Genomic DNA, 55,951 nt, shown 5'->3' on the forward strand with positions numbered 1-55,951 from the left:
GACGCACAGGGAAAACGTTTGTCTCCTGACAAAATGGTGAATAAGTTCCTCTTTTAGCCGTTTTGTAGCACGTGCGCCGCATTTGCCCAACCTTTCCATTTTAAGGACGAGAACAATGGCCAAAGTTTCACTGGAAAAAGAAAAAATTAAAATTCTACTTCTAGAGGGTCTTCACCCTTCTTCTGTAGAAGTACTGCAAGCCGCTGGTTACACAAACATTGAATACCATAAAGGCTCACTACCTGAAGATGAACTTCTTGAAGCAGTGAAAGATGCTCATTTCATTGGTATCCGTTCTCGCACCAACATCTCCCAAGAAGTTATTGATGCAGCTGAAAAGTTAGTTGCAGTCGGTTGTTTCTGTATTGGTACTAACCAAGTTAACCTTCAAGCGGCAGCAAAACGCGGTATCCCTGTTTTCAATGCACCGTTCTCAAATACTCGAAGCGTTGCTGAGCTGGTTCTTGGTCAAGTTCTATTGCTACTACGCGGTATCCCAGAGAAGAATGCTCTTGCTCACCGTGGTATCTGGAAAAAGAGTGCTGACAACTCTTACGAGGCTCGTGGTAAGCGTTTAGGTATTATTGGCTACGGTCACATTGGTACTCAGCTGGGTATTATTGCTGAAAACCTGGGTATGCGAGTTTACTTTTACGATATCGAAAACAAGCTGTCTTTGGGTAACGCAACTCAAGTTCACACTATGACTGACTTGCTGAACAAGTGTGACGTGATCTCTTTGCACGTACCTGAAACCAATGAAACGAAGAACATGATGGGTAAAGAAGAGTTCGAGCGCATGAAGCCTGGTTCTATCTTTATCAATGCTGCACGTGGCACGGTAGTAGATATCCCAGCTCTGTGCGGCGCCCTAGATTCTGGTCACCTTTCAGGTGCAGCAATCGATGTATTCCCAACGGAACCAAAAACCAATGCTGACCCATTTGAGTCACCATTGATGCAGTTCGATAACGTGATCCTAACGCCTCACGTGGGTGGTTCAACTCAAGAAGCACAAGAGAACATCGGTGTTGAAGTAGCTGGTAAGCTTGCAAAATACTCTGATAATGGCTCAACGCTATCAAGTGTTAACTTCCCTGAAGTATCATTACCACTGCATACAGGTGCTTCTCGCCTGCTGCACATTCACGAAAACCGTCCGGGTATCCTAACTCAAATTAACACCATCTTCGCAGAGGAAGGGATTAACATTGCAGGTCAGTACTTACAAACTGCAGCAGATATGGGTTATGTGGTTATCGACGTGGAAGCGAATCGTTCAGAAGAAGCTCTGCTTAAACTGAAAGAGATCGAAGGCACAATTCGTGCTCGTCTACTTCACTAATCATCGAATTAGATCATAATGTCTCGTCCTAAAATACGTTGACGATTTTAGTAAGCCAGTAACGCAAGTTGCTGGCTTTTTTCATGCATCTTATTTGGCGTATTCATACCTAAGCTGAGATGCGGCCTCATTTCGTTGTACGTATATATCGACTCCTCAACAAGCGTTTTCAACTCACGAAGATCTTTGCACTGAGTAAGCAAGAATTCTTGCTTGAGGATACCATTGACACGCTCAGCTAACGCGTTTTGATAACAGTCATAACCATCCGTCATTGACGGTGTTATGCCATGCTTTTTAAGCTTCTCTTGATAAAGACTAGAACAATACTGAAGCCCTCTATCTGAGTGATGGATTGTCGCATGACGATAACATCGAGTTTTTACCGTCATATCTAGGGCCTTCACAACATCGCTCGCTTTCATTTCATTGCTGACTTCATAACCCATGATTTTACGACTGAAGGCATCGGTAACCAATGACAAGTAATGAACGCCCTCGTTCGATTGAACATAAGTGATGTCGCTCACCAGAACTTCTTCTGGTTTGGACGGAACGACTTCTTTTAGCAAGTTCGGATGTTTTTTCATCCAGTGCCTACTGTTCGTTGTTTTGGTGTAACTTCGTCTCGGCTTAACGAGTAAGCGCTCTTCTCTGAGGTAATTAAACAAAGCATCACGGCCAAGTTTTATTCCCTTAGCTATCAACTTCGGCTTCAGTAAGAAATAGAGCTTACGAGCTCCCAGCCGAGGCATGAACCGTCTTAGTTCAAGCACCATCTCTTTCACAGGAGCAAGCTCAGCCTGACGAGTGGTCTCACGCTTTTCTCTCTGATAGACACACTGACGAGATATATTGAGCAATGAGCAAGCTTTATTTAAGCTTACTTTTTTCTCTTTTTGAAGGCTTCTTGCTCCTTCGCTATATACTTTTTTCTTAGCGACATCCCGTGCTCAGCATCAAGAATATCAACAACCCTATTAAGAAGAAGGCATCTGAGACGTTCATCTTCGAGCTCTTGTTCAAGTCGTTTTATTTTTTGGGCAGGCGTTTCATTCGCTCTCGGTGATTTAGGCATCGTGCTCTTCCTTGGATTGGTAGTCCAATCCATTTTGCCATGCTTTCTTAACCAAGTAAGAACAGTCGAACGACCTTGTATGCCGTAAATTGATTGGGCTTGTTTATAGGTCATGTCGCCTTTTTCGATGGCGTCTACAACCTGCAATTTAAAGCCTAGTGTGTAATCACGCTGAGTGCGCTTAACGTAGTGTTTATTTGGAATGGTCATCATTAATCCTCAATGTGTAAACACATTTCAGGACGGGACATAAGTAAAAATAGAAAAGGCTCTCGTAATGAGAGCCTTTTTAGTATTTGGCCTACTGTAGGTAAATAGATTATGATGATCTAATCCCTCCCTGAGGTATGTCCACTACTCTTCTAGTTGGTAGATCACATTCACTCGATCACGAATGGTGATCGTCGAATCTTCATAAGAATTCGACTCGGTTCTCGCATCCATCGCCATTGAACGCATCAATACAGGCTGAGAAGATTGTGCGTTGTAATCTACGCGCCATACATCACCTAACTCGCGCTCAAAACCACTCGCCAATGATTTAGCTTTTGATGTCGCATCTTTAATGGCCTCCAAGCGCGCTTGCTCCTGATACTTAGCTTGGTCACGAACCTGTAGTTGGATATTATCGATCTGGTTAATACCCTGCCCAATGGCAATATCCATGTAGTCATTTAAGTTGGCTAGCTCATTCACTTGAACGGTCACATTACGTGACGCACGGTAACCAACCAGTTCAGGTTTACCATTTTTCGGGTAATGATATTGAGGAGATAAATACAGGTTAGAGCTGTGTACATTCGCCTCATCAACACCCGCTTGATGTAGCTTATTTAGAAAGCCAGTCACCACTTTATCAACTGTGTTTTTAGCCTGTTCAGCAGTCATCGTCGATTCCACGACTCTAACTGAAAATGTCGCCATGTCTGGTGTCGCGATCACTTCACCATAGCCGGTCGTTGAAATATGCGGAAAAGATGGCGAGTCAGCCAATGATGGAAAACTCACAGCACTCAATGCTGCAGTAAGAGTAAGAGACGTTGCTAACATCTTTGGTACAAACTTCATTAGGTAGACCTATGCTGAACAAATGTTCTTTTATCATAGAGCAATTTGTCACATAACCAATCCCGCGACAGGACTTCTAACACAACTTTGACGCTGCAAAAACCAACAGCTTACTGAGGTAAGTGGTTGTGGGCATAATTTAATATCGCTTGAGAGATCTCTTTTAATACCCCGCTCTCTAATTGCCAATGGTGCCAATAGATTCGGTAAGACAACAAAAAGCCGGGCGTAATATCAATCAAAGCACCAGACTCTAGCTCCTCGATAATCTGCAATCGAGGAATCAAACAGTAAGCAACGCCCGACAATGCCAAGCGTACAAATGCTTCTGAACTGCCGACAGTATGATTGATCACGCTATCTCTCGGGACGTTAAAATGATCATGCAAAAACTTCTTATGCAGATCATCGTATTGGTCGTACGAAACCGCTGGGGCTTTCGTTAGTGTCGAATAGTTCACTCCATCAGAGAAGTAACGTTGATGGAAGCTAGGGTTCGCCACACACACATAATCCATTCTTCCAAGATAGTCCGCACTGCAACCCGGAATAGGTTGAGGTTCGAGGCTGATTGCCCCAGCAACCTCACCACTTTTAATCTTCTCAATGGTTCTTGATTCACCATAAATCGCGAGGTTCAACTCAACTTGACGTGAATTCATCACATCAGATAACGCAGGAAGTAACCATGTCGCCAAGCTATCAGCATTGGTCGCAATAGACAGAGAAAGAGGTTGAGTTCCCTCTTCGTTCATCAACTCTGGGACAAGCTCGTGCTCTAACAAGCGAACACGACGATACAAACCCAACAGTTTTTTTCCTGCTGGTGTTGGCCTTGGTGGGCTCTCTCTTACCAGAGCAGGCTGTGCTAACCATTTTTCCAGTTGTTTGATGCGTTGAGACACCGCAGACTGGGAGATATATAGCTGCTCGGCTGCCCTTTCAAAACTGCGTTGTTTCACCACAGCATCCAGTGCTTCTATCCATTTATAATCCAATCCACGCATCAACTTGCTTCCTTTTTGACCTGATTACCGCCAACATTAGCAATTCTAATAATAGATTAAAATCATTAATTATACTTATTTAAGAGGTCGGAGTATCTTCGCCATATAGCACGTAAATATCGTTAAATAAGTGGAGGTTAAAATGAATTTTTGGGTTTTATTACAAGGTTTTGGTCTAGGGGCGAGCATGATCATCCCTATTGGCGCTCAGAACGCGTACGTCTTAAATCAAGGGATTAAACGCAATCACCACCTAACCACAGCGACGATTTGTAGCCTACTCGATACCTTGTTCATTTCATTAGGTATCTTTGGTGGCGGAGCGATCCTGTCGCAAAATGAATTACTGCTCACCTCAGTGACACTGGGTGGTATCGCATTCCTAACCGTTTATGGTTTATTGTCATTGCGCAGTGCGTTCAGAACACGTACTAGTGATGAATCAAAGGGTGAGATACTGGCTCGCGGTAAGCGCACCGTTGTTTTAGGTGCATTGGCAGTAACTATATTAAACCCGCATCTTTATTTAGACACTGTAGTGATTCTTGGATCCATAGGTGGGCAGTTTGAAGGCAACGATAGAATAGCTTTTGCTATGGGGACTATCTTAGCTTCATTCGTGTGGTTTTACTCTTTGTCATTAGGCGCTGCAAAGCTAGGCCCAACGTTATCGAAACCCAAAGTAAAGAAAGGCATCGATATCGCGGTAGCAACCATGATGTTCGCTATTGCACTTGTACTCGCCAATGGACTCATTGAGCAGTACGGCTAAATCCGTTCATATTGCGTCCCCCACAAACTTAACTCATCAAAAAAAAGGCGGATAACCTAAGTTATCCGCCTTTCCTTATAAAAGCTTATAGCTAGAAAAACTAACTAGGAATTAAGCTTCTACTTTATTCATGTGTACATCCATTTGCGGGAATGGGATTTCGATACCTTCATTATCCAAGCCTTCTTTGATTGCTTGCATCAGGTCGAAGTAAACATTCCAGTATTCTGCAGTGCTAACCCATGGACGAACGACAAAGTTAACTGAAGAATCCGCTAGTGTGTGAACACCAACTTGAACGCCAGGCTCTTTCAGTACACGCTCATCAGATTCACAGATCTTAGTCAGTAGCGCTTTTGTCTTTTGAAGATCGGCGTTGTAAGAAACACCAATCATTAGATCAATACGGCGCGTATCATGACGAGAGTAGTTAGTAATTGGGCTACCGATAACACTACCGTTAGGTACTACAACCATTTTGTTATCTGGTGTTGTTAGAACGGTTTGGAAGATCTGAATTGAATCAACTGAACCTGCTACACCACCAATTTCCACGTAGTCACCAGACTTGAATGGACGGAATGCAACGATAAGTACACCCGCAGCAAAGTTAGATAGTGAGCCTTGTAGTGCAAGACCAACAGCCAAACCAGCCGCACCAATAACAGCGACTACAGATGCAGTTTGAACGCCTAAACGACCAAGTGCAGCAATTAAAACAATAACAAACAACAAGTAACGAACTAAACCATGGACGAATTCCACAACTGCTCGGTCCATTTTCTTCTTCTGAAGAACCTTAGACACGCTATTCGCTACTGCTTTAACAATAAGATTACCAATAAATAGAATTATCAGTGCTGAGATAATGTTTACACCGTATTGAATAAACAGATCTGAGTTATTTGTTAACCACTGCTCTGCGTGAGACAAACCATCCACAATTGGAGTCTCAAGCGCTGTCGAACTATCAGCCATAATGTGCATCCTCTATATAATATGCTATGAGCTAAACTGTCTTAAGCCAAAATCACTTAACAATAAGAAACAGTTCAAAGCCTGTTAAGTCATTGTGTTAAAAGTAAATTAAAGCTAAGTCCTTTTTATAAACTGAACCAAGTCCAATTTTTCGGCACGATATCCTATCTTTGACAGATTGCAAAGTCATATTTATGTAAGCTTTTGAATTAATAAAACTTACCAATAAACACAAATACCGATAACTAAAAGACTACGAAATTTATTCACCGCACGCTAGGTTTTTCACATATTTAATACAAGTTTTTATCAGACATAAAAAAACCCGCTCAATGAGCGGGCTTCTAAAACTTAAAGAGTACTTAATTCAAAGAATTACAGTACGTCTACAGCGTTAAGGTCAGCGAATGCTTTCTCAAGACGAGTAACCATTGAAGACTGACCAGCACGTAGCCATACGCGTGGATCGTAGAACTTCTTGTTTGGAGCAGCTTCGCCAGTTGGGTTACCGATTTGACCTTGTAGGAAATCACGGTTCTCAGCTTCGTAAGTACGAACGCCATCCCATGAAGCCCACTGAGTATCAGTATCGATGTTCATTTTGATAACGCCGTAACCGATAGACTCTTGGATTTCTGCTTCAGAAGAACCAGAACCACCGTGGAATACGAAGTTAAGAGCGTCAGCTGCAATGCCAAACTTCTCAGCACAGTATGCTTGAGAGTCACGCAGGATAGTTGGAGTAAGTACAACGTTACCAGCTTGGTAAACACCGTGTACGTTACCGAAAGAAGCTGCGATAGTGAAACGTGGGCTAACTGCGTTTAGTTTCTCGTATGCGTATGCAACATCTTCAGGAGAAGTGTAAAGCTCAGATGCGTCCATATCAGAGTTATCAACGCCGTCTTCTTCACCACCAGTACAACCAAGTTCGATCTCGATTGTCATGTTTAGTTTAGCCATGCGAGCTAGGTAAGCTGCACATGTTTCGATGTTCTCTTCTAGAGACTCTTCAGAAAGGTCTAGCATGTGAGAAGAGAATAGTGGCTTACCAGTTTGTGCGAAGAACTCTTCACCAGCGTCTAGTAGACCGTCGATCCATGGAAGAAGTTTCTTAGCAGCGTGGTCAGTATGAAGAATAACTGGAACACCGTAAGATTCTGCTACTGCGTGAACGTATTTTGCACCAGCTACAGCGCCAAGAATTTGTGCGCCTTGACCTTCAAGTTTAACGCCTTTACCAGCGAAGAAACCAGCACCGCCGTTAGAGAACTGAACAACAACTGGAGCTTTTGCTTTAGCAGCAGCTTCAAGAACAGCGTTGATAGTATCAGTGTTGATTACGTTTACTGCAGGAAGAGCAAATTTGTTTGCTTTTGCTACTTCAAATACTTTCTGTACGTCATCGCCAGAAATCACACCAGGTTTTACAAAATCGAAGATCTTAGACATGGAAATAGTCCTATTTATTCTATCGTTTTAAGATTAAAAAACTTAAGTTTAAAAATTTGCAATCGTTTGCTCACAACTTATGCCATTCTAGCAAAAAAGTGTGATATGCAGCAAACGTTAAAAGGCGAGATTCACATCTCGCCTTTCTAAATCAATTACGCTTTAGCACGCTCTTCAAGCATTGCTACTGCAGGAAGTACTTTACCTTCAACAAACTCAAGGAAAGCGCCACCGCCAGTAGAGATGTAAGAAACATCTGCTTTGATACCGAACTTGTCGATAGCCGCTAGCGTGTCACCACCGCCTGCTACTGAGAAACCTTCAGAGTCAGCGATTGCTTTAGAAATACCAGCCGTACCCGCTTCGAAGTTTTTGAATTCGAATACGCCTACAGGGCCGTTCCAAAGAATCGTTTTTGCGTTGCCGATGATTTCAGCTAGAGCTGCAGTTGAATCTGGGCCAAGGTCGAAGATCATGTCGTCGTCTTGAACTTCAGAAACGTGCTTGATTTCAGCTTCTGCGTTTTCGTCGAATGCTTTAGCACATGCAACGTCAGTCGCTACAGGGATAGCACACTCTTTCATTAGCTTCTTAGCCGTTTCAACTAGGTCAGCTTCGTATAAAGACTTACCTACGTTGTGGCCTTCAGCTGCGATGAACGTGTTCGCGATACCACCGCCAACAACAAGTTGGTCAGCGATTTTAGAAAGAGATTCTAGAACGGTTAGTTTAGTAGAAACTTTAGAACCACCAACGATAGCCACTAGTGGGCGAGCTGGGTTGTCCATTGCTTTACCAAGAGCTTCAAGCTCAGCAGCTAGAAGAGGACCAGCACATGCTACAGGAGCGTAAGTACCAACGCCGTGTGTAGAAGCTTGAGCACGGTGAGCTGTACCGAATGCGTCCATCACGAAGATGTCACATAGTGCAGCGTACTGCTTAGAAAGTGCTTCTTCGTTCTTCTTCTCGCCTTTGTTAAAGCGAACGTTTTCAAGAACAGTTAGTTCACCAGCGTTTAGCTCTAGGCCATTTACGTAATCTTTCTCTAGTTTAACGTCGCAGTCTAGTGCGTCGTTTAGGTAGTTAACTACAGGAGCTAGAGAGAACTCTTCGTTGTATTCGCCTTCAGTAGGACGACCAAGGTGAGAAGTAACCATAACTTTTGCGCCAGCTTCTAGGCAAAGTTTGATAGTTGGTAGAGATGCAAGGATACGTGCATCTGAAGTTACTTTACCGTCTTTTACTGGTACGTTTAGGTCAGCACGGATGAATACGCGTTTACCTGCAAGTTCCAGGTCAGTCATCTTGATCACAGACATGATTTGTCCTCTCAAATTTAAATAAAAATAAAGTTTTGGAAACTCAGCAACCCTGCTAAGCCTATAAATTATTCAACTGGTAATTCTTTAACTACTCATAATATGTGGACACTTAGTATTTATTTCAAGCTAAAAAATAAATAATCCACACATTTGCTTCTAGGTCTTACTTCTTGCCTTCAGAAGCTTGCATTGCAAGAACCGTATCCAGCATCCGGTTCGCAAAGCCCCATTCATTGTCACACCACACAAGCATTTTTACTAAGTGGCCGTTGCTCACTCGAGTTTGTGAACCATCAACAATTGCGCTATGGGGATCGTGATTAAAGTCGATGGAAACGAGCGGCGCTTCAGTATAGTCAACTATATTGTGTAATGTACACTGGGATGCATTAACAATGGTTTGATTTACGTCATTAACTTTCACATTTGCATTAATTGTGACACTTAAATCCATCGCAGTGACGTTTACCGTCGGCACACGCACAGATATAGCTTCAAATTTGTTAGAAAATTTCGGGAAGATTCTTTCAATACCTTTATGCAGTTTGGTATCGACAGGAATGATAGATTGGCTTGCAGCTCGAGTACGACGCAAATCGCTATGGTATGCATCAATAACTTGCTGATCATTCATTGAAGAGTGAATGGTCGTGATAGTACCAGACTCAATACCAAAGGCATCATCAAGCACCTTAATGATAGGGACAATACAGTTGGTGGTACATGAACCATTGGAAACGATTCGATGATCGGCTTCGATAGTCTCGTGATTCACACCATAGATAATGGTGTTATCAAGGTCATTAGCACCAGGATGCGAGAACAGCACCTTTTTCGCTCCAGCAGCGATGTGTGCTAAGCCGTCATCTCGGCAACCGTAAACACCGGTACAATCGAGAACAATATCGACTTCAAGGTCACGCCAAGGCAGCAGTTCAATATCAGCCAGGTGTAAGATACGAATGGTATCAAACTCTCCTTTATCTTCAGCACCAATGCCATGATGAACATAGATGTGCTCTTGATCGTTAGAGATTTTCTTGCCGAAGCGGCCGTGACTGGTGTCGTACTGCAATAGGTGAGCCATAGCGTCAGGCTGAGCAAGCTCATTGACCGCTACTACTTTGATTTGTTGGCTTTTGCCACTTTCATAGACAGCGCGCAATACATTGCGCCCTATTCGTCCAAATCCGTTTATCGCGACTTTTAGCATAGTTCCGTACATCTAACCAAAATTTCGTGCAACAGATGATAACTGAATCCTACCTAAAAGGCATTACTTGAATAACTCAGCCTACTTAGGACAGATTGATCTGCTGCGTATAAAGATGAGTCTAGGAGAAAACAAATCCTAGATACAAAAAAACCGAGCTCAGCGCTCGGTTTTTCTTTCACTTCACTGTTAGCACAAGGCCATCAGTTAATGATTAAGCAAGAAGTTCTTTCGCTGTGTTTACTACGTTTTCAGTAGTGAAACCGAACATCTTGAATAGCTCGCCTGCTGGTGCAGATTCGCCGAACGTTGTCATACCGATGATCTTGCCACCGAAGCCAACGTACTTGTACCAGAAGTCAGCGATGCCAGCTTCTACAGCAATACGTACTGTTACGTCAGATGGAAGTACAGACTCACGGTACTGCGCGTCTTGCTTATCGAATGCGTCAGTTGCAGGCATAGATACTACGCGTACTTTCTTGCCTTCAGCTGTTAATTCAGCAGCAGCGCTAACCGCTAGCTCAACTTCAGAACCCGTCGCGATAAGGATAAGCTCTGGTTTGCCTTCGCAACCTTTCAGGATGTAACCACCCTTAGCGATGTTTGCCACTTGCTCTGCGTCACGATCTTGTTGTGCAAGGTTTTGACGAGAGAAGATAAGCGCAGAAGGACCATCTTTGCGTTCGATTGCCAGTTTCCAAGCAACAGCAGACTCAACTTGGTCACATGGGCGCCATGTGCTCATGTTTGGAGTCAGACGTAGAGATGCGATTTGCTCAACCGGTTGGTGAGTAGGACCATCTTCGCCTAGGCCGATAGAATCGTGCGTGTAAACTTGGATGTTCTGAATTTTCATCAGAGCAGCCATACGCATTGCGTTACGCGCGTATTCCATGAACATTAGGAACGTTGCGCCGTATGGTACGAAACCACCGTGCAGAGCGATACCGTTCATGATAGCCGTCATACCGAATTCACGTACACCGTAGTGGATGTAGTTACCTGAGAAATCGTTCGCTTCAAGCGACTTAGAACCAGACCACATAGTTAGGTTAGAAGGTGCAAGGTCAGCAGAGCCACCCATGAATTCAGGTAGCATAGCACCGAACGCTTCTAGAGCATTTTGAGATGCTTTACGTGATGCGATGTTTGCTGGGTTAGCTTGAAGATCAGCAATGATTGCGTTTGCTTTCTCTTCCCATTCAGCTGGAAGCTCGCCGTTAGTACGACGCTTAAATTCTGCTGCTAGCTCAGGGTGAGCGGCTGCGTATGCGTCAAACTTAGCATTCCACGCTGCTTCTTTCGCTGCGCCTGCTTCTTTCGCATTCCACTCAGCTGCGATATCAGCTGGAATTTCGAAAGGACCGTGTTCCCAACCCAATGCAGCTTTAGTTGCTGTGATTTCATCAGCGCCTAGTGGAGCACCGTGACAGTCGTGCGTACCCGCTTTGTTTGGAGAACCAAAACCGATGATAGTTTTAGTACAGATAAGCGTTGGACGAGGATCCGCTTTAGCCGCTTCAATAGCCGCGTTGATAGCGTCAGCATCGTGACCATCAACGGCTGGGATTACGTGCCAGCCGTAAGCTTCAAAACGCTTAGGTGTATCGTCAGAGAACCAACCTTCAACTTCACCATCTATAGAAATACCGTTGTCATCCCAGAAAGCAACCAACTTACCAAGACCTAACGTACCCGCTAGAGAACATGCTTCGTGAGAGATACCTTCCATCAGACAACCATCACCCATGAATGCATAAGTGTAGTGATCGACGATGTCGTGGCCTTCTTTGTTGAACTGTGCAGCCAATGCTTTCTCAGCCATCGCCATACCAACAGCGTTAGTGATGCCTTGACCTAGAGGACCCGTCGTTGTTTCGATACCAGGAGCGTAACCGTACTCTGGGTGACCTGGAGTCTTAGAGTGCAGTTGACGGAAGTTTTTCAGGTCTTCAATTGAAAGCTCGTAACCTGCAAGATGAAGCAGAGAGTAAATCAACATTGAACCATGGCCGTTAGACAGAATAAAACGGTCTCGGTCAGCCCACTCTGGGTTTGCTGGGTTGTGGTTCAAGTGACCACGCCAAAGAACTTCAGCGATGTCAGCCATACCCATAGGTGCGCCAGGGTGGCCTGAATTTGCTTGTTGAACGCCATCCATGCTAAGTGCACGAATTGCATTGGCTAGATCTTTACGAGAAGGCATGTCTGCTCCTGAGTACATAAGCGATTTAAAAAAGAGATTGATGCTAAAGTTTTCATTTTTATTAGCGCGGGTATTCTCTCAAACGACTTTAGCGACTGCAAACGTTTTACTGGCATTTTAACGGTCATTTTTCGCAATTTTCGAACATTTACATCACTTAGCAATGCGTTATCTCGGCCGGTACGCAAACGTTTAGTTATGACATATCATAAAAAAGAGCTTGTAATTCGACCGCTGGAATTTAGAATAGCCGTCTAGATGTAGAAACACCTACAAAATATACTGTATTTAATGGCGGCGCTTCCTAGCTTGCGACGCCTGAAATTATTTGCATTTAACTATTTGCAACTAAAAACTAAACTAAAAGTGGAGCTCTCATGGCTAAGCACCTATTCACTTCTGAATCTGTTTCAGAAGGCCATCCAGATAAAATTGCAGACCAAATCTCTGATGCTGTTCTTGATGCCATCTTGGAACAAGATCCAAAAGCACGTGTTGCTTGTGAGACTTACGTAAAAACCGGCATGGTTATGGTTGGCGGTGAAGTAACAACGTCTGCATGGGTTGATATCGAAGAAATCACTCGTGAAACAGTTCGTGAAATTGGTTACGTTCATTCTGATATGGGCTTTGACGCTGACTCTTGTGCAGTACTAAACACAATTGGTAAGCAGTCTCCAGACATCAACCAAGGTGTTGATAAAGCTGATCCTAAAGATCAAGGCGCAGGCGACCAAGGTATCATGTTTGGTTACGCGACTAACGAAACACCAATCCTAATGCCAGCTCCAATTACTTACTCTCACCTTCTTGTTAAGAAGCAAGCTGAAGTACGTAAGAGCGGCAAACTTGACTTCCTTCGCCCAGATGCGAAATCTCAAGTTACGTTCCAATACGACCAAGGTAAGATCGTTGGTATCGATGCTGTTGTTCTTTCAACTCAACACTGTGATTCAGTAACAACACCTGACCTACGTGAAGCGGTAATGGAAGAGATCATCAAGCCAGTACTTCCTGCTGAGTGGATCAACAAAGACACTAACTTCTTTATCAACCCAACCGGCCGTTTCGTAATCGGTGGCCCAATGGGTGACTGTGGTCTAACAGGTCGTAAGATCATCGTTGATACGTACGGCGGCGCAGCTCGTCACGGTGGCGGTGCATTCTCTGGTAAAGATCCATCAAAAGTTGACCGTTCTGCAGCTTACGCAGCGCGTTACGTTGCGAAAAACATCGTTGCTGCTGGCATGGCTGACCGTTGTGAGATTCAACTGTCTTACGCTATCGGTGTTGCAGATCCAACATCTATCATGGTTGAAACGTTTGGTACTGAGAAAGTAGCTCACGAAATCATCATTGAAGCCGTTCGTCAAAACTTCGACCTACGTCCATACGGTCTTCAAGAGATGCTGAACCTTCTTCAACCTATCTACAAGCAGACTGCAGCATACGGTCACTTTGGTCGTGAAGAGTTCCCTTGGGAAGCGACTGACAAAGCAGCAATGCTTGCAGACTTTGCTGGCCTAAAATAATTTAGCCAAAGCAAATCACTTCTTTAAAGCCCTTACTTCATAGTAAGGGCTTTATTTTTATGTACTTACCTCTTCCGACCCAATCTATCTGCCTTTCAAAAGACACCTTTACCGTTAACCACTTAGTATAAAAACCCGCCGATAATTTGTGTTTTCGAACACTACTGACAATAGTTAAGGTAACTCCTAGGCGATCAAGCTCACATTTAACTCAAAGTAATTCAGTCTGATAGCTCTCGTTAAATGCACGCTAGAACAATAACTGGGACGAAAAAGAGCATTTTAGCTCAACACCATAATCCTCATATGATCGTAATACTGAGCTTTATGGAACTATAACTAGGACGTTATTTAACTAGGGGGATATATGCCTCGTACTGTACACCCATCCGAACTGAACGATAAGAAACACAAGGTCAGCGATCAGGATTACGCTCGCACCATTCCTTGTAACCAAGTAAGCATATCCGCCCCATTCCATTGGTTGTCGCTTGCTCTGCATGATTTAGTGAGAATGCCATTAATCAGCGCATTTTACGGTTTGTGCTTCATGGGAGCGGCAATCGCTATTGTTCAACTTGTCCAATGGCAGGGAACACACTTGGTCGTGATGCCAAGCTTGATTGTGTACATGCTGATAGGACCTTTCCTTGCTCTGGGCTTGTATGATGCTGCCTGGGAAAGAGAAAAAGGACACAACGCCAGTCTACTCCACTCAATGAAAGCCATCACACGTAACTCCACCCACCAATGGGCTTTTGCGATTGTGTTGATGGTTGCAATGATATTTTGGATGAGGATTGCTGCGCTGTTGCATGCACTCTACCCTTCCGTACAAGGCGCACCATTAAGCGAGTTTGCGCCATTCCTTATTACTGGTTCGGTGATTGGATTAGTTATCGCGAGTCTCATATTCAGCATCTCAGCATTTTCGATTCCATTGATGATGGAAAGACGTGTTGATGTGATGAGCGCTATCTTTACTAGCTTCAACGCCGTTAAATCGAACATCCCTGCGATGATCGTTTGGGCGGGTATCATTGGTACTGGTATCTTAGTCGGCTTCGCGACCTACGGTGTGGGTATGATTGTCACGATGCCATTACTTGGTTACGGAACATGGCATGCTTACCACGAAATCATCAAAAAGAAACATCACGTTTAAATCGTTTCACGATCGATGAGCAATGTTATGATGAGGCCTTAGCTTAAACGCTGAGGCTTTTTTTTGGAGTTAACAACGCTTGTCTTACACCCCGCAACAACATCGAGTAAATAAAAAACTGGGCGAATGCCTAGCTACTGCTAATGAACATTTTTCTCGTGAATTTCCATGTCCAACCGTCACTTATAAGTTAAGAGGAAAGGCAGCAGGAAAAGCCTACCTCCAGTTAAACGAGATAAAACTCAACCAAGTGCTATTCAGCGAAAATGAAGACGCCTTTATTAACGAAGTCGTGCCTCATGAACTCGCACATCTGATCACACATCAGGTCTTCGGACGAGTGAGACCTCACGGTAATGAGTGGAAATACGTCATGGAAAAGGTATTCAATGTACCGGCCAGAACCACCCACAGCTTGGAGATCACCTCAGTGCAAGGAAAAACCTTTGAGTACCGCTGTGATTGCACCACTTACCCCCTGTCGATAAGACGACACAACAAAGTCATCCGCAACCAATCAACTTATCGTTGCCAACAATGCCAGCAAACCTTAGCTTTTACCGGTCTTCAATTGAGCTAAGTCTTAAGCTCACAAGGTAACGAGAATAAATGTAATAGAGAGAACTAACATTTGAGTGCTAGACTGTTGTTTATCATACTTTCATCAGTCTTTTTCTATGCAAAAAACCTCTCCAAAAGCATTTGGCCTATCGGTGTCCTTTTACCTATCAATTGTATTTGGCCTACTGGTAACCCAAAGCGTTTTCGCCGCTCCACCAAGTTCCTTCTCCAAAGCAAAAAAAGAAGCCGTGAAGATTTATCTCGATCACCCGACTTCATTTTATTGTGGTTGTGACATTACTTGGAAAGACAAAAAGAAAGGTATCCCCGACCTCGATGGCTGCGGTTATCAAGTGAGAAAACAGCAAAAACGCGCTTCCCGTATTGAGTGGGAACACGTGGTTCCAGCTTGGCAATTTGGCCACCAGCGTCAGTGCTGGCAAGATGGCGGACGTAAGAACTGCACTCGCAATGACAAAATATTCAAATCAATGGAAGCCGATCTTCACAACCTGACTCCGGCAATTGGCGAGGTTAACGGTGATCGCTCCAATTACAATTTCAGTCAGTGGAATGGAATGGATGGCGTGAGCTACGGTCAGTGTGAAATGCAGGTCAACTTTAAACAGCGTAAGGTGATGCCGCCAGACAGAGCAAAAGGTTCTATCGCGCGTACTTATCTTTACATGAGCCAAGAGTATGGTTTCAAGCTATCTAAGCAGCAGACTAACCTGATGATGGCGTGGAACAAGCAATTCCCTGTCGATAAGTGGGAATGTACTCGTGATGAGCGAATCTATGCGATCCAAGGTAATCACAACCCATTTGTTTTCCCTGCTTGTAAATAACACGACGCAGGCAACCAACATCTCCAATTGCCTCCATCTCAAACAAGAGTTTCAGAATTGCCCTTGAAACTCTTGCTCTACCCTTGTTTTTTCAACTAAAAGCATCCATGTTAGGCAGAGACAAAATACCCAAATGACACTATTTATAGGTTTACCAGCATGAGAATCCCTCGTATCCATCACCCAGAACGCATTCATCAGTTAGGTTCACTCGCTTTAGGCGAAGATGCCGCGGGTCATGTTGGTCGAGTCCTTCGTATGAAAGAAGGTCAAGATGTTCTTCTATTTGATGGCAGTGGCGCTGAATTCCCTGCGACAATTGCTGAAGTATCAAAAAAGAACGTCACAGTTAATGTTACTGAACGTATCGAGCGTAGCAGCGAATCTCCGTTAGACTTACATTTAGGCCAAGTGATTTCACGTGGCGACAAAATGGAATTCACGATTCAGAAATCGGTTGAGCTTGGTGTGAATACCATTACCCCACTGATTTCAGAGCGCTGTGGCGTTAAGCTTGATACTAAACGCTTCGAGAAAAAGCTCGCGCAGTGGCAAAAGATTGCTATCGCAGCATGTGAACAGTCTGGCCGTAATACGGTTCCAGTTATTCGCCCAATCATGCAACTTGAAGAGTGGTGCAGCGAACCGAGTGAAGCGTTAAAGCTAAACCTGCATCCTCGTGCAAAATACTCAATTAACACCCTTCCAGAACCCATCAGTAAGGTGCGCCTATTGATCGGTCCTGAAGGTGGATTGTCAGCTGAAGAAATCGGCATGACAGAACAATACAAATTTGAAGAGACGCTACTCGGCCCACGTGTACTTCGTACCGAGACAGCAGCTCTAACCGCAATTACTGCCTTACAAGTCCGTTTTGGCGATCTAGGCTAGGAGAAAAAAATGATCAAACTTGGCATCGTAATGGATCCAATTTCATCCATTAACATCAAAAAAGACTCTAGCTTTGCCATGATGCTTGAAGCTCAGCGTCGTGGTTACGAAATCCATTACATGGAAATGGATGATCTACATTTAGATCAAGGCGTAGCCATTGCTGACACTAAGGTTGTTGAACTAAAAGAAGATCCAAACGGTTGGTACGAGTTCAAATCAGAACAGACTATCGCGCTATCCGATTTAGATGCGGTACTGATGCGTAAAGATCCTCCGTTTGATACTGAGTACATCTACGCGACTTACATTCTTGAGCGTGCTGAAGAGAACGGTGCACTGATCGTCAACAAGCCACAAAGTCTACGTGACTGTAACGAGAAGTTGTTCACGGCTTGGTTCCCTGAACTGACACCAACCACCATCGTGACTCGTAAAGCTGAAAAAATTAAAGCGTTTCGAGAAGAACACGGCGACGTGATCCTAAAACCACTTGATGGCATGGGCGGCGCGTCTATCTTCCGAGTGAAAGAAGGCGATCCAAACGTATCGGTGATCATTGAGACCTTGACTAACCATGGCCAAAACTACGCAATGGCACAAACCTTTGTTCCAGACATCAGCAATGGTGATAAGCGTATTCTTGTGGTTGATGGTGAACCAATGCCTTACTGCCTAGCGCGTATTCCTGCTAAAGGAGAAACTCGAGGTAACCTTGCTGCTGGTGGTACAGGTGAAGCTCGTCCGCTAAGTGAAACCGATTGGGCTATAGCAAGAGCAGTTGCTCCTGCACTTAAAGAGAAAGGCTTAATCTTTGTCGGACTTGATGTTATCGGCGACAAGCTGACTGAAATCAACGTGACAAGCCCTACTTGTATCCGTGAAATTGAAGCTGCTTTTGATATTTCGGTAACGGGAAAATTAATGGATGCAATCGAGCGTCGCGTTAACGCTAAATAGCCTAAACTAAAGAAAGCCTTAGCTATTCGAAAACACAAAAATATCTAGGCAAAGAACAACGAGCGGCTTTACGCCGCTCTTTTTCCTTTACTGGGAACACACTGGCAGGAGGCTCTATGAATTTAACGAACCACTTTCTGGTCGCTATGCCCGGAATGAAAGATCCATACTTTCAAAATTCGGTGATCTATCTTTGTGAGCACAATGACGAAGGTGCGATGGGTTTGATGATCAATGCTCCTATTGATGTCACTGTCGGCAGCATGCTTAAGCAAGTTGAGGTTGATTCTGAACAGCCGAAACCCAACCAAGCAAGCCTTGATAAGCCAGTACTTAATGGTGGGCCAGTTGCAGAAGACCGTGGGTTTATTTTGCACAAACCGAAAGGCAGTTATCAATCCAGCATCAACATGACGGATCAAATCTCGGTGACAACCTCAAAAGATATTCTGATGGTATTAGGTACAGAAGATGAACCGATGAATTATCTAGTCGCACTTGGGTATGCAGGATGGGAACCGGGACAACTGGAAACCGAACTGACCGAGAACTCATGGTTAACTGTTGAAGCCGATCCAAAGGTCATCTTCGATACGCCAATTTCAGACCGCTGGAAAGTCGCAGTGCAGATGTTAGGCATCAATGCGGCTCAGCTTTCAGCAGACGCTGGCCACGCCTAGCCCGACTCAGATCAATAAAATAAACAGACACTCTCAAACACAGATTAATTTGGAAGCCCCATGTCACGAACAATTATGGCATTTGACTACGGTACGAAAAGTATCGGCAGTGCGATAGGACAAGAAATCACAGGTACAGCAAGCCCTTTAAAAGCCTTTAAAGCCAAAGATGGTATCCCCAACTGGGATGACATAGAAAAACAAATCAAAGAGTGGCAGCCGAATCTGATTGTGGTTGGATTGCCAACCGATCTTCATGGCAAAGATCTAGCAGCCATTACACCAAGGGCGAAGAAGTTTGCCAATCGCCTAAAGGGGCGCTTTGGTGTCGATGTTGAGCTACATGATGAAAGACTCTCGACCACAGAAGCAAGGGCCGACCTTTTTGAAATGGGTGGCTACAAAGCACTAAGCAAAGGCAATGTCGATAACCAGTCTGCAGTCGTCATTTTAGAGAGTTGGTTTGAAGCACAATATTCTTAACTAAAATTAAGTGCTCAAAGATTAAACTCCTTTGTGATCCTATAATGATATTACGACGTATTGTCGAAGCAATTCATTATTAGGTAAGTGGGAGTTCACATGAAAATTTTTCTAGCAATATTCGCCGCTCTAACCATTTCAGCATGCAGCTCAACAGGTTCAAGCAGCGCTGGTTACATGAATGATGGTAAAACTAATTCTAGCTTCAACAGCGACAACATATATTACGACGATAGCCGAAGAAATCACGGCTCTTTGAGTAGCAATTAAGAAAGATATAAAACAATGCCAGAGCTCTGTTTTAACAGGCTCTGGCTTTTTGATTAAAGCTTGAATCTATCTATCCCATATCTATCTTCACGCCAGCCAAAGCACCGGTTCCGTAGTCATCATCACCACGTCTGGTTTTTAGCATTAAGCGTAAGTCATTCGCGGAATCAGCACTGTGGAATGCGTCTTCTTCACTGATCTTGCCTGCAAGCACCAAGTCATACAACGCTTGGTCAAAGGTCTGCATACCAATCTCTTTCGATTTAGTCATAGTCGCTTTTAGTTCATGCAACTCACCACGACGAATCAAATCAGACACTCTTGGGCTATTCAGCAGAATCTCGAATACACCATGGCGACCGCTGCCATTCTTATCTCGGATTAATTGCTGAGCGACCACACCACGCAGGTTCATCGACAGATCAAATAAGAACTGTTCTTTTTGTTCCTTCGGTACCAAATGGAGAATACGTTCTAACGCTTGGTTGGCATTATTCGCGTGCAGTGTTGCCATACACAAGTGGCCCGTTTCAGCAAAGGTCATCGCGTATTCCATGGTTTCACGGCTACGGATTTCGCCAATCAATATCATATCCGGTGCTTGGCGTAAAGAGTTCTTAAGCGCAACTTCGTAACTCTCGGTGTCGAGCCCGACCTCACGTTGTGTCACGATGCACTTTTTATGTTCGTGTACGAATTCAATCGGATCTTCAACCGTCAAAATATGCCCTGAGCGATTGGTATTGCGATAGCCTGTCATTGCGGCCATCGAGGTTGATTTACCAGAACCTGTTGCCCCAACCACCAGCACAAGTCCGCGCTTAGCGATTGAAAGGTCTTGCAGCACATCAGGAAGCTTTAATTGCTCAAAGGTTGGGATGTTAGTTTCGATACGACGAATGACCGCTCCTGGTAGCTCTCGCTGAAAAAACGCACTCACACGAAAACGACCAAAATCACGCACTATGGCAAAATTAGCCTCTCGCGTTTGCTGATATTCATCGCGTCGGTCTTGATCCATCATCGCATCAAGTAACTGAGCAACCTGAGCCGCATTCAATTTCTCGCCTTGAGGTCGCAGTTCACCATCGACACGAAACAGGATAGGCGCATCAACGGTGATATAAAGATCCGATGCTTTTTGAGATAGCATCCCTTCAAGGATTTGATTCAATTCCATTTTGTTCACCTTGATTAAAACATTGAGGTTTCAATTTCGATCTTTTTCTCGACCTCTTCTGAATCAACTAAGCCTTGTGCCATCAGCTGCTTCGCATTTTGCTCCATGGTCTGCATACCGTGTGCCGCGCCCGTTTGAATGATCGAATACATCTGCGCGACCTTGTCTTCACGGATCAAGTTTCTGATCGCAGGTGTCGCCATCATGATTTCATGACAAGCCACACGACCGCCACCAACACGCTTTAACAGCTTCTGGGCAATCACCGAACGTAACGATTCAGACAACATTGAACGCACCATGTCTTTGTCGCTACCCGGGAATACATCGATAATACGGTCTATGGTTTTTGCCGCAGAGCTAGTATGCAAGGTACCAAAAACTAAGTGGCCAGTTTCTGCTGCGGTTAGCGCTAAGCTAATCGTCTCTTGGTCACGAAGTTCGCCGACAAGGATTACGTCTGGGTCTTCACGTAACGCACTGCGCAACGCCGCTTTAAAGCTGTGAGTATCGCGGTGCACTTCTCGTTGGTTGATTAGGCATTTGTTGTTGGTATGAACAAATTCGATCGGGTCTTCAATCGTCAATATATGTTTATTATGGTTACGGTTAACGTAATCTACCATAGCAGCCAAAGTTGTCGACTTACCTGAACCAGTCGGCCCAGTAACCAATACTAGCCCTTTTTCGTAATTAGATATTCTTTCAAAGATCTCCGGAGCCCCTAGCTGTTCAAGGGTGGGAATCTCTACTGGAATGGTACGGAACACAGCAGAGCAGCCACGAGATTGGTTAAAAGCATTAACACGGAAACGACCAACGTTGGGTAATTCAAAAGAGAAGTCGACTTCCAGTTTTTCTTCAAATTCACCGCGTTGTGAATCACTCATGATCTCAAAAACCAAACGATGCACATCAGCATGGCTCAAAGCTGGTATTCCAAGCTTCCTTACTTCACCATCTATACGTACCATTGGAGATACACCCGCAGAAAGATGTAGATCTGACGCGTTATGCTTTACACTAAAATCTAGTAACTCAGTGATATCCATTTATTTTCCCTTAAGTAAAGTCAGCTATGAGTAGTATTCAACAAAATATCGAACAAATCACCTCACAGATACGTAGTGCTGAGCAAAAGTGCGGACGAGCTCCAGAGTCCGTGCAACTTTTAGCCGTCAGCAAAACTAAACCTATTGGTGCGATTCTAGAAGCCGCACTCGGAGGCCAAGTTGCCTTTGGTGAAAACTATGTTCAAGAAGGTGTTGATAAAGTAAAACACTTTTCAGAACAACATTCTAACCTAAAGTTAGAGTGGCATTTTATTGGCCCAATTCAATCCAATAAAACTCGCCCAATCGCAGAAAGCTTCCAATGGGTACATTCTGTTGAACGCGATAAGATCGCACAAAGACTTAGTGCTCAACGACCAAGCGAACTTCCACCTTTACAAGTTTTGATTCAGGTAAACACCAGTGGTGAAGAATCCAAGTCTGGAACGTCAGAAGAAACAGTTTTTGCACTCGCGGAGTTGATTTCGTCGCTCCCTAACCTCACTTTAAGAGGATTGATGTCGATTCCTGCAAACGTATCTGACTATCAATCTCAGCTTAATGCATTTTCTCAACTGGCGGAGCTTAAAGACAAGCTAACCGCAAAGTATCCAAACATAGATACCCTTTCGATGGGTATGAGTGGTGATATGGATGCAGCAGTTGAGGCTGGCAGCACAATGGTTCGTATTGGAACGGCTATCTTCGGTGCTCGTAATTACGCGAAATAGCACAGCACGTAACAAGAAATAGCTACAGCAAGCAACAACAAGTAGCAACGAAAAATACAGTATTGATACCGCTTCGCTTTAACCGCGCAGCGACACGCTCAGGATTTTATATATGGAACATAAGAACATCGCCTTTATTGGGGCGGGAAATATGGTTCGCTCGATTGTAGCGGGCTTAGTGGCGAGTGGTTACCCAGCGCAAAAGATTACTGCAACAGCGCCTTCAGACACCAGAAGGCTGCCGTTAGAGCAAGAGTACGGCATCAATACCACCAGCGATAATATTGCCGCAGCAGAACAAGCAGACGTTGTTGTGTTATCCGTGAAGCCACAAATGATGGCTGATGTATGTAAACCCTTACAAGATATCGACTTTAGCAACAAACTGGTTATCTCAATTGCAGCCGGTATTAATGCGAATCGACTCAATGAGATGTTAAACTGCCAACTGAACCTTGTGCGTGTTATGCCAAACACGCCATCACTGCTTGGTAAAGGGATGAGTGGCCTTTATGCTGACTCAACGGTTAGTCAGGGCGATAAAGAGTTTGCTTCTCAGCTAATGCAAGCCGTAGGTGAGGTAAGCTGGGTTGAACAAGAGTCTGGTATCAACAACATCATTGCGGCGGCGGGGAGTGCTCCGGCTTACTTCTTCCTGTTTATGGAGGCGATGCAAGCTGAAGCAATTAACCAAGGTTTTGACCAAGAAACCGCTCGTAAGTTAGTGCAGCAGTCTGCATTAGGCGCGGCAGAGATGGTGGTAGCAAATCCAAATACTGAATTATCAACACTGCGTGAGCAAGTGACTTCAAAAGGCGGAACGACCGCAGAAGCATTGCGCACGTTTAACGACCATCAACTATCAGACATCGTAGCGAAAGCCATGCAAGCAGCGGTTGCTCGAGCTGAAGAGATGGAAAAACTGTTTTAATACTCGTTACAGTACAAAAGCATTGTGCCGTTCGGGTGATACCTAGCGGCAAGTAAATCCGAAAAAGGAAACAATATGAATTCGATGAGCTTTCTGATCTCGACCGTTTTTGATCTTTACATCATGGTTGTGATCTTGCGTATCTGGCTACAAGCATCACGTGCAGATTTCTACAACCCATTCTCACAATTTATCGTAAAAGCGACACAACCGGTTGTTGCCCCACTACGCCGAGTGATTCCATCAATCGGCAGCCTTGACCTTGCGACTGTTGTCTTCGCTTATGTGCTGTGTGTACTTAAGTTCGTCGCTCTAAACTTGATTATCTCTGGCGGTGCGGCTGTATTTGATATCAGCTTCCTGATCTTTGGCGCACTATCTCTGCTCAAAGCGGCTGGTGGGTTAATTTTCTGGGTTCTACTGATCCGTGCAATCCTGAGTTGGGTTAGCCAAGGCCGTAGCCCAATCGAATACGTATTCCATCAGTTAACAGAACCAATGCTAACGCCAATTCGCCGTATCCTTCCTGATATGGGTGGCTTCGACCTAAGTGTGCTTGTTCTGTTCATTGTTCTGCAATTTGCGAACTTCCTAATGGGCGACATGATCGGTCCTATTTGGTATCAGCTATAATTCAAGTACGAACCTCAGGTACTTTGACGATGCCAAAAGCAGTTTGGGCCGAAGAAGACGATATTCTTCTTCGGCTCTATATCCAACCCAAAGCAAGCCGAGACAAGATTGTCGGTTTGCACGGAGAGGAACTGAAAATTGCCATTACTGCACCACCGGTTGATGGCAAAGCAAATGCTCACTTAGCGAAATACCTTGCGAAACAATTTAAGGTCGCGAAAGGGCAAATTAAGATAGAAAAGGGAGAGCTCGGTCGGCATAAGCAAGTTCGAATATGCTCACCAAGTCAGATCCCAACTGAAGTCAAAGCCATCCTATGATGGCTTTCTTATACCCTTAACTTGTTGATTTAAAATGAGTAATAATAACTAACGCCCACAAAAAGACCACAACTTGATAAGTAAGGGATTCCAAATCCACGAGTTGGGAGTTCGAGTCTATCCTCCCGCCATACATTTGCATTTTTATCTATGTGTTTTTACCAAAGCGGTATCGTGGTTTCATGAAACCACATGACAATAAAGTTTGAAACCTTTCAGTAGTTGCATATCATGACCTATTTTTGTTCTGGCGAGCTTTTGCCCCTTATCATTTTCGCGCATAAGTACGAGTTCGAAGATAACCGAATTTTGCCCAAATATAGCTAATCTGACACCCCAAATTCACAAAGTATGAAAAATGAGTATCATTGTGCGGTTCGTTCTCCAAATCAATACGCTGTTTTTTGACCAGTAAATCGCTCTGAAAGCGTTACACACTTTCAAGGCTGCATGGGATTACATTGTCTTGAACAAGTGTCTGAAATCTTCGCTAAGAGCGTTTTATGTGCTTTAAGGACTGTTTTTGACAGCGATCTCACACGATTAACATAATAGGAATAATAAACACCGAATATTTAGGTTATTTTAAAATGGGATGAACAGAAAATGTTATGTACTAATGATATTATTTTTATATTTATTTCGAGCGTTGAACCATGAGATGTACTGTATGCGGAAAGGATTTCAAAGAAGGAACGAGTTATTGTGAATACTGTTTCCCAGAAGGAGAAGAGGATGCCGATTTTGTTGACTTAGACAACAAAAAATCAGGCAGTGGGTTCCTTTGGGTTTTAATAATTACGGCTGTATTGATTTTTTTCTGGCTTTCTTCAGGAGAACAGTTAGAAAAAAATACCTTTGATATAACGAAGGGTAAACCAGAGTATGGAGATTGGTATCGAGATTCGCTAGTTTATCGAACTGATATGCAAAATTTAACAGTCATCCTGAGCAACAAGTTTAATGGACAAGCAGAGTTATCATTTGTTGTTCCATCTTCACAGTGTACAGGAAATGAGTCTGAAAGATGGGAGCGAGTTATTAGCGTAAATCGTATTCCTGTGAAGTATTTTAGAAGCTGTCACTCAAGAGGATTCGAACAATATATTCCAGCTAGCTTTCAGGAGAATGAAATTGTTCTTAATCAATTCATTAAGTCTGATAATGTACTTGTTGAAAATTTTTGGTTTGCACCTGATGCATTGTTTAGCGCAAGTGGTTTTACTAAGGTATTTACTTTTATGTCTGGTGAAATTGAATAATATTAGTAAACATGCGTTATGAATAAATTGCATTCCCTATGCCCCTAGTTGAACATAACGCCCGTTATGCGTAGGTAGTCATAAGCCAATCTTTTTGCTAGTGCGATTTAATCATCGCACTAGCTCTTCACAACTAGCTTTGCCATACCGGTAGTTATTGATGGCTTTCTAATTTAGCAAAGCCCCTGAAGCACTTTTATCCAAAAGTGAGTTTCAGACGTTAATACACATCGACAGTTACTTACGCTTTTTGCGCTTGATTGTCGTGTTCTTAGCTTTCACCACTTCCCCCCCCCCTTGCAAAGCGGTAGCCTTTCTTTAGTGTGCCGTTTGCTTTTAACCCTGCTTTAGCCATTGTCATTCTTCCATTCTAATTTTGATATACGCTTATCGTGCTCTTGTTGCGTACGTGTCACTTTGAGTAATAAATAAATAGAGCACAGTGTTAGTGCTGGATTTACCTCACCCGTAAGGCTGACCAATGCGTTGATGATTGCGCCGTCCAATGCTTATTTCCCCTTGAATTTATGTGAGAAAAACTCAAGCAGATAGCGCAACATTGATCGCATTCCTAACGTATCAATCACCACTGCAAAGACGACGTACCAGTAATAATCAGGTATCACTTCGAGTGAACTAAACCCCTGCGCTACGTAACTTGCATAATCAGGGATAAAGGCCAACATCAACGGAATAAAAACAACCAACAAGATAAACTCATCTTTCCAACCACGCTGTTTAATACTGAGTTCATCAAGGTTAGCGGATTGCTCATCACCTGATTGCAATCGCTTTACCTTTGCCGTGTGTCTTTCTTGCTCCATCTCATCTTGCCTTTTGAGCTTGTTAGCTTTATTGATACCGTGCTGCTTATACGCATCAATACCGCCTGTAATGAGGTTTGCTAGTGCGCCTATCATGCGTACACTCGTTTATCGAGTTCAACATGAGGACCATCTTTAAAGCTGACCCAATCACCGCCCCATACAATCGGAATACCTAACTCATCCGCTGCCTGTTTGAATGCCCAACTCACTTGTTCGTAATAACTAAAGCCCCACGTCACTTTGCCGTTTTCGTCGTACACCACAAAATCAACCGCGCAGCCTGATTGATGACGGCTTTTTTTGCTGTATCCGTCTAACTGGCTTGCGCCTTGTTTGAATAGAGCGTTCTGTTCCTCTGCGGTGCGCTTACCTGACGTAATGCCAAAATCAAACGGGGTTAGCTCAATAGCGCGGCGAACGACTCGCTTTAAATCACTGCGTACGCCCACCATGCGCATCTCACTTCTAGCTGATAAAGCAAAGCCACTCACCATCTTGATTATCTTGTCTTTTTTCATTAGGTACCCCCCAAACAGGATCAGGAAAAGCAGTACTAGCAAATACTTAATATTCATTACCACCAACCCCTTGTTAATCAGGCACCGGATAAACGGCTTCCTCAGCAATCCACGCCTTTTTGACATGAATAAGCCCAAACAAGTTTTCTAACGTTGCAGGAGCCTCTTCCAAGTAAACCATCACATCATTAGTTATATCTTCCACGTCGAAAGAAATTTGAAGTTCTGATTCAGCAATACTGGCTACATCGCCCGCTTGAACATTAAGAACAACATCAGACGAGCCATCAAATACCAATGACGAATCACTCGAAGAGTACGCTGCTGTCACACTGCAATACGTGCCTCTATATGATGGGGCGGCTTGAGTCTTAATTCCTATTACGCAAGAAATAGGAGTATCTAACGCGCTCACCTTTACAGCCGTTGACGCATCAAGATTTATCTTCCCTTTAAGCGTGACCGACATCATTAACGATACAGAATCATAAGGCTCTGCTTTCGTTATCAAATCGACAGCTGACTTTAATTGTATTCTTCGACCGTACTCACCATTAATGCTTTCACTTCGATGATACAGAGCCGCGTTATGACCACGTTCAGAATCGTCATAAAGGTTATTTAAGATGGTCACGAAACCGGACGCACTCCCGCCATCTTGAGCACCTAGAGGAATACAGGCCAAAACATTAGCCCCGACTTCCCCAACTGAGCCCGAACTTGAAGAGGCTTGGGGCGGGTTTGAAAGTTGGAACATTAGATAAACTCCCCTACTTTGACACTATCGCCTATAGCACCTTGCAGTGTCACGATGGCATCAGTTTGAATTAATGTATGACCGCCAGCTGTAAGATCAATTAAGCCTTGCACCAACACAGGACTGGCATTGTCGGTAGAAGCCTGAATAAAGAGCCCTTTACGCCCAGCTTTCCCATCAATAATTTGCTCATCGCTTGTTAAGTCCAATAACCCACTGCCGACCTTTTGCAAGGTGTACAAATCAGCAAGCTTTTCCACCTTGAGGACGTCATTTTGAATGCGTGTTTTTACCTCGGTTTGGACTTCGCCCACCTTTATCGGGGATAGAACTTTATCAACGGTAATTGGCGTTAAAATCTCGCTAATCGCTACCGAATTACTAATATCAATCTTTTGCGCTTTGGTGATGATTGGAACATCTGCGATTTGATATTCAATCGTCACGGCATCCGCTTTGTGATTAAAAAGTTCAAGCTCGTCAAAACGAGTGATATCAACCGTGTCACCGCGTTCAATCTCTACAGGTCGCAGAGCATCACCGCGCAGCATGACGGTATTATTGGCCTCACGCATGATGAGGTACTTACCAGCCTGACCTGCGTTAAATTTAATGGCTTCGCCAGTATTTAAAGTATGCAGTTGCTTCATTGCTTACGCCCCGTGAACATATAAGCCATCGTTAATAACGAGACGAGAATCCCGACAATAAGAGACACATTTTTCAATAACTCGTTATTGCTTTCGTTCTCACCCGTTTGCTCTCGCGCTTTTGCTGCCCCTGCTATGGCAAGTGCTGCTTTGGTCGTTTCCGTTTGTTGGCCTGCCATGGATTTAATGGAATCTATTGCGTGCTCGCTAAGATTTGCATTTGCATTCAATGCGCTCTCACCAAAACTGAACGCTCCGTCTAACGCTTTCTCACCAAAGCCCAAAGAGGCATCAACGGTGTCTGCTGAAAAATCTAATGCGTCAGTTCCGAATTTAAACGCTTCTTCTGCCGTTCGACCTGCAACCGCCATTGCGCCATGGTCAGTCATGCTTAAATTGATGTCAGAGTTTTCAATCCCTGACAGCGCAAAGCCATTGTTATCGCCACCGATACCTTGGCTATTGCTTTTGTTTGTGGTTGTAGTGACGGTTTTCGCATCACTCTTTGAGCTACTTTTCCCGCCCATATCATCAAACCTTATCTGTAATACATGCTCATTCTTGTGAGTTTCAATCTCTCGAACAGGCAATCGTAATTTACGCTGAATATAGCGATGGGCTCCGCGTTTGCTAAAGTGGGCGCGAATGGAGTCAAACCCATTCGCTTTACCGTGATTAATGGCACTGAGCGTACCCGCGGCCATATCACCCGCTAACGCAACCACCACCAACTCCTTAGAGCCTGATTGTGATTGCTCACCGCGCAGTAACATGTAGGTATCTTCCACTCGATAAAGGGACTCTCGCCCCTCTTGAACTTCAATTTCTGCTTGGTTGAGGTGATCACCAAGGGCTTTACATAGCCTCGGCTTGGCATTACCCCAAGTTTCAGGAATTAAGTTACTTTCGAGTGAGAACATACAGCGCAATCAGAGCAACAAGCGCAATTCCCCACCACGGTATGCCGTTGTTGCTGCCAAAATTCATTGCGCCAGCAGTAAAGCCACTGTTATTTGTGGTGTTAGACGTGTTACCTGATTTTGCTGGACCCGAAGACCCGCCCGTCAAGCCACCGCCACCCGTTAAAGACGTTAATGAACCTAGCATTAGCGAAACACTCCCGATTTGTAGGCAAGGTATAACAAGGCAATCAACGCGGTAGCAGTCAGAGCCTTATTGATGCCCTGACTCACACCAAACCCAAGCGCAGACCCAAGCCCAAGACCACCTAAACCAATGAAAAGTAATGGCATAACTATTTACCTTTCAGCATGACAACAAGCAGAACCAACACTAACAGCGCAGCAATACCACCACCGATATAAAGCAGGGTGTTATCTTTCGCTACAAGTGAGCCTTGAGGGGTTGTAACCGCGTTGCCGTTATTATCAACAACGGGTGCGTTAGGTTGCTGGGTCGTGTTTGGGTTAGATGAATTATCATCATCACCAAACAGCCAATCGGCATTTTCACCCACGCTATCAAGCGCACCGCCCCCAAACTCTAAGAGGTCATCAAAAAAGCTCATATCGGCTCCTTAGCTTCGACCCGCGAGCATTTCAGGGCGAACCACTTTCACCGATTCAACCAAAATAGGGATTGAGCCTGCTACGTCACTCGTTGTTACTGAGAACTTCAAGTTAGAGCTGTGCTGTGTTGGAAATAGCTCATCGATAGAGAAACCACGCACAATAGGATCGAAGTGAAAGTAACCCGCTTGAGGTGTACGTTCGTTACGCTTGGCGTTCGCTTCATTGATAAACTTGTTGGCTTCGTACTCTTTAACAAAGTCGCGCTCAACTTCGAGTTTAGTGATACCCGTGTGCATGAAGTGCGCACGACGTAAACTAATCAATGGGCTTGATACTAGGCTTGTGAATTCGTTCACCCCTGCCGCGTTCGCTGGCATGGTTTCACGCTTGACCATTGGCACGATGATTCGTGCAGGTTGCGCATTCGTCACCCACGCATGGACTTGAATCGATAGCGGGTCACCACTGGCTTTCGCTTTGAACTGAACATCTAGGTGAATGTTGTCACCCGCTTCCGTCACCAGTCCCGTGTAACGAACACCATTTTTAGTACGTGCGGAAATATCACTAAATGGGATCACGTAGTGGCCTGTTGTATGAGCACGTTGTTTGTAACGCTCAAGCATCAAAATCTCACTGCCCGTTAAGACATAAATTTCTTCTGCATTAAGCGTGATAGACAAACGCTCGATGTCGACGGCTTCGGCATTGGTCTCTAGTACCAGCTCTTGATAAGTAGGGCCGACTGGGATAGGTAGCGTACCTTTTTGCCCCCAAGCAGCACCGACCATTGAATTAAGTTTGATTGGTTTTACTGACATGTTTGTATCTCCTTAAAACCAGCCACGCTTGCCGTTAATGAGTTCTTTGACTGCTTCTAGCGTTGATACGTTATTGATGATGGCGATCACCAGTAAGGTCAGTACTACAGCAATCAACATGTTTTTATGTTGAGCTTTCATGAGTTCCCCTGTCTCTCGACGTTGGATTGTGAATAATCAAATTGAGCGTTTATCAAATAGGAGTGAGGTAAAAAAAGGAAGGGAAAGTAACCTATAGGTTGAACGGGTAACCTATAGGTTAAAAAGGTCGATTAACGGTAGTTTAAATTGAGCTTAGAGCCGGACTGACAGTTAAACGCTTTGTGCTCGATGTTGCCGATACCATCACCAATCAATAAGTATTCGGCTATCGGTTTACCAATGCGTTCTTTATTGACCTTGGCAGACTTTAGCCCCGCCACGATATTCACATCCAACCCACGCTTATCCGCTATCCAGTGAGCATCACTCATTGAGTTAACCGCGCCCACCCACCAAACGCTGGATTGTTCAGTCACGGTTTTTGGTACTTCTTGCCCACGTTGAAAAACCGTATGCACCACCAGACCGTATTGACGACCACCACGCAAAAGCTCACCCGCACGCCCTCGAAGCTTGCCGGAGGTTTCAACACATGATGCCAATTCTTCGATAACGGTATAGAGCTGGCTAGCCCGACCGTTACCCACCGACCACACCACCGACGCAAAGAATTCTAATTCGTCGCCCGTTGCCCCGTTTACTGGAATGTAAGCAAGCTTGAACGAGCCACCGCGACGACGCGCCATAATGAGTGTTTTGACAAAGGTTAAACGTGATGAAGTGCCGTGACACATTTGACCTTGAAACTTACTCCCTGCGTAGTTGGTGTAAGGGTCAAAAAATACCGCTTGAGCCGTTTTAGGGACTAGCCCCAAATGCTTAACGGCTGAGGTTTTACCTCCTCCGGTTCCTGCCACATAAATGGTGTGCTCAGCATCATGTGACGGGTTCGAGTTAATGGGGTTAGGTAGGGCTAGGGGCTTCGGTTTTTTCACCGTCCACCTCCTTTGATTGTTGCAGCATGACCAATTGCTTTTTAGAGGCATAAATCAAACCAAGAACCGCAAGCAATAAGGTTGCTTCTTCGATGTAATCCCCAAACACGCCCATAAGCGTACTACCGTGTTTTGCAAAGACAGGCTCAGCCGCATCCATCACCGCTTGCTTACCTTTACCGTCAAACTCAAATTCAACTCCCGAAATGATGGAGGTCGCTTGCTCGGTTAAGGCAAACAAAATATTCAGTAAGCCCGCCATAGCTTCCGTTTTATCTTCGGTTACCGTTTCGGTTGGCTCGGTTAAGCCAACTAAATCGCTCTCGGTTTTCTCTTGTTCTTCAAGCTGATGAATAACAGAGCCAAAATCCCCCCAATCATCCAGTTCAACTTGTTCACCTGGTAAGGTTTCGTTAGCTTGCTCCATGCTCACCCCCTTGTGGTTTTTCAGTAGGGGCTTTCGGTAGCAGTTGAGACACCGCCCAAATGATAAAGATAACCGAGGCTAACCCTGTGATTACTCGTTTAAAGGGGAATTTACTTAGGGTATTTTCTGTTTTTTCATCATTGACCGTTTCGGTTATCTCTCGGTTGGAAACCGCGTCTTTACTGGCTTCATCCATTTGTACCAATTCGGTTAACTCAGTTGCATCGATAGGGTTAGACTCGGTTATCAAATCCGACTCAATAACCGAACCTTTTTCGGTTGAGTTCGGTTTAAGTTCGGTTAATTCAGCGACGGAATGTGCTTTGATGAACTCCGTAACCTTTTTACTGTTCGAACTATTACCGCACTCAGGGCAACGGTAATACATGAGTCCAATGTTACGGCTGTTTTTTGGTGGTTCACCAGACGCGATCAATTGCCCCTCACCCACTTGGTGAGTAGTGGCGGCAGACTGGCAAACAGGACAAGCAATATACCCACGAACAGGGTTTTCATATTTAGCCATGTTTCACCTCGACGCTTTCCACATCACCAAGTTGCTCTTGGTTGGCCACAACGACAGCGCGGTACTTATTGCGCGCCACTCCATTGAGTTTTTCGAGTTGCTCTAATTGCTCAAATAGATTGACGGGAAGCCCTAAAGCTTCGAGTGACAAGTTGCCACTCATCAGCATTCCCATGGCTTTTTTCATGAGCTTGCTGGTATCCATTTCTTTAAAGCGGTCAATTTCTACTTTCATGTTGGCGGTGAGTCTGTCAGCCGCGTCCAACGCAGCTAAATCTCGCTGACACTCATCAAGCGATAGTATTTTCATTTCAATCCTCTGTCTCACGACGTTGTTTAGTGTTTAGCCCCTGATTCACATCGTTGGCCATTGGTTTAAGTCACTCCAAGCTGTCTATTTCGAATGCTTAGAGTCGTGAATTTATCAATAGGTATTTTTGCCCCCATGGATAAAGGTTTGAGTAAGCATTGAACCCCTTTAACGCTCCATCCGGTCACGTCCATCAATGCTTTCTCTAGCGGTGTAACCTCATCCTTTGGAGGCGGGTTACACTTATTTTCAGTGCTCCAAGACGAAGCTCCGCTTCTTTGGGTTAATTCGCTTCGCTCATCTTTCCACGCATCCACATCGCACTTCGCCACAATAGAAAAACGTTCGCTGCACGTCTCGATCACATTACCTAACCACTTAAGGCCAATCACCCGCTTGGTTGTTTCACCGTACTGATTAAATTGCTCTTCATGAGCAAGACGCAAATCCCCAATGTGTTGAGTAAATTCTTTCCAACGTGATTTATCTGCATGGTCATGTAGATTCGCTAAATCCTCATCAATGGCCACGTCCAATTTACTGGCGCGTCTTAATTGTCGCCATAGACCAACAGCAGGTGCGCCCGATTGTGAAAACTGTTTTAAGCCCCATGCACTCGCCCACGCTCGAACGGATACGGCTATCTCGCTCGCTTCGCCCTCTGGCATGTGCGCCCCGTTAATGTTCTTTGATATGTATTTGATGATGTAACCCGTTGCGCTCCCTTTGTTGGGGTCGCAAGGTTTAGCATGGAAACGCGCTTTACGTTGTTTTTTGGTATGAAGCTCGTCAGCGTCTTCATTACGGGCAATCGTGGCGCAAATGCGCATTAGATCGGCTTTGTGCTCTTTGGCGCAATACACAAACGCATGGAGGTGTGGAGTGCCGTCTTTATGGGGTTCGGCCACCCGTAGGCCAAACCAAGGTAAATCAATCTTGGCAAAGTGAGCGCGGGCAAGTTTCCACTGCTCCATTAGGTTTTGGTGCGCTTCTTTGACGGTACAACCGTTCCATTTGTGCGAATTACGATGATATTTAGACGGGAGTGTCCATGTGATAAATACGCCCTCAAAACCCATATCAATCGCACGCTCTTCATCACCTCGGCTACGAACAACCAGTTCAACGCGTCGGTTCTCTAGGTTGGCGGTCGTACGTGAAGCGACTTCTGCAAGGTTGAACTCCTGCATGGTGTCGTGGCTAATCACCACCATGTTTTGCATAAACTCTTCGGACTCGCGCATCTTCTGTTTAAAGTTGGATAGCGTTAGACGTGATACGTAGTGCGTTTGACCTTGCTTTTTACCGACATTGCCTAGGGTTACTTGAGCATGCTCAATGTATTGCTTGCGTAGGCGTTTAAGTTTGCGCGTTAAATATTTCGGGTCGATACAACGACGAATAGCGCACTCTAGAATGGTTTCAGCGTCTCGAATGGTGAGCTTTTTGCCAATGTCACGGGTATCGGCACTAGGTGGTTCAATGAATGCTTTTAACATCACATCACGGATTTGTTCAAAGCCGTAATGTAATGCCTCGTAGTAATCCAGAGAGCTATCAGGAATGTCATCAATGCGTTTTTCAGTTTCGACAATAGCGATATCGTTAATGATATCGGCAAAGGCCACCGTAAGCTTGACGGCAAAGTCTTTGATTAGGTCGTCACTCATGAGAATGTCATGAGTCAGCTCTAAAGGATTAGGCTCATAGCAGACATAACCAAAAGGGAATTTATTTGTGAAGTGATGAGCGACTTTATCAACAAAGTTCACTCGCTCTTTAGCGAATGCGGATAGATTACGGTCAGTAGGATTGTCGCGATTCTTACGTATCCCAATCTTGAGGTCGATATCTTGGCGCAGCATCACGGGTAAGTGTGCTGTAATGTTCGAGACGAACTGACCAACAGACTGGTTTACATTAGGTTGATAAAATCGCTTGTAGGTACTCATGGTGTCACCAGTGACGGGTTATAAACGCTCTAAAGAAATGTACTTACCGGATTGGGTATCTCGCAGAGTATTAAAGGTTAAATGACGAAACTCACAACATGCTTTCGCCAACATGTGAAACTCGCTTTCTCTATTATCTGGAACCCATAATGTGACCTTTTTAAGCCCTTGCGCTTTCTTAGCTGCCTCATACTTGCTATTGCGGCTCATCATTGACCTTCTTTTTCATTGTTAACCGAACCCCATGACTCAATACACCCATGCTCAGTACAGGTGTAAGTCAGTGGCCTAGGCTCTGATTGAACACGCTTTCTAATGCCGTGCTTTTCTCGAAGCTTCGATATTAGGAAACGCGCTCTCTCGGTCTTCTTTACATCAAAATTTTCAAACGCTGCCATATCAGGACAAGGCTTGTGTATTGGGTCGGTAATAGGCAGCTCAATACTTGAAACTGCCTCTTTATAGGTGACGTCGCCCATGATTATCATTTCGGTAGCTCAGGCCATGGAGAGCCTGAATTCATGATGTTATAGATAGATACTTCATTCTCTTTTTCGTCAAGAGAGTCGACATAAAACCCCCAATAGCGTTTCACCCTTTCAGCTTTACCATCCAAACCAGTATCAATGCACTGAACAAACGCAAATCCGCGCCCATGGGTACGTGCGAAGTGCAGCTGGCACTTCGGGTATGAACTATCAAAAAGAAGATTATTTTCAGTTTTAACTCTCATTATTCACCTTCCACTTCTTTCAATAGATTCATTGCTTCAAGTGATTGATTACGGACGTGTAACCAAAAGCTAGAATTGGTTTTACTAGCCTTTCTGGTTGCATAATCGAAAAGCTCTTTAGCTTCTGCGTAGGTGTGAACGTCGATATTGATAGAGTGAATTGGTGTTTTCATAAAGCCCCCTTAAAACGTTCTAAAAAAACTATCTTTCGCGTTCTCATCAGCATCAACTTGAGCGTGCTCCCAAAGCACAAGCATGTTGATATAAACCTTTTTCTCTCCACGTTTTTTCTTTTTGATTGGAAGCTTGCCTTCGTGAGCCATATTCCTTACCGCTTGAGGTGTAACCCCCCAACGACGTGCAAACTCTTCGACAGGCAAATAGGGCATATCTGGTTGCATTATTTCTTTCATGGTATCTTTCCTTTTAAATCCAAACGCATTAAAACCCAAAACGATTTAATGAATCAGTTCGGATTCATAATATCGATCGGTTTGCACTCACAAGTCAAGTGGGGATATTTCAAATATGAAAGATGAAATTAGTATTACTAATAGATTAATCGAACTTAAGGGAAAGCTATCAGGACGACAGTTCGCTGATAAATGCGGAGTTCCATCTCCATCAATGATGAAATACTTAAGAGGGGAATCAGTACCCGTCCTAGAGAATCTCATTAAAATTTCTCATGCAAATGGCGTTAGTATTGATTGGTTAGCAGGTACATCTAATGTGTCTTTAGAGAATGCCAAGATAGTGACAGAGAGCGATTACACATCTATTCCTATCTATTCGGCTGAAGCCAGTGCTGGGAATGGTTGTTTTACTGACACGGACAAAGTCATAGGTAAGCACTTAGTTTTCACTGATGATTTACAACGTCTAGGCCTTAAAAAAGAAAAAACCTGCGCTATCAAAGCCAGCGGGGACTCTATGGTGCCTACATTGATGAATGGTGATTTATTAGTAATCGACACGCGAAAGCAGGAAGGCGTACTTGATGGTGTGTATGCAATAACCCTTGATGACAGTCTTCTTGTTAAAAGGCTGCGTTACGATTTAGCATCACAGGGCTATCATATTATTAGCGATAACGAAGACCACGATAACTTCCTTTTACCTAAAGGTGAGTTAGAGAGACTACATGTTAATGGTCGTGTTCGTCAGGTCGTCAAAAACTTATGAGCATCAAAAAACAAGGCTCTCAGTACCTTGTTGATGCTCGACCACAAGGTCGAGAAGGAAAGCGTTACCGCCGTAAATTTGAAACGAAATACGAAGCGCAGCAATACGAAAAGCATCTGCTCGCAACGGCACATAATAAAGATTGGTTAGAAAAGCCAACCGATAGGCGCAGCTTAAGTGAGCTCATCGATTTGTGGTGGAAGTACGAAGGACAAGCAAAAAAAACGGCTACTACCTATCTACGAATATTAAAGCAAATCGACAGAGAACTAGGTAAGCCTAAAGCCCACCAGCTCACCCACAAATTGCTGGCTGAATACCGAGCTTTCCATTTAGAAAAGAATCTTGCTTTAACTACATTCAACAGAAAAATAATGAGCCTAAGTAACGTTTTCACCGTACTTATCGAAGCTCAAGAGTACCATAGTCAACATCCAACTCATGGGTTTAAGCTCTCTCGGCCAAGAGCAAAAGAAATGCATTTCTTATCTAACGATGAGATAAATATATTACTTCTCAAACTAGATGGTGATGCGCTCAAAGTAGCAAAGGTATGCTTGGCTACAGGAGCAAGATGGAGCGAGGCGGAAAGCCTAAAGGGAAGTAATCTGATTCATGGTCGAGTAACCTTTGTTGATACAAAAAATGGGAAAAACCGAACGGTTCCGATTAGTGAAGAACTGGAGGAAGAGATCAAACAAGATGGAAATGGCCGCTTGTTTGGCGAATGCTACACTAGCTTTTATCAATGCTTAAAAAACTGCGATTTTGGTTTACCAAAGGGACAAGCCTCCCACGTTCTTCGACACTCATTTGCAAGTCACTTTATGATGAATGGTGGTAACATACTCGCATTACAAAAAATACTTGGTCACGCTACAATTCAGCAGACAATGACATATGCTCATTTTGCTCCTGATTATTTGTTGGATGCCGTTAGATTTAACCCTTTAACAAGATCCACAAAATGACCACATTAACTATACACACCCCATCATATGTAAATAAAAACAGTATCACTAAGCCTTTATTTTACTGGGATTCATTAATTTAAAAGAGTTATAGAATCCATCCTATGATGGCTTTTTGCTATTTATTGGAGTCATTATGCGTCTATGGATAACAGCACTACTCACCGCTCTAATTGCCCTACCAAGCTCGGCAGGACAGTTTAAAAGTATCAAGGATGTCGAGGTTCATTACTCGGCTTTCAATTCCACGTTTTTAACTGCGCAGGTCGCTAAGCAATATAAGCTGAAACGAAACGGATACTCAGCGATTCTAAACATCAGCGTGCTAGACAACGCTTCCCTAGGCAAGCCTGCAACAACGGCTAAAATTACGGGAACAGCACGAAACCTAGTAGGTAACACTCGCACGCTTAACTTCCGTGAAATAAAGGAAGGCGATGCGATTTATTACCTTGCAGAGTTCCCTATCACTCACGAAGAAAACATCACTTTTGATATTGATGTTAACGCTGGTTTGAAAGGCACAGGTCCACTGCGTTTTACACAAAAATTCTATATAGAAGAGTAGCTTCAAAGCTCACTTTTCTAGTCATTAACTTATTAGAGCCACATCCCCATGAGTAAGATTGTTTTAGCAACAGGCAACCAAGGCAAAGTTCGCGAGATGGCAGATATTCTGTCTGAGTTTGGTTTCGACGTTGTCGCGCAAAGTGAGTTTAACGTTTCAGAAGTCGCTGAAACGGGAACAACTTTCATTGAAAATGCCATCATCAAAGCTCGCCACGCTGCGAAAGAGACAGGGCTACCAGCCATTGCTGACGATTCTGGCTTAGAAGTTGATTACCTTAATGGTGCACCCGGTATCTACTCAGCGCGTTACTCAGGTGAAGGGGCGACTGATCAGCAGAACATCGAAAAGCTGTTAGATGCCATGCAAGGTGTGGCTACTGAAAAGCGTACCGCTCGTTTTCACTGTGTATTGGTGCTAATGCGTCACGAAAACGATCCAACACCATTGGTGTGTCACGGTAAATGGGAAGGTCGTATTTTGACTGAAGAACACGGTAAAAATGGCTTTGGCTACGATCCTGTATTCTTTGTACCAGAAGATAACTGCGCCTCAGCAGAGCTTGAATCGTCACGTAAGAAGCAACTGTCACACCGTGGTAAAGCCCTCGCATCATTATTCAAGACTCTCAAGGAGCAAGCTCTGTAATGCATAATGCAGCGCTAATACCACCCGCACTCAGCCTCTATGTCCACATCCCATGGTGTGTACAAAAGTGTCCGTATTGTGATTTTAACTCTCATGCTCTAAAAGCCGAGATTCCTGAAAAAGAGTACATCGATGCTCTGCTTGAGGATCTCGATACCGATATCGAAAAATACCAACTCAATGGCGCACCTCGCCCCTTGCATTCGATCTTTATTGGTGGCGGCACGCCGAGTCTATTTTCTCCAGAAGGTATAGGTCGATTGCTGCAAGGCATTGAACAACGCATCCCGTTCAAACCTGAAATAGAAATTACCATGGAAGCCAACCCGGGAACTATCGAAGCTGAGCGTTTTGCTGGTTATCAAAAAGCAGGGGTTAGTCGAATCTCGGTGGGCGTGCAAAGTTTTGAACAAGAGAAACTGGAAAGGCTTGGGCGTATTCACGGTCAAGATGAAGCAGTGAATGCTGCTCACTTAGCGCATAAAATCGGATTAAATAGCTTCAACCTAGATCTAATGCACGGCTTACCCGATCAAAGCATTGATCAGGCCTTGGCTGATTTGGACAAAGCGATCGAGCTCGATCCTCCACATTTGTCTTGGTATCAGCTAACAATAGAACCTAACACCATGTTCTATTACAAAACGCCAAAGCTGCCTGACGATGATGACCTTTGGGATATCTTCGACTTAGGCCATAAGAAGCTCGCAGACGCAGGTTATGTACAGTACGAAATTTCAGGCTACAGCAAGCCGGGATATCAGTGTCAGCATAATCTCAACTACTGGCGCTTTGGTGACTACCTAGGTATTGGCTGTGGCTCTCATGGCAAGCTGAGCTTTGCAGATGGACGTATTGTTCGCACCACTAAGGTTAAACACCCTAGAGGCTACCTAGCCGCGTATCAGAATCTGGTGAAGCCCTATCTGTCGGATGAACTTGAAGTACCTAATGAGGACCGCCCTTTCGAGTTCTTCATGAACCGCTTCAGGCTAATGGAAGCGTGTCCAAAACAAGACTTCATTGATACTACGGGGCTAGAATTTGACTCGATTCAGCCAACAATAGAGCGGGCCAAAGAGCTCGGTTATCTTAATGAAACCGACAGCCACTGGCAGATCACTGAAAAAGGAAAGCTGTTCCTAAATGATCTACTTGAAGCCTTTATGGCAGAAGAGGACGAATAGATTCGAGAAGTATTGTGTAAGGGTTGGCTTTAGGGTCAACCCTTTCTAATTTGCGCGCAGACAAATAATAGATTCCCGATTACGCTCCTTCGTCGCTATCGGGAATGACGGGCATCAAACCAGTCTTATCCCCCAAGAAGTTAGGGGCCAGTACGTCGAAAGTTACAAACAACACCGTCATCCTCAAGAACGAGGGACGAGTGAGTTGAGGATCTCTTGCAAATGTAGAACCCCAACTAAAAAGCGCTTTTAAAAAATAGAGCGACCAATACGCTCAGAGAGCAATTCTAAAGCCTGAGTTCCCGCCAGTGAATTACCCGACGCGTCTAGTTCCGGAGACCACACCGCGATCGTCATTTCGCCAGGAACAATCGCAATAATCCCGCCACCGACACCAGATTTTCCGGGCATACCAACACGATAAGCAAACTCTCCCGCCCCATCGTACAAACCACATGTCGCAAGCAAAGCATTCAGCTGCTTGGTTTGAACTGGAGTGATGATCTCTTTCTTGGTCTGAACTGACACACCTTTGTTTGCCAAATAGCTAAAGGTCTTCGCCAAGTCAACACAGGTCATTTTAAGCGCACAAGCATGGAAGTAATTGTTGAGTACGGGAATAACATCGTTCTCAAAGTTACCAAATGAACGCATCAAATAAGCGATGGCAGCATTGCGATCGCTGTGCATCATTTCAGAAGCCGCCACAACTTTGTCATACACAATATGAGTATCACCTGATAGCTGACGTACAAATTCTAATAAACGGTGCCTTGGTGCAGATAGACGGCTTTGCAATAAGTCAGCAACGATAATCGCACCTGCGTTAATAAACGGGTTACGAGGGATGCCGTGTTCCATCTCAAGCTGAATCATCGAGTTAAAGGCTTGTCCTGAAGGCTCCTTCCCTACTCGTTGCCAAATCTCTTCCGGCTTATACAACACCATCGCTAACGTCAGGCTTAAAGCTTTAGAGATTGATTGCACAGAAAAAGCCTCATCAGCATCGCCAGCTTGAATAACTTCACCTTCATTGGTGTATACCGCAATCGCCAGTTTTTGGTTCGATACGCGAGCCAATGCAGGAATATAATCAGCGACCTTTCCCTGACCAATTAAAGGGCGAACTTCATCTAAAATCTCGGCCAAAATAGCTTGAGTTGGTTTCATGTGCTTACTTCTTTATTGTTATTTTTGTAGGGGGTGTGACATTACTTTCTGTCCTTAAACCTTTATCGCAATAAAAGCCTAAGGACAAAAAAGCCAACATTACAATAATGTTGGCTTTAATCAATCCCATAAAGTGTAGGGTTTAATCCTAAGTCGGATTCACCTTCACTTAATTTGATTCAGAATTACTTAGTACGCTTAAACTTAATGTCCCAAACACCATGACCTAAACGGTGGCCACGCGCTTCAAACTTAGTTAGCGGACGCTCGTCTGGACGAGGAATGTAATCACCATCTTCAGCGATATTCTTGAAGCCTGGAGCGACGTTCATCACTTCAATCATATGTTCTGCGTAGTTTTCCCAGTCTGTTGCCATGTGGAAAATACCAGTATCAAGTTGAAGCTTACCGCGAACCATCTCTGCAAACTCAGCCTTAACGATACGACGCTTATGATGACGAGCTTTGTGCCATGGGTCAGGGAAGAACAGTTGCAGTGTATGCAGGCTGCTGTCTGGGATCATGTGTTCAAATACTTCAACTGCATCGTGACACATTACACGCAAGTTAGTTACGCCAGCATCGCGAGCTGTACCTAAACACGCACCAACACCTGGGCTATGAACTTCAATACCTAAGAAGTTTTTTTCAGGCGCATTCTTTGCCATTTCAACCAGTGATGCACCCATACCGAAGCCTATTTCTAGTACAACAGGGTTGTCGTTACCAAACACTTCTTTCCAATTAAGAAGTTCTGGGTTGTAGTCGATACCCATTGTTGGCCAACATTCGTTCATCGCGTTTTCTTGGCCTTTTGTTAAGCGGCCTTCGCGGCGAACAAAACTACGGATCTTACGAACCAGTTTGCCGTCTTCAGTATATTCGTTAGTGGTCACTTCACTCATTGATTTTTGCCTGCACATTGATTAATCAAAGCGGGGATTATCCAAAGAATTGCCTCCGGTGCAAGTCTTTCCGTGGATAAATTCCCACACAATTTGTCTGTTTTACATCCAACCGTAAGTGTGGTGCAATTTCACTCCTAATAATAGCAAAGCATAGAGCATGTCGTGACTCCTTTCGCAACCGCCATATTAAAGTGGTATGACGCCTTTGGGCGTAAAGAATTACCTTGGCAACAAAACAAAACCGCCTACACCGTTTGGCTATCTGAAATCATGCTTCAGCAGACTCAAGTCGCCACGGTGATTCCATACTACCAGCGCTTCTTAGAACGCTTTCCAACGGTTATTGACCTAGCGAACGCCGAACAAGATGAGGTGCTGCACTTATGGACGGGGCTTGGCTATTACGCGCGAGCTCGTAACTTGCACAAGGCTGCCAAGATTGTTGCCGAGCAATACGGTGGTGAATTTCCGCTTTCTATCGAAGAAATGAACGCGCTACCGGGTATTGGACGCTCTACTGCCGCTGCAGTGCTGTCCTCTGTGCATAAACTTCCTCATGCAATTCTTGATGGCAACGTCAAGCGCACCTTGGCGAGAAGCTTCGCTGTAGAAGGTTGGCCGGGGCAAAAGAAAGTCGAGAACCAGTTGTGGGAACACGCAGAAACACACACTCCGCAACAAGATGTCGATAAGTACAATCAAGCCATGATGGATATGGGTGCGATGGTTTGTACTCGTAGCAAGCCCAAATGTACGTTGTGCCCGATTGAAAGCATGTGCGAAGCTAAGAAGCTCGATCGACAGCTCGATTTCCCAGGCAAGAAACCGAAGAAAGAAAAGCCAATAAAAGAAACATGGTTTGTGATTCTGTACCACGATAATCAAGTATGGCTCGAACAACGCCCTCAGTCTGGTATCTGGGGAGGACTGTTCAGTTTCCCTCAAAATGAAAACGCAGAGATCGAACATCAATTAGATCTTCGTTCGATCAAAGATAGTGAAACCGATTCGATCAAGACCATGATTGCGTTTCGACATACTTTCAGCCACTACCACTTAGATATCACACCTGTATTAGTAAAATTAGATAAACAACCAGATTTGATAATGGAAGGGACTAAAGGTCTCTGGTATAACTTATCAAAACCGGAAGAAATTGGCCTAGCCGCTCCTGTAAAGCAGCTTATTGAGAGCCTACCCTTTGAACTGAACGACGACGTTTGAATCAACGAACGCGATAAGAGGAACCACTATGAGCCGCACTGTATTTTGTGCTCGCCTTCAAAAAGATGCTGAAGGCCTAGATTTTCAACTTTACCCAGGTGACTTAGGTAAGCGTATCTTTGACAACATCTCTAAAGAAGCTTGGGGACAATGGCAAAGCAAGCAAACCATGCTTATCAATGAGAAGAAGCTAAACATGATGGATCCTGAACATCGTAAACTTCTTGAAACTGAGATGGTTAACTTCCTTTTCGAAGGTAAAGATGTCGTTATTGATGGCTACACTCCACCAAGCGAATAAGACATTTATTTAAGCAAATTTTAATGACATCATGGTTAACGCTGCGATGTCATTTTTGTATGAGGAACTATGAAAAAGCTAAGTTACTTCCTAACAGCCATGTTGTTAACTGGCTGCAGTCGTGAATTTGTCGAAAGCCTTTATGATGTTAATTACGAACCAACCAACCGATTTGTCAGTAATTTAGCGGAGCTACCCGGTCAATTTGAAAAAGACACTGGGGCGTTAGATTCTTTAATTAATAGCTTTTCTGGCAATATCCAAAAACGTTGGGGCAGCAGTGAAGTAAAGATGGCGGGCAAGAGTAACTATGTGAAATACATAGATAATTACTTGAGCCGTTCAGAAGTAAACTTTAGCCAAGGCCTAATCACAGTTGAAACCGTATCCTCAACGGATCCTAAAAAGCACCTTAAAAATGCGATAATGACGACACTTCTGACCCCAGATGATCCTGCAAATGTCGATCTATTCTCTTCCAAAAGCATCAAGTTAGAAGGTCAACCTTTCCTCTATAACCAAGTCGTTGATCAGGATAAGAAGCCTATCCAATGGACTTGGCGCGCTAATAAATTTGCTGATTATCTGATCGCCAATAACCTAAAAACTAAGGAAGTCGACTTTAAAAAAGCATATTACGTCGAAATTCCAATGGTGGCTGATCACGCCAGCAAACGAAGCTATAAGTACGCAGACATCGTTCGTCGCGCTTCTCAACGTTATGACATCCCTGAAGACTTGATTTACGCAATCATCAAAACAGAGAGTAGTTTTAACCCATACGCTGTGAGTTGGGCGAACGCTTATGGTCTTATGCAGGTGGTCCCAAAAACGGCAGGCCGAGATGTCTTTAAGCTCGTCAAAAAGAAACCTGGAGAACCAAGTCCTGAGTACTTATTCAATCCAGAAAACAACATTGATGCTGGCACTGCATACTTTTATATCCTTAAAAATCGTTATTTGAAGGACGTGCAGCACCCAACCACGCTTGAGTACAGCATGATCTCAGCATACAACGGCGGTACTGGTGGCGTACTCAATACCTTCAGCAAAGACCGAAAACGGGCAATGCGCGACTTAAATTCGTTGCAACCTAGTCAAGCTTACTGGGCACTGACAAAGAAACACCCAAACAAAGAGTCGCGTCGATACTTAGAAAAAGTAACAAAATTCAAGAAAGATTTTAACCAAGGTAAAACGTAAGCCTCACTTTTGAATAAAAAAACAACTAACGAACGTTTTTTTTAATTATTTTCAAAAAAGGTGTTGACGGTTATGCAGAAAATCCGTTTAATAGCGCTCCGTTGCCCGGATAGCTCAGTCGGTAGAGCAGAGGATTGAAAATCCTCGTGTCGGTGGTTCGATTCCGCCTCCGGGCACCACAATTTGATTTGTTGGTGTCATTACTCTTTAACAGGGAGTAGCAACACGAACAAAAGCATAAAGAATTTAGTGTGCCGACTTAGCTCAGTAGGTAGAGCAACTGACTTGTAATCAGTAGGTCACCAGTTCGACTCCGGTAGTCGGCACCATTCTTTTGCCTCGATAGCTCAGTCGGTAGAGCAGCGGATTGAAAATCCGCGTGTCGGTGGTTCGATTCCGCCTCGAGGCACCATTATTTGGTACTTAACAAATAATGGTCTTTATAGACCTGATGTTGAGACAAGTAATTCCCCTTTAGTTCAGTTGGTAGAACGGCGGACTGTTAATCCGTATGTCGCAAGTTCAAGTCTTGCAAGGGGAGCCATTTTCAAGAACTTCATTTTATATGAGGTTTTAATTAGAGAGTTCACTCTCTAAAGCAAAGAATTTAGTGTGCCGACTTAGCTCAGTAGGTAGAGCAACTGACTTGTAATCAGTAGGTCACCAGTTCGACTCCGGTAGTCGGCACCATTCTTTTGCCTCGATAGCTCAGTCGGTAGAGCAGCGGATTGAAAATCCGCGTGTCGGTGGTTCGATTCCGCCTCGAGGCACCATTATTTGGTGCTTAACAAATAATGGTCTTTATAGACCTGATGTTAAGACAAGTAATTCCCCTTTAGTTCAGTTGGTAGAACGGCGGACTGTTAATCCGTATGTCGCAAGTTCAAGTCTTGCAAGGGGAGCCACATTCAAGAAAGCCAAGTCGAAAGACTTGGCTTTTTTTCGTTTGAGCAAAAGCTAACTCTAACTCTAACTCTAACTCTATTCAGTATTGCCGCCAGCTCAACATCAAGCCCTGATCATCCCCATCGAGTTAAAGCATCCCCTTTCCTATCTCGACAGTACACATCCTTGAATTCGTTCAAACCCTCTCGATACAAACTAAACCATCTCTGAAATTAAGCACCTTTAGCCGCGTATCGTCACATAAAAATAAACAGAATGGTAACTTGTTACTTTTTTTGCTTCGTAAATTTAATCTTCATCATGTTTTGATATCTTTCTGATATCTGCCCTACACGACTTAGATTAAGATTCGATGAATTATATCTAATACTAATTATTGAATCGCTACGCAGGAAAATATGAAATTAAAAACGCAAGCTTACTTATTATCGGGCATCATCTTGATCGCTCTGCTGGCGCTAACTGCTACTGGTTTATGGACCTTGAGAGTCGCTAGTAACATGGACAACAAAGCTCGCGTAACAGAGCTGTTTAAGAGCGCATACAGCATTCTTACTGAAGTCGAAAAAATGGCGATTGATGGCACACTAGAAGAACAGCAAGCTAAACAACTTGCGACTCGCCTACTACGTAACAACATCTATAAAGCCAATGAATATGTCTACGTCGCAGATGAGAACATGACGTTTATCGCGACACCATTAGATCCTCAACTACACGGAACCAGCTTTAACGACTTTAAAGATGGCGACGGCAATAGTGTTGGTCAGCTAATCCAAAGAGTACTTGGCAATCGTACTGGCCAGATCATTGAGTACACCTGGACACAAAAGCTTCCAGACGGAACGATTGAAGAAAAGCTGTCTATTGCAGAGAAGACTCCGCATTGGGGTTGGGTTGTAGGCACCGGTATCGGCTTCAATGAAGTCAATGCGCGTTTCTGGTCGACTGCTCAATGGCAATTGTTTCTATGTGTCGTGATTGCTGGCCTTATTTTATCAAGCCTAATTGTATCTATTAAGCGAATGCTGGCACTTCTTGGCGGCGAGCCTAAAGATGTAAGAGAAGCAGTACAAGCAGTCGCAGAAGGCCGTATTCAAACCTCTTTCGAGACTCAGGCGATAAACGGCAGTATTTATCATGCCGTGCAACAAATGAGTAAGTCGTTAGCCGAGCTGGTCTCAAACCTTAATGCATCAATGCTGGCATTAAGGGGCGAACTGCAGCGCGTAGAAGATCGTGCTGGGGCAATTGCTCAGCTAACAGAAACACAACAGCAATCAACAGAGATGATCGCAACAGCAATGACCGAGATGGCCTCTTCAGCCAACAATGTTGCTGATTCAGCGGGTGATACTGCGCGTAATACTGACGAAGCTGATAAACAGAGCCAACATACTCAGCAGTTAATTCACAACACGGTAGATAACATTCAAGGTCTAGCAGGCCAACTAGGAACGGCCAGTGAAGCCGTCGCTAACCTAGATAGCGATGTACATAACATCGTTAAGGTCTTAGACGTCATCGGTGATATTGCAGAACAAACTAACCTTCTAGCGCTAAATGCGGCAATTGAAGCTGCGCGCGCTGGTGAACAAGGCCGCGGATTTGCGGTTGTGGCTGATGAGGTTCGTAACCTTGCAGGTCGAACACAATCAAGCACGAAAGAAATCCAACTAATGATCAATAACCTTCAAGAAGGCTCTCGTAACGCAATAAAAACTATGGAAGTGTGTGCGACGACCAGTGAAAGCACCGTAACAGAGTCCCAGAATGCCTCTGAAGCTCTACAACAGATTGTTATCGCATTAGAGTCTATTTCATCGATGAGTCATCAAATCGCGACAGCCGCCGCTGAGCAGACTCAGGTGAGTGACGATATTTCGAAGCGTATCAATATGATCGAAGAAAGTGGCAACCAACTGAGTAATGTGGTGACAGAAAGTCATAACAGCACTCAAACTCTCGCCTCCCTTTCTAACGAATTAGAAGCTTGGGTTAATAGGTTTGAAGTAAAACACTAAACTCTCGAGTAAATTCTTAAATATAAAAGCACGTTTTCATACGTGCTTTTTTTGTTTCGGTGCCTATTCCGTCCAGTTAACCGTAGTTTCAGTATCTTTTAGAGCATGCTAGACCTAGGTTTTTAGCCCCAAACGAACAAAAACAATCCACTAAGTATAGAAAAACATCAAACGATACTTTTTTTGCAATTTAATGTTGACCCAGAACGCGAAAACACGTTTAATACACCTCGTCGCCCGGATAGCTCAGTCGGTAGAGCAGAGGATTGAAAATCCTCGTGTCGGTGGTTCGATTCCGCCTCCGGGCACCACAATTTATTTGTTGGTGTCCTAGACAACAACAGTAAAGCACAAAGAAATATTATGTGCCGACTTAGCTCAGTAGGTAGAGCAACTGACTTGTAATCAGTAGGTCACCAGTTCGACTCCGGTAGTCGGCACCATTTCTTTAAAGCTTTAAGAATAATTCCCCTTTAGTTCAGTTGGTAGAACGGCGGACTGTTAATCCGTATGTCGCAAGTTCAAGTCTTGCAAGGGGAGCCAAGTTAATCATCAAGCATAAGCTTTTTGATTCATGATGCCGACTTAGCTCAGTAGGTAGAGCAACTGACTTGTAATCAGTAGGTCACCAGTTCGATTCCGGTAGTCGGCACCATTCTCTTGATTAGAGACTAAACAATCAATTCCCCTTTAGTTCAGTTGGTAGAACGGCGGACTGTTAATCCGTATGTCGCAAGTTCAAGTCTTGCAAGGGGAGCCAATTAGAAAAGGCCGCATCATTGATGCGGCCTTTTTGCATTTAAAGATCCGAACTCATCCATACCAGTCTACTCACCTTTTACTACCTCATTTAATTCGAAAACCAACACTTTTAATGCTCTTCTAAAGCAATCAGACTTTTCTCTTTAATTCCGCTCAAGCTATCACAAGAACAAACTTGTCACTCTTGCAAGAAGCCAGTCATCACGAAGGGCTACTTTCGTTATCTATAGAAGTGCTCTGCTGAGAAATTCTAGTCGTAATGGGGGCGGGAATTAAAAGCTAAATAATGAATTCAAATAAGCTCTAGAAAGGCTCTGTTGGTTGCTTAAATTGAAATGACACACGACTCACTCTTTATCGAAACTATCCACTACAATCGCTCCCATAGACGCTGGCATAGAAATAACAATTACCCTTTTGATAGATACAATTGGATCGCTTAATAAAGGAAGCTTGTCCAAACAAGTCAGCACCAAAGCAACAACCAATGCAGTCATCACATAAGCAATAACAATTCTGAAAATAAACACTGGCAGCCGAGCGACAATATCTTTCTGAAATACACTCTCATACGTGTAAAAGCCCAGGAATACAGCAGACAATAGAAACAACAACAGCAAGTTAGCTGTAGGCAAAGTCTCCCCTAGCTTCCAGGCTTCCTCAGAAAAAGAAATCGGCACGGCCAAAGCAAAAGATCCAACAAAGATCTGGCTGGCATCTTCAAAGTTAAAGCTTAATTTCATAGTTCGACCCATTAGGTTTTAAGGCTTTATCTATTTTTTAAAATAATCACAAAATTATCCGCCGATGATTTGGGGAATTTTCTATTCTTACCAAGCAACAGAAATGACACTCTTAGCTTAATATTAGTCGTAATAACCTAAACATAGCTTGAACTAACTAGCAAGAGATCAATATGTTCAGAGTAAAAGCTGTCAAAACAACTAATTCATATCGAGTCGACAAGCACATCAGAATCGAAGAGAGACCGGTAAACATCCTAAGATACTAGTGCCTAGAACCAGAAAATCTCAATCAGTTGGGTGATAAACATCACTGCACGGATCGAGGGATACTCTATTTCTTAGCTTATATATCCTTCCGGCATCACTTGGGGAGCTCAGCCTAGCGACTCTCACCTTCAAACTGAATCTAGTCCGCTTTCACCCTTTAAAATGCTTCGAACAAAGTGCTTAATGCTATCGAGAGTGATTTAAGCTCAATGCATAACAAGAGCTATTAAGTCTACTTATTAAGGACTCTAGCGTTCTTAGCAAAATCCTCTCGATGATGGAGTCCTAATTACACATTAGGCTATCCTCTAGATTCACTGATAGGCCAGAAGTCAGGTTTCCTAGACGAAGATCTATTAACTAATACTTGAGGAAGGCTCCAAGCACTGAGCAAGCGGGGTGAGTTGTAATGCTTGTATGGTTTCAGGTATTGAATAGGGGCGCTGAGTCAGAACAGTCTCATTAACCTAACTTACAACGTCGTATGGCTAGAGTATTTGATCAGTAAGCTTAAAGAGCTGCATGCGTTTGAAGCCTTTCTTGTGTCAAACCACAATTGGAATCAGAAATGATGTGATTCTAGTCGTAGGATTGGGATTTCTGATAAATGACGGAATAATGGGGACGCGTTGGCTAAGAGTTATGGGGTACGGGAAGCCTTATGTGGAAGTCATTAGATGGAAGGGCGAAGCACTATAATTTAGATGTAAAAAAGCCCCGCTATTTCTAGCGAGGCTTCTAAATAAATGGCGGAGTGGACGGGACTCGAACCCGCGACCCCCGGCGTGACAGGCCGGTATTCTAACCAACTGAACTACCACTCCGCAGTGTCTATTCAGCATAATGCAATTTAAGCCTGACGATGTCCTACTCTCACATGGGGAAACCCCACACTACCATCGGCGCTATTGTGTTTCACTTCTGAGTTCGGCATGGAATCAGGTGGGTCCACAATGCTATGGTCGTCAAACAAATTCTGTTGTTAACTTGATGAATCAAATCAACTAAATAATGGTGCTGATACCCAGACTCGAACTGGGGACCTCACCCTTACCAAGGGTGCGCTCTACCGGGCTGAGCTATATCAGCAATTCAGGAATCGTTTAAAGACGATTCTGAAAACTTTTTGTCTTCACTTTTTAAAAGTGAAAATAAATTTGGTGCCTGGCGATGTCCTACTCTCACATGGGGAAACCCCACACTACCATCGGCGCTATTGTGTTTCACTTCTGAGTTCGGCATGGAATCAGGTGGGTCCACAATGCTATGGTCGCCAAGCAAATTTTAAAATTCGGAAAGCTTATCTAAAAGTTATTTCTCTTCAAACGCATTCAAGGCCTGGTATATCTGAGTCCACAAAACCCCTTGGGTGTTGTATGGTTAAGCCTCACGGGCAATTAGTACAGGTTAGCTCAATGCCTCGCAGCACTTACACACCCTGCCTATCAACGTCGTAGTCTACGACAACCCTTTAGGACACTTATAGTGCCAGGGAAAACTCATCTCAAGGCTCGCTTCCCGCTTAGATGCTTTCAGCGGTTATCGATTCCGAACTTAGCTACCGGGCAATGCCATTGGCATGACAACCCGAACACCAGAGGTTCGTCCACTCCGGTCCTCTCGTACTAGGAGCAGCCCCTTTCAATTTTCCAACGCCCACGGCAGATAGGGACCGAACTGTCTCACGACGTTCTAAACCCAGCTCGCGTACCACTTTAAATGGCGAACAGCCATACCCTTGGGACCGACTTCAGCCCCAGGATGTGATGAGCCGACATCGAGGTGCCAAACACCGCCGTCGATATGAACTCTTGGGCGGTATCAGCCTGTTATCCCCGGAGTACCTTTTATCCGTTGAGCGATGGCCCTTCCATTCAGAACCACCGGATCACTATGACCTGCTTTCGCACCTGCTCGAATTGTCATTCTCGCAGTCAAGCGGGCTTATGCCATTGCACTAACCACACGATGTCCAACCGTGTTTAGCCCACCTTCGTGCTCCTCCGTTACTCTTTGGGAGGAGACCGCCCCAGTCAAACTACCCACCAGGCACTGTCCGTAATCCCGATTCAGGGACCAACGTTAGAACATCAAAACTACAAGGGTGGTATTTCAAGGACGACTCCATCACATCTAGCGACGCAATTTCATAGTCTCCCACCTATCCTACACATGTAGGTTCAATGTTCAGTGCCAAGCTGTAGTAAAGGTTCACGGGGTCTTTCCGTCTAGCCGCGGGTACACTGCATCTTCACAGCGATTTCAATTTCACTGAGTCTCGGGTGGAGACAGCGTGGCCATCATTACGCCATTCGTGCAGGTCGGAACTTACCCGACAAGGAATTTCGCTACCTTAGGACCGTTATAGTTACGGCCGCCGTTTACCGGGGCTTCGATCAAGAGCTTCGTCCGAAGACTAACCCCATCAATTAACCTTCCGGCACCGGGCAGGCGTCACACCGTATACGTCATCTTACGATTTTGCACAGTGCTGTGTTTTTAATAAACAGTTGCAGCCACCTGGTATCTGCGACTCTCGTCTGCTCCATCCGCAAGGGACTTCACTGATAAGAGCGTACCTTCTCCCGAAGTTACGGTACCATTTTGCCTAGTTCCTTCACCCGAGTTCTCTCAAGCGCCTTGGTATTCTCTACCCGACCACCTGTGTCGGTTTGGGGTACGATTCCTTACAATCTGAAGCTTAGAGGCTTTTCCTGGAAGCATGGCATCAATGACTTCACTACCGTAGTAGCTCGACATCGTATCTCAGCGTTAATGAAAGTCCGGATTTACCTAAACTTTCCGCCTACGTACTTGAACCTGGACAACCGTCGCCAGGCCCACCTAGCCTTCTCCGTCCCCCCATCGCAATTGTAAGAAGTACGGGAATATTAACCCGTTTCCCATCGACTACGCCTTTCGGCCTCGCCTTAGGAGTCGACTTACCCTGCCCCGATTAACGTTGGACAGGAACCCTTGGTCTTCCGGCGAGGGAGTTTTTCACTCCCTTTATCGTTACTCATGTCAGCATTCGCACTTCTGATACCTCCAGCAGCCCTTACAGACCACCTTCAACGGCTTACAGAACGCTCCCCTACCCCACATACCCTAAGGTACGTAGCCGCAGCTTCGGTGTATAGCTTAGCCCCGTTACATCTTCCGCGCAGGCCGACTCGACCAGTGAGCTATTACGCTTTCTTTAAATGATGGCTGCTTCTAAGCCAACATCCTGGCTGTCTGAGCCTTCCCACATCGTTTCCCACTTAGCTATACTTTGGGACCTTAGCTGGCGGTCTGGGTTGTTTCCCTCTCCACGACGGACGTTAGCACCCGCCGTGTGTCTCCCGGATAGTACTTACTGGTATTCGGAGTTTGCAAAGGGTTGGTAAGTCGGGATGACCCCCTAGCCTTAACAGTGCTCTACCCCCAGTAGTATTCGTCCGAGGCGCTACCTAAATAGCTTTCGGGGAGAACCAGCTATCTCCAGGTTTGATTGGCCTTTCACCCCTAGCCACAAGTCATCCGCTAATTTTTCAACATTAGTCGGTTCGGTCCTCCAGTTGATGTTACTCAACCTTCAACCTGCCCATGGCTAGATCACCTGGTTTCGGGTCTAATCCTAGCAACTGTACGCCCAGTTAAGACTCGGTTTCCCTACGGCTCCCCTAAACGGTTAACCTTGCTACTAAAATTAAGTCGCTGACCCATTATACAAAAGGTACGCAGTCACACCACGAAGGTGCTCCTACTGCTTGTACGTACACGGTTTCAGGTTCTATTTCACTCCCCTCACAGGGGTTCTTTTCGCCTTTCCCTCACGGTACTGGTTCACTATCGGTCAGTCAGTAGTATTTAGCCTTGGAGGATGGTCCCCCCATATTCAGACAGGATATCACGTGTCCCGCCCTACTCGTTTTCACTGATTATGAGATGTCGATTACGGGGCTATCACCCTTTATTGCGGCACTTTCCAGAGCCTTCATCTGTCTCATTAAAAGCTTAAGGGCTAATCCAATTTCGCTCGCCGCTACTTTCGGAATCTCGGTTGATTTCTCTTCCTCGGGGTACTTAGATGTTTCAGTTCCCCCGGTTTGCCTCCTGTTGCTATGTATTCACAACAGGATACTTACTTATGTAAGTGGGTTTCCCCATTCAGGAATCCCAGACTCAAAAGGTTATTACTACCTAATCTGGGCTTATCGCAAGTTATTACGCCTTTCATCGCCTCTGACTGCCAAGGCATCCACCGTGTACGCTTAGTCACTTAACCATACAACCCGAAAGGGTTTCTATTTGCTTTCACTTTAAAAAATGAAGACAAATAAGCGTATGGCAACTAACCAAGGTTTTTGGTTGTCATCAAGAAGGGTTAATTCCTGATAACTGTTTGCCGGACTCAATTGTGAATCAAACTAAAGTTTGATTCGAATACAAGACACTTGAATGTGTTTGTTGTGTTTATACCGTTCTTATTAAATAAGAGCAGATAAACATTGAGAACTTTTAAATTTGATTGAATTACTCGTAAGTAATCAATCAGTCAGCTTTCCAAATTGTTAAAGAGCTTGATTCAAACTAATGAACCATTTTTAAATATTTTCAGATAAAAACACTTAAAGATGGTGGAGCTATGCGGGATCGAACCGCAGACCTCCTGCGTGCAAGGCAGGCGCTCTCCCAGCTGAGCTATAGCCCCATCTTTGTATCTAGTCGATATTGGTGGGTCTGAGTGGACTCGAACCACCGACCTCCCGCTTATCAGGCGAGCGCTCTAACCAGCTGAGCTACAGACCCAATATCGTCTCTTTTACTTTCTAAACCTAATCAATCTGTGTGGACACTCATCGTGGTATCTTCGTATAAGGAGGTGATCCAGCCCCAGGTTCCCCTAGGGCTACCTTGTTACGACTTCACCCCAGTCATGAACCACAAAGTGGTGAGCGTCCTCCCCGAAAGGTTAAACTACCCACTTCTTTTGCAGCCCACTCCCATGGTGTGACGGGCGGTGTGTACAAGGCCCGGGAACGTATTCACCGTGACATTCTGATTCACGATTACTAGCGATTCCGACTTCATGGAGTCGAGTTGCAGACTCCAATCCGGACTACGACGCACTTTTTGGGATTCGCTCACTATCGCTAGCTTGCTGCCCTCTGTATGCGCCATTGTAGCACGTGTGTAGCCCTACTCGTAAGGGCCATGATGACTTGACGTCGTCCCCACCTTCCTCCGGTTTATCACCGGCAGTCTCCCTGGAGTTCCCGACATTACTCGCTGGCAAACAAGGATAAGGGTTGCGCTCGTTGCGGGACTTAACCCAACATTTCACAACACGAGCTGACGACAGCCATGCAGCACCTGTCTCAGAGCTCCCGAAGGCACACCTGCGTCTCCGCTGGCTTCTCTGGATGTCAAGAGTAGGTAAGGTTCTTCGCGTTGCATCGAATTAAACCACATGCTCCACCGCTTGTGCGGGCCCCCGTCAATTCATTTGAGTTTTAATCTTGCGACCGTACTCCCCAGGCGGTCTACTTAACGCGTTAGCTCCGAAAGCCACGGCTCAAGGCCACAACCTCCAAGTAGACATCGTTTACGGCGTGGACTACCAGGGTATCTAATCCTGTTTGCTCCCCACGCTTTCGCATCTGAGTGTCAGTGTCTGTCCAGGGGGCCGCCTTCGCCACTGGTATTCCTTCAGATCTCTACGCATTTCACCGCTACACCTGAAATTCTACCCCCCTCTACAGCACTCTAGTTCACCAGTTTCAAATGCAGTTCCGAGGTTGAGCCCCGGGCTTTCACATCTGACTTAATGAACCACCTGCATGCGCTTTACGCCCAGTAATTC

General features: G+C 44.6%; 58 protein-coding genes, 16 tRNA genes and 4 rRNA genes (1 of these 78 only partly in view). 37 read left to right on the plus strand and 41 right to left on the minus strand.

Going from position 1 to position 55,951, the window contains the following annotated elements; translation table 11 throughout:
• The first annotated feature begins 115 nt into the window (after positions 1-115).
• Positions 116-1,345: a phosphoglycerate dehydrogenase gene (gene serA / locus M4S28_RS15170; protein WP_017077788.1), complete on the plus strand. Its 1,230-nt coding sequence runs from the start codon at positions 116-118 to the stop codon at positions 1,343-1,345.
• 47 nt (positions 1,346-1,392) lie between these two features.
• On the opposite strand, the gene M4S28_RS15175 is transcribed toward serA, so the two are convergent.
• The 3 genes from M4S28_RS15175 to M4S28_RS15185 form a co-directional block, all read right to left on the minus strand.
• Positions 1,393-2,633, minus strand: a protein-coding gene (locus M4S28_RS15175) for an IS3 family transposase (RefSeq protein ID WP_445329536.1) whose coding sequence is annotated in 2 segments (ribosomal slippage) — positions 1,393-2,261 and positions 2,261-2,633 — 1,242 coding nt in all. Because the reading frame shifts where the segments join, the coding sequence is not laid out codon by codon here.
• Positions 2,634-2,777: 144 nt separating this feature from the next.
• Positions 2,778-3,491, minus strand: coding sequence for an oxidative stress defense protein (locus M4S28_RS15180; protein WP_004735362.1), 714 nt, complete (start codon positions 3,489-3,491; stop codon positions 2,778-2,780).
• A 110-nt stretch (positions 3,492-3,601) separates the two neighbouring features.
• The gene (locus M4S28_RS15185) at positions 3,602-4,498 is read right to left on the minus strand and encodes a LysR family transcriptional regulator ArgP (protein WP_249632049.1); all 897 of its coding nucleotides are present in this window, start codon (positions 4,496-4,498) and stop codon (positions 3,602-3,604) included.
• A gap of 142 nt (positions 4,499-4,640) precedes the next feature.
• On the opposite strand from M4S28_RS15185, the gene M4S28_RS15190 reads away from it, so the two are divergent.
• On the plus strand, positions 4,641-5,270 hold the full coding sequence (locus M4S28_RS15190; protein WP_249632050.1) for a LysE/ArgO family amino acid transporter: 630 nt from the start codon (positions 4,641-4,643) through the stop codon (positions 5,268-5,270).
• Positions 5,271-5,381: 111 nt separating this feature from the next.
• Here the strand turns inward: M4S28_RS15190 and mscS are convergent, their stop codons facing one another.
• The 5 genes from mscS to tkt form a co-directional block, all read right to left on the minus strand.
• The gene (mscS, locus tag M4S28_RS15195; RefSeq protein WP_029222261.1) at positions 5,382-6,248 is read right to left on the minus strand and encodes a small-conductance mechanosensitive channel MscS; all 867 of its coding nucleotides are present in this window, start codon (positions 6,246-6,248) and stop codon (positions 5,382-5,384) included.
• Between the two features lie 375 nt (positions 6,249-6,623).
• Positions 6,624-7,700, minus strand: coding sequence for a class II fructose-bisphosphate aldolase (gene fbaA, locus M4S28_RS15200; protein ID WP_004735492.1), 1,077 nt, complete (start codon positions 7,698-7,700; stop codon positions 6,624-6,626).
• Positions 7,701-7,855: 155 nt separating this feature from the next.
• On the minus strand, positions 7,856-9,019 hold the full coding sequence (locus M4S28_RS15205) for a phosphoglycerate kinase (RefSeq protein WP_249632051.1): 1,164 nt from the start codon (positions 9,017-9,019) through the stop codon (positions 7,856-7,858).
• A gap of 166 nt (positions 9,020-9,185) precedes the next feature.
• Positions 9,186-10,235: an erythrose-4-phosphate dehydrogenase gene (gene epd / locus M4S28_RS15210; RefSeq protein WP_032545991.1), complete on the minus strand. Its 1,050-nt coding sequence runs from the start codon at positions 10,233-10,235 to the stop codon at positions 9,186-9,188.
• A 214-nt stretch (positions 10,236-10,449) separates the two neighbouring features.
• Positions 10,450-12,444, minus strand: a complete 1,995-nt coding sequence (tkt, locus tag M4S28_RS15215; RefSeq protein WP_249632052.1) for a transketolase — start codon at positions 12,442-12,444, stop codon at positions 10,450-10,452.
• Between the two features lie 377 nt (positions 12,445-12,821).
• Between tkt and metK the strand changes: the two genes are divergently transcribed.
• The 9 genes from metK (at position 12,822) to M4S28_RS15260 (ending at position 19,834) form a co-directional block, all read left to right on the plus strand.
• Positions 12,822-13,976, plus strand: coding sequence for a methionine adenosyltransferase (gene metK, locus M4S28_RS15220; protein ID WP_102464276.1), 1,155 nt, complete (start codon positions 12,822-12,824; stop codon positions 13,974-13,976).
• A 367-nt stretch (positions 13,977-14,343) separates the two neighbouring features.
• A complete protein-coding gene (locus M4S28_RS15225; protein WP_249632053.1) occupies positions 14,344-15,141 on the plus strand; it encodes a DUF2189 domain-containing protein in 798 nt (265 codons plus the stop codon).
• 79 nt (positions 15,142-15,220) lie between these two features.
• Positions 15,221-15,721, plus strand: a complete 501-nt coding sequence (locus M4S28_RS15230) for a SprT family zinc-dependent metalloprotease (RefSeq protein ID WP_249632054.1) — start codon at positions 15,221-15,223, stop codon at positions 15,719-15,721.
• Between the two features lie 97 nt (positions 15,722-15,818).
• Positions 15,819-16,550 carry an endonuclease gene (locus M4S28_RS15235; protein WP_249632055.1) on the plus strand — a complete coding sequence of 244 codons (732 nt, stop codon included), beginning with the start codon at positions 15,819-15,821 and terminating at the stop codon, positions 16,548-16,550.
• Between the two features lie 159 nt (positions 16,551-16,709).
• Positions 16,710-17,441, plus strand: coding sequence for a 16S rRNA (uracil(1498)-N(3))-methyltransferase (gene rsmE / locus M4S28_RS15240; RefSeq protein WP_017077778.1), 732 nt, complete (start codon positions 16,710-16,712; stop codon positions 17,439-17,441).
• 9 nt (positions 17,442-17,450) lie between these two features.
• Positions 17,451-18,401 (plus strand): glutathione synthase, encoded by a 951-nt coding sequence (gshB, locus tag M4S28_RS15245; RefSeq protein ID WP_004735482.1) that lies wholly within the window; start codon positions 17,451-17,453, stop codon positions 18,399-18,401.
• A 116-nt stretch (positions 18,402-18,517) separates the two neighbouring features.
• Positions 18,518-19,081 (plus strand): YqgE/AlgH family protein, encoded by a 564-nt coding sequence (locus M4S28_RS15250; RefSeq protein ID WP_016791041.1) that lies wholly within the window; start codon positions 18,518-18,520, stop codon positions 19,079-19,081.
• Positions 19,082-19,141: 60 nt separating this feature from the next.
• Positions 19,142-19,564 carry a Holliday junction resolvase RuvX gene (gene ruvX / locus M4S28_RS15255; RefSeq protein ID WP_004735480.1) on the plus strand — a complete coding sequence of 141 codons (423 nt, stop codon included), beginning with the start codon at positions 19,142-19,144 and terminating at the stop codon, positions 19,562-19,564.
• A gap of 99 nt (positions 19,565-19,663) precedes the next feature.
• The gene (locus M4S28_RS15260; RefSeq protein ID WP_249632056.1) at positions 19,664-19,834 is read left to right on the plus strand and encodes a hypothetical protein; all 171 of its coding nucleotides are present in this window, start codon (positions 19,664-19,666) and stop codon (positions 19,832-19,834) included.
• Between the two features lie 70 nt (positions 19,835-19,904).
• On the opposite strand, the gene M4S28_RS15265 is transcribed toward M4S28_RS15260, so the two are convergent.
• Both M4S28_RS15265 and M4S28_RS15270 read right to left on the minus strand, forming a co-directional pair.
• Positions 19,905-21,014: a PilT/PilU family type 4a pilus ATPase gene (locus tag M4S28_RS15265; protein ID WP_102542782.1), complete on the minus strand. Its 1,110-nt coding sequence runs from the start codon at positions 21,012-21,014 to the stop codon at positions 19,905-19,907.
• A gap of 14 nt (positions 21,015-21,028) precedes the next feature.
• Positions 21,029-22,066, minus strand: a complete 1,038-nt coding sequence (locus tag M4S28_RS15270; RefSeq protein WP_004735478.1) for a type IV pilus twitching motility protein PilT — start codon at positions 22,064-22,066, stop codon at positions 21,029-21,031.
• 26 nt (positions 22,067-22,092) lie between these two features.
• Here M4S28_RS15270 and M4S28_RS15275 point away from each other — a divergent pair, with 26 nt between their 5' ends.
• The 5 genes from M4S28_RS15275 to M4S28_RS15295 all read left to right on the plus strand — a co-directional run bounded on the left by M4S28_RS15275 (position 22,093) and on the right by M4S28_RS15295 (position 25,943).
• The gene (locus tag M4S28_RS15275; protein ID WP_061025919.1) at positions 22,093-22,797 is read left to right on the plus strand and encodes a YggS family pyridoxal phosphate-dependent enzyme; all 705 of its coding nucleotides are present in this window, start codon (positions 22,093-22,095) and stop codon (positions 22,795-22,797) included.
• A 112-nt stretch (positions 22,798-22,909) separates the two neighbouring features.
• Positions 22,910-23,728 (plus strand): pyrroline-5-carboxylate reductase, encoded by an 819-nt coding sequence (gene proC / locus M4S28_RS15280; RefSeq protein WP_017077774.1) that lies wholly within the window; start codon positions 22,910-22,912, stop codon positions 23,726-23,728.
• A gap of 75 nt (positions 23,729-23,803) precedes the next feature.
• Positions 23,804-24,361, plus strand: coding sequence for a YggT family protein (locus M4S28_RS15285; protein WP_004735475.1), 558 nt, complete (start codon positions 23,804-23,806; stop codon positions 24,359-24,361).
• Between the two features lie 29 nt (positions 24,362-24,390).
• A complete protein-coding gene (gene yggU, locus M4S28_RS15290; protein WP_009847703.1) occupies positions 24,391-24,681 on the plus strand; it encodes a DUF167 family protein YggU in 291 nt (96 codons plus the stop codon).
• A gap of 656 nt (positions 24,682-25,337) precedes the next feature.
• The gene (locus tag M4S28_RS15295) at positions 25,338-25,943 is read left to right on the plus strand and encodes a hypothetical protein (RefSeq protein WP_249632057.1); all 606 of its coding nucleotides are present in this window, start codon (positions 25,338-25,340) and stop codon (positions 25,941-25,943) included.
• 509 nt (positions 25,944-26,452) lie between these two features.
• Here M4S28_RS15295 and M4S28_RS15300 read toward each other — a convergent pair.
• From M4S28_RS15300 to M4S28_RS15390, 20 genes are all read right to left on the minus strand, one after another.
• The gene (locus M4S28_RS15300) at positions 26,453-26,863 is read right to left on the minus strand and encodes a hypothetical protein (RefSeq protein ID WP_249632058.1); all 411 of its coding nucleotides are present in this window, start codon (positions 26,861-26,863) and stop codon (positions 26,453-26,455) included.
• Positions 26,860-27,288, minus strand: a complete 429-nt coding sequence (locus M4S28_RS15305; protein ID WP_249632740.1) for a M15 family metallopeptidase — start codon at positions 27,286-27,288, stop codon at positions 26,860-26,862. Before M4S28_RS15305 ends, M4S28_RS15300 begins: the two co-directional genes overlap by 4 nt.
• A 73-nt stretch (positions 27,289-27,361) precedes the next feature.
• On the minus strand, positions 27,362-28,045 hold the full coding sequence (locus M4S28_RS15310) for a hypothetical protein (protein ID WP_249632059.1): 684 nt from the start codon (positions 28,043-28,045) through the stop codon (positions 27,362-27,364).
• Entirely contained in the window at positions 28,045-28,695 is a 651-nt protein-coding gene (locus M4S28_RS15315; protein WP_186171714.1) for a hypothetical protein, read from the minus strand. Before M4S28_RS15315 ends, M4S28_RS15310 begins: the two co-directional genes overlap by 1 nt.
• Positions 28,692-29,615, minus strand: a complete 924-nt coding sequence (locus M4S28_RS15320; RefSeq protein WP_249632060.1) for a hypothetical protein — start codon at positions 29,613-29,615, stop codon at positions 28,692-28,694. Before M4S28_RS15320 ends, M4S28_RS15315 begins: the two co-directional genes overlap by 4 nt.
• Positions 29,596-29,802, minus strand: coding sequence for a hypothetical protein (locus tag M4S28_RS15325; RefSeq protein WP_004735824.1), 207 nt, complete (start codon positions 29,800-29,802; stop codon positions 29,596-29,598). The genes M4S28_RS15320 and M4S28_RS15325 overlap by 20 nt, the downstream gene beginning before the upstream one ends.
• A complete protein-coding gene (locus tag M4S28_RS15330) occupies positions 29,802-29,948 on the minus strand; it encodes a hypothetical protein (protein WP_170960258.1) in 147 nt (48 codons plus the stop codon). Before M4S28_RS15330 ends, M4S28_RS15325 begins: the two co-directional genes overlap by 1 nt.
• A gap of 2 nt (positions 29,949-29,950) precedes the next feature.
• Positions 29,951-30,223: a hypothetical protein gene (locus tag M4S28_RS15335; RefSeq protein WP_004735826.1), complete on the minus strand. Its 273-nt coding sequence runs from the start codon at positions 30,221-30,223 to the stop codon at positions 29,951-29,953.
• 9 nt (positions 30,224-30,232) lie between these two features.
• A complete protein-coding gene (locus tag M4S28_RS15340; protein ID WP_249632061.1) occupies positions 30,233-31,048 on the minus strand; it encodes a major capsid protein P2 in 816 nt (271 codons plus the stop codon).
• Positions 31,049-31,060: 12 nt separating this feature from the next.
• The gene (locus M4S28_RS26470) at positions 31,061-31,189 is read right to left on the minus strand and encodes a hypothetical protein (RefSeq protein WP_004735828.1); all 129 of its coding nucleotides are present in this window, start codon (positions 31,187-31,189) and stop codon (positions 31,061-31,063) included.
• A 131-nt stretch (positions 31,190-31,320) separates the two neighbouring features.
• The gene (locus tag M4S28_RS15345) at positions 31,321-32,085 is read right to left on the minus strand and encodes a hypothetical protein (RefSeq protein WP_249632062.1); all 765 of its coding nucleotides are present in this window, start codon (positions 32,083-32,085) and stop codon (positions 31,321-31,323) included.
• Positions 32,054-32,512 carry a hypothetical protein gene (locus tag M4S28_RS15350; RefSeq protein ID WP_249632063.1) on the minus strand — a complete coding sequence of 153 codons (459 nt, stop codon included), beginning with the start codon at positions 32,510-32,512 and terminating at the stop codon, positions 32,054-32,056. Before M4S28_RS15350 ends, M4S28_RS15345 begins: the two co-directional genes overlap by 32 nt.
• Entirely contained in the window at positions 32,499-33,038 is a 540-nt protein-coding gene (locus M4S28_RS15355) for a hypothetical protein (RefSeq protein ID WP_249632064.1), read from the minus strand. Before M4S28_RS15355 ends, M4S28_RS15350 begins: the two co-directional genes overlap by 14 nt.
• Entirely contained in the window at positions 33,031-33,348 is a 318-nt protein-coding gene (locus M4S28_RS15360) for a hypothetical protein (protein ID WP_054542928.1), read from the minus strand. Before M4S28_RS15360 ends, M4S28_RS15355 begins: the two co-directional genes overlap by 8 nt.
• A 65-nt stretch (positions 33,349-33,413) precedes the next feature.
• Entirely contained in the window at positions 33,414-35,300 is a 1,887-nt protein-coding gene (locus M4S28_RS15365; protein WP_249632065.1) for a replication endonuclease, read from the minus strand.
• An 18-nt stretch (positions 35,301-35,318) separates the two neighbouring features.
• The gene (locus tag M4S28_RS15370) at positions 35,319-35,510 is read right to left on the minus strand and encodes an antitoxin MazE-like protein (protein WP_102489552.1); all 192 of its coding nucleotides are present in this window, start codon (positions 35,508-35,510) and stop codon (positions 35,319-35,321) included.
• The gene (locus M4S28_RS15375; protein ID WP_102371238.1) at positions 35,510-35,779 is read right to left on the minus strand and encodes a hypothetical protein; all 270 of its coding nucleotides are present in this window, start codon (positions 35,777-35,779) and stop codon (positions 35,510-35,512) included. Before M4S28_RS15375 ends, M4S28_RS15370 begins: the two co-directional genes overlap by 1 nt.
• A 5-nt stretch (positions 35,780-35,784) precedes the next feature.
• Positions 35,785-36,033, minus strand: coding sequence for a hypothetical protein (locus tag M4S28_RS15380; RefSeq protein WP_249632066.1), 249 nt, complete (start codon positions 36,031-36,033; stop codon positions 35,785-35,787).
• Positions 36,033-36,206 carry a hypothetical protein gene (locus M4S28_RS15385; protein ID WP_157937793.1) on the minus strand — a complete coding sequence of 58 codons (174 nt, stop codon included), beginning with the start codon at positions 36,204-36,206 and terminating at the stop codon, positions 36,033-36,035. Before M4S28_RS15385 ends, M4S28_RS15380 begins: the two co-directional genes overlap by 1 nt.
• 9 nt (positions 36,207-36,215) lie before the next feature.
• Positions 36,216-36,446, minus strand: a complete 231-nt coding sequence (locus M4S28_RS15390) for a Cox family DNA-binding protein (RefSeq protein WP_102327101.1) — start codon at positions 36,444-36,446, stop codon at positions 36,216-36,218.
• Positions 36,447-36,561: 115 nt separating this feature from the next.
• Between M4S28_RS15390 and M4S28_RS15395 the strand changes: the two genes are divergently transcribed.
• The 5 genes from M4S28_RS15395 (at position 36,562) to hemW (ending at position 40,592) form a co-directional block, all read left to right on the plus strand.
• Complete coding sequence (locus M4S28_RS15395) at positions 36,562-37,218, plus strand: XRE family transcriptional regulator (RefSeq protein WP_102327100.1); 657 nt, start codon at positions 36,562-36,564, stop codon at positions 37,216-37,218.
• Positions 37,215-38,189: a phage integrase gene (locus tag M4S28_RS15400; protein WP_102327099.1), complete on the plus strand. Its 975-nt coding sequence runs from the start codon at positions 37,215-37,217 to the stop codon at positions 38,187-38,189. The genes M4S28_RS15395 and M4S28_RS15400 overlap by 4 nt, the downstream gene beginning before the upstream one ends.
• Positions 38,190-38,325: 136 nt before the next feature.
• The gene (locus M4S28_RS15405; protein WP_017103296.1) at positions 38,326-38,757 is read left to right on the plus strand and encodes a DUF4426 domain-containing protein; all 432 of its coding nucleotides are present in this window, start codon (positions 38,326-38,328) and stop codon (positions 38,755-38,757) included.
• Positions 38,758-38,805: 48 nt separating this feature from the next.
• On the plus strand, positions 38,806-39,405 hold the full coding sequence (locus M4S28_RS15410) for an XTP/dITP diphosphatase (protein WP_249632067.1): 600 nt from the start codon (positions 38,806-38,808) through the stop codon (positions 39,403-39,405).
• Positions 39,405-40,592, plus strand: a complete 1,188-nt coding sequence (gene hemW, locus M4S28_RS15415; protein ID WP_249632068.1) for a radical SAM family heme chaperone HemW — start codon at positions 39,405-39,407, stop codon at positions 40,590-40,592. Before M4S28_RS15410 ends, hemW begins: the two co-directional genes overlap by 1 nt.
• A gap of 249 nt (positions 40,593-40,841) precedes the next feature.
• Here the strand turns inward: hemW and glsB are convergent, their stop codons facing one another.
• The gene (gene glsB / locus M4S28_RS15420) at positions 40,842-41,762 is read right to left on the minus strand and encodes a glutaminase B (protein WP_004735469.1); all 921 of its coding nucleotides are present in this window, start codon (positions 41,760-41,762) and stop codon (positions 40,842-40,844) included.
• 185 nt (positions 41,763-41,947) lie between these two features.
• Complete coding sequence (gene trmB / locus M4S28_RS15425) at positions 41,948-42,667, minus strand: tRNA (guanosine(46)-N7)-methyltransferase TrmB (RefSeq protein WP_029222028.1); 720 nt, start codon at positions 42,665-42,667, stop codon at positions 41,948-41,950.
• A gap of 165 nt (positions 42,668-42,832) precedes the next feature.
• On the opposite strand from trmB, the gene mutY reads away from it, so the two are divergent.
• From mutY to M4S28_RS15505, 16 genes are all read left to right on the plus strand, one after another.
• On the plus strand, positions 42,833-43,894 hold the full coding sequence (mutY, locus tag M4S28_RS15430) for an A/G-specific adenine glycosylase (RefSeq protein WP_249632069.1): 1,062 nt from the start codon (positions 42,833-42,835) through the stop codon (positions 43,892-43,894).
• Positions 43,895-43,922: 28 nt separating this feature from the next.
• Positions 43,923-44,195 (plus strand): oxidative damage protection protein, encoded by a 273-nt coding sequence (locus M4S28_RS15435; RefSeq protein WP_004735465.1) that lies wholly within the window; start codon positions 43,923-43,925, stop codon positions 44,193-44,195.
• A gap of 69 nt (positions 44,196-44,264) precedes the next feature.
• On the plus strand, positions 44,265-45,398 hold the full coding sequence (mltC, locus tag M4S28_RS15440; RefSeq protein WP_017077770.1) for a membrane-bound lytic murein transglycosylase MltC: 1,134 nt from the start codon (positions 44,265-44,267) through the stop codon (positions 45,396-45,398).
• Between the two features lie 103 nt (positions 45,399-45,501).
• A tRNA-Phe gene (locus M4S28_RS15445) sits at positions 45,502-45,577 on the plus strand.
• Between the two features lie 74 nt (positions 45,578-45,651).
• Positions 45,652-45,727, plus strand: a tRNA-Thr gene (locus M4S28_RS15450).
• Between the two features lie 7 nt (positions 45,728-45,734).
• Positions 45,735-45,810: transfer RNA gene (locus M4S28_RS15455), tRNA-Phe, on the plus strand.
• Positions 45,811-45,866: 56 nt separating this feature from the next.
• Positions 45,867-45,942, plus strand: a tRNA-Asn gene (locus M4S28_RS15460).
• Between the two features lie 70 nt (positions 45,943-46,012).
• Positions 46,013-46,088: transfer RNA gene (locus M4S28_RS15465), tRNA-Thr, on the plus strand.
• Positions 46,089-46,095: 7 nt separating this feature from the next.
• Positions 46,096-46,171, plus strand: a tRNA-Phe gene (locus M4S28_RS15470).
• A gap of 56 nt (positions 46,172-46,227) precedes the next feature.
• Positions 46,228-46,303 (plus strand) — tRNA-Asn (locus tag M4S28_RS15475).
• A gap of 399 nt (positions 46,304-46,702) precedes the next feature.
• Positions 46,703-48,328: a methyl-accepting chemotaxis protein gene (locus M4S28_RS15480; protein WP_249632070.1), complete on the plus strand. Its 1,626-nt coding sequence runs from the start codon at positions 46,703-46,705 to the stop codon at positions 48,326-48,328.
• 235 nt (positions 48,329-48,563) lie between these two features.
• A tRNA-Phe gene (locus M4S28_RS15485) sits at positions 48,564-48,639 on the plus strand.
• A 56-nt stretch (positions 48,640-48,695) separates the two neighbouring features.
• A tRNA-Thr gene (locus M4S28_RS15490) sits at positions 48,696-48,771 on the plus strand.
• Between the two features lie 24 nt (positions 48,772-48,795).
• Positions 48,796-48,871: transfer RNA gene (locus M4S28_RS15495), tRNA-Asn, on the plus strand.
• 36 nt (positions 48,872-48,907) lie between these two features.
• Positions 48,908-48,983, plus strand: a tRNA-Thr gene (locus tag M4S28_RS15500).
• A 29-nt stretch (positions 48,984-49,012) separates the two neighbouring features.
• A tRNA-Asn gene (locus tag M4S28_RS15505) sits at positions 49,013-49,088 on the plus strand.
• Between the two features lie 349 nt (positions 49,089-49,437).
• Here M4S28_RS15505 and M4S28_RS15510 read toward each other — a convergent pair.
• From M4S28_RS15510 to M4S28_RS15550, 9 genes are all read right to left on the minus strand, one after another.
• The gene (locus M4S28_RS15510; protein ID WP_017079303.1) at positions 49,438-49,833 is read right to left on the minus strand and encodes a DUF2391 family protein; all 396 of its coding nucleotides are present in this window, start codon (positions 49,831-49,833) and stop codon (positions 49,438-49,440) included.
• A gap of 1,017 nt (positions 49,834-50,850) precedes the next feature.
• Positions 50,851-50,927, minus strand: a tRNA-Asp gene (locus M4S28_RS15515).
• Positions 50,928-50,957: 30 nt separating this feature from the next.
• A 5S ribosomal RNA gene (gene rrf, locus M4S28_RS15520) occupies positions 50,958-51,073 on the minus strand.
• Positions 51,074-51,115: 42 nt separating this feature from the next.
• Positions 51,116-51,192: transfer RNA gene (locus M4S28_RS15525), tRNA-Thr, on the minus strand.
• Positions 51,193-51,265: 73 nt separating this feature from the next.
• Positions 51,266-51,381: ribosomal RNA gene (gene rrf, locus M4S28_RS15530) — 5S ribosomal RNA — on the minus strand.
• 98 nt (positions 51,382-51,479) lie between these two features.
• Positions 51,480-54,373, minus strand: a 23S ribosomal RNA gene (locus M4S28_RS15535).
• A gap of 350 nt (positions 54,374-54,723) precedes the next feature.
• Positions 54,724-54,799 (minus strand) — tRNA-Ala (locus M4S28_RS15540).
• Between the two features lie 21 nt (positions 54,800-54,820).
• Positions 54,821-54,897: transfer RNA gene (locus tag M4S28_RS15545), tRNA-Ile, on the minus strand.
• A 66-nt stretch (positions 54,898-54,963) separates the two neighbouring features.
• A 16S ribosomal RNA gene (locus tag M4S28_RS15550) occupies positions 54,964-55,951 on the minus strand; it runs 567 nt beyond the window's last position.
• The 16S, 23S and 5S rRNA genes sit together here with 4 tRNA genes alongside, the layout of an rRNA operon.

Origin of the sequence: Vibrio sp. J383, assembly GCF_023503985.1 — a bacterium.
GTDB classification, from domain to species: domain Bacteria; phylum Pseudomonadota; class Gammaproteobacteria; order Enterobacterales; family Vibrionaceae; genus Vibrio; species Vibrio splendidus.

What these genes read in the sequence shown, in the direction of transcription:
- serA (WP_017077788.1), top strand. Translation starts at nt 116, where the DNA reads ATGGCCAAAGTTTCACTGGAAAAAGAAAAAATTAAAATTCTACTTCTA.
- M4S28_RS15180 (WP_004735362.1), bottom strand. Translation starts at nt 3,491, where the DNA reads ATGAAGTTTGTACCAAAGATGTTAGCAACGTCTCTTACTCTTACTGCA.
- M4S28_RS15185 (WP_249632049.1), bottom strand. Translation starts at nt 4,498, where the DNA reads ATGCGTGGATTGGATTATAAATGGATAGAAGCACTGGATGCTGTGGTG.
- M4S28_RS15190 (WP_249632050.1), top strand. Translation starts at nt 4,641, where the DNA reads ATGAATTTTTGGGTTTTATTACAAGGTTTTGGTCTAGGGGCGAGCATG.
- mscS (WP_029222261.1), bottom strand. Translation starts at nt 6,248, where the DNA reads ATGGCTGATAGTTCGACAGCGCTTGAGACTCCAATTGTGGATGGTTTG.
- fbaA (WP_004735492.1), bottom strand. Translation starts at nt 7,700, where the DNA reads ATGTCTAAGATCTTCGATTTTGTAAAACCTGGTGTGATTTCTGGCGAT.
- M4S28_RS15205 (WP_249632051.1), bottom strand. Translation starts at nt 9,019, where the DNA reads ATGTCTGTGATCAAGATGACTGACCTGGAACTTGCAGGTAAACGCGTA.
- epd (WP_032545991.1), bottom strand. Translation starts at nt 10,235, where the DNA reads ATGCTAAAAGTCGCGATAAACGGATTTGGACGAATAGGGCGCAATGTA.
- tkt (WP_249632052.1), bottom strand. Translation starts at nt 12,444, where the DNA reads ATGCCTTCTCGTAAAGATCTAGCCAATGCAATTCGTGCACTTAGCATG.
- metK (WP_102464276.1), top strand. Translation starts at nt 12,822, where the DNA reads ATGGCTAAGCACCTATTCACTTCTGAATCTGTTTCAGAAGGCCATCCA.
- M4S28_RS15225 (WP_249632053.1), top strand. Translation starts at nt 14,344, where the DNA reads ATGCCTCGTACTGTACACCCATCCGAACTGAACGATAAGAAACACAAG.
- M4S28_RS15235 (WP_249632055.1), top strand. Translation starts at nt 15,819, where the DNA reads ATGCAAAAAACCTCTCCAAAAGCATTTGGCCTATCGGTGTCCTTTTAC.
- rsmE (WP_017077778.1), top strand. Translation starts at nt 16,710, where the DNA reads ATGAGAATCCCTCGTATCCATCACCCAGAACGCATTCATCAGTTAGGT.
- gshB (WP_004735482.1), top strand. Translation starts at nt 17,451, where the DNA reads ATGATCAAACTTGGCATCGTAATGGATCCAATTTCATCCATTAACATC.
- M4S28_RS15250 (WP_016791041.1), top strand. Translation starts at nt 18,518, where the DNA reads ATGAATTTAACGAACCACTTTCTGGTCGCTATGCCCGGAATGAAAGAT.
- ruvX (WP_004735480.1), top strand. Translation starts at nt 19,142, where the DNA reads ATGTCACGAACAATTATGGCATTTGACTACGGTACGAAAAGTATCGGC.
- M4S28_RS15260 (WP_249632056.1), top strand. Translation starts at nt 19,664, where the DNA reads ATGAAAATTTTTCTAGCAATATTCGCCGCTCTAACCATTTCAGCATGC.
- M4S28_RS15265 (WP_102542782.1), bottom strand. Translation starts at nt 21,014, where the DNA reads ATGGAATTGAATCAAATCCTTGAAGGGATGCTATCTCAAAAAGCATCG.
- M4S28_RS15270 (WP_004735478.1), bottom strand. Translation starts at nt 22,066, where the DNA reads ATGGATATCACTGAGTTACTAGATTTTAGTGTAAAGCATAACGCGTCA.
- M4S28_RS15275 (WP_061025919.1), top strand. Translation starts at nt 22,093, where the DNA reads ATGAGTAGTATTCAACAAAATATCGAACAAATCACCTCACAGATACGT.
- proC (WP_017077774.1), top strand. Translation starts at nt 22,910, where the DNA reads ATGGAACATAAGAACATCGCCTTTATTGGGGCGGGAAATATGGTTCGC.
- M4S28_RS15285 (WP_004735475.1), top strand. Translation starts at nt 23,804, where the DNA reads ATGAATTCGATGAGCTTTCTGATCTCGACCGTTTTTGATCTTTACATC.
- yggU (WP_009847703.1), top strand. Translation starts at nt 24,391, where the DNA reads ATGCCAAAAGCAGTTTGGGCCGAAGAAGACGATATTCTTCTTCGGCTC.
- M4S28_RS15295 (WP_249632057.1), top strand. Translation starts at nt 25,338, where the DNA reads ATGAGATGTACTGTATGCGGAAAGGATTTCAAAGAAGGAACGAGTTAT.
- M4S28_RS15300 (WP_249632058.1), bottom strand. Translation starts at nt 26,863, where the DNA reads ATGATAGGCGCACTAGCAAACCTCATTACAGGCGGTATTGATGCGTAT.
- M4S28_RS15305 (WP_249632740.1), bottom strand. Translation starts at nt 27,288, where the DNA reads ATGAAAAAAGACAAGATAATCAAGATGGTGAGTGGCTTTGCTTTATCA.
- M4S28_RS15310 (WP_249632059.1), bottom strand. Translation starts at nt 28,045, where the DNA reads ATGTTCCAACTTTCAAACCCGCCCCAAGCCTCTTCAAGTTCGGGCTCA.
- M4S28_RS15315 (WP_186171714.1), bottom strand. Translation starts at nt 28,695, where the DNA reads ATGAAGCAACTGCATACTTTAAATACTGGCGAAGCCATTAAATTTAAC.
- M4S28_RS15320 (WP_249632060.1), bottom strand. Translation starts at nt 29,615, where the DNA reads ATGTTCTCACTCGAAAGTAACTTAATTCCTGAAACTTGGGGTAATGCC.
- M4S28_RS15325 (WP_004735824.1), bottom strand. Translation starts at nt 29,802, where the DNA reads ATGCTAGGTTCATTAACGTCTTTAACGGGTGGCGGTGGCTTGACGGGC.
- M4S28_RS15330 (WP_170960258.1), bottom strand. Translation starts at nt 29,948, where the DNA reads ATGCCATTACTTTTCATTGGTTTAGGTGGTCTTGGGCTTGGGTCTGCG.
- M4S28_RS15335 (WP_004735826.1), bottom strand. Translation starts at nt 30,223, where the DNA reads ATGAGCTTTTTTGATGACCTCTTAGAGTTTGGGGGCGGTGCGCTTGAT.
- M4S28_RS15340 (WP_249632061.1), bottom strand. Translation starts at nt 31,048, where the DNA reads ATGTCAGTAAAACCAATCAAACTTAATTCAATGGTCGGTGCTGCTTGG.
- M4S28_RS26470 (WP_004735828.1), bottom strand. Translation starts at nt 31,189, where the DNA reads ATGAAAGCTCAACATAAAAACATGTTGATTGCTGTAGTACTGACCTTA.
- M4S28_RS15350 (WP_249632063.1), bottom strand. Translation starts at nt 32,512, where the DNA reads ATGGAGCAAGCTAACGAAACCTTACCAGGTGAACAAGTTGAACTGGAT.
- M4S28_RS15355 (WP_249632064.1), bottom strand. Translation starts at nt 33,038, where the DNA reads ATGGCTAAATATGAAAACCCTGTTCGTGGGTATATTGCTTGTCCTGTT.
- M4S28_RS15360 (WP_054542928.1), bottom strand. Translation starts at nt 33,348, where the DNA reads ATGAAAATACTATCGCTTGATGAGTGTCAGCGAGATTTAGCTGCGTTG.
- M4S28_RS15365 (WP_249632065.1), bottom strand. Translation starts at nt 35,300, where the DNA reads ATGAGTACCTACAAGCGATTTTATCAACCTAATGTAAACCAGTCTGTT.
- M4S28_RS15370 (WP_102489552.1), bottom strand. Translation starts at nt 35,510, where the DNA reads ATGAGCCGCAATAGCAAGTATGAGGCAGCTAAGAAAGCGCAAGGGCTT.
- M4S28_RS15375 (WP_102371238.1), bottom strand. Translation starts at nt 35,779, where the DNA reads ATGGGCGACGTCACCTATAAAGAGGCAGTTTCAAGTATTGAGCTGCCT.
- M4S28_RS15380 (WP_249632066.1), bottom strand. Translation starts at nt 36,033, where the DNA reads ATGAGAGTTAAAACTGAAAATAATCTTCTTTTTGATAGTTCATACCCG.
- M4S28_RS15385 (WP_157937793.1), bottom strand. Translation starts at nt 36,206, where the DNA reads ATGAAAACACCAATTCACTCTATCAATATCGACGTTCACACCTACGCA.
- M4S28_RS15390 (WP_102327101.1), bottom strand. Translation starts at nt 36,446, where the DNA reads ATGAAAGAAATAATGCAACCAGATATGCCCTATTTGCCTGTCGAAGAG.
- M4S28_RS15395 (WP_102327100.1), top strand. Translation starts at nt 36,562, where the DNA reads ATGAAAGATGAAATTAGTATTACTAATAGATTAATCGAACTTAAGGGA.
- M4S28_RS15400 (WP_102327099.1), top strand. Translation starts at nt 37,215, where the DNA reads ATGAGCATCAAAAAACAAGGCTCTCAGTACCTTGTTGATGCTCGACCA.
- M4S28_RS15405 (WP_017103296.1), top strand. Translation starts at nt 38,326, where the DNA reads ATGCGTCTATGGATAACAGCACTACTCACCGCTCTAATTGCCCTACCA.
- M4S28_RS15410 (WP_249632067.1), top strand. Translation starts at nt 38,806, where the DNA reads ATGAGTAAGATTGTTTTAGCAACAGGCAACCAAGGCAAAGTTCGCGAG.
- hemW (WP_249632068.1), top strand. Translation starts at nt 39,405, where the DNA reads ATGCATAATGCAGCGCTAATACCACCCGCACTCAGCCTCTATGTCCAC.
- glsB (WP_004735469.1), bottom strand. Translation starts at nt 41,762, where the DNA reads ATGAAACCAACTCAAGCTATTTTGGCCGAGATTTTAGATGAAGTTCGC.
- trmB (WP_029222028.1), bottom strand. Translation starts at nt 42,667, where the DNA reads ATGAGTGAAGTGACCACTAACGAATATACTGAAGACGGCAAACTGGTT.
- M4S28_RS15435 (WP_004735465.1), top strand. Translation starts at nt 43,923, where the DNA reads ATGAGCCGCACTGTATTTTGTGCTCGCCTTCAAAAAGATGCTGAAGGC.
- mltC (WP_017077770.1), top strand. Translation starts at nt 44,265, where the DNA reads ATGAAAAAGCTAAGTTACTTCCTAACAGCCATGTTGTTAACTGGCTGC.
- M4S28_RS15480 (WP_249632070.1), top strand. Translation starts at nt 46,703, where the DNA reads ATGAAATTAAAAACGCAAGCTTACTTATTATCGGGCATCATCTTGATC.
- M4S28_RS15510 (WP_017079303.1), bottom strand. Translation starts at nt 49,833, where the DNA reads ATGAAATTAAGCTTTAACTTTGAAGATGCCAGCCAGATCTTTGTTGGA.